Genomic DNA, 56531 nt, shown 5'->3' with positions numbered 1-56531 from the left:
CTACGTGCTTTGTGCGCTGCGCACCTCCCGCGTCGATGAGGCAAGCACGGCCTTGGACCAACTCGACCGCAAGTTCAGCAGGCAGCGCCGTGACATTCGGACCGGCCTCAGGGCCCGGTTGAGCATTGCCGAGCAGGACTACCAGACCGCGTACGCATACACGGAGCAGTTCGTCAGCTCCGAGCGTCCCGTCCACCTCCTGATCCGACGGGACGCCCTACGAGGAATTCTCGACCGGACCGCGCTCGCCCCGCAGCGGCGTGCCGATCTCAAGGCGGAGCTGAAGCGCTGCGAGGACCGGCTCGCCGGCCGCGAGGAGGACTTCGACCTAGACGCGCTGGGCGGCCTGGGCTGACGGGTTCACAGACTCCGTTCCAGGGCCAGCATCATGACCATGACCGCGCTGGCCGCACACCGCAGGCGCCCATCCTTTACTGCGGAAACCGCCTCGTCCAGGGGAACGCGACGAACCAACAAGTCCGCCTCAGCGGGTTCTGGTGCGGCACAGAACGGCGTGGGGTCGATCGTGCTCCACAGGTGGACGCGGGCGGGCGTGACTCCGGGCAGGGCGTGGAGCGAGCCCCTGTCGCGCCACCGTCCGTCGCGGTAGCCGGTCTCCTCGGCCAGTTCCCGCTGGGCCGCTGTGTGACTGCCGCGGTCCGCCGGATCCACGGACCCGCCCGGCAGCTGCCACATCGGTCCGGCTAGGTAGTGGTACTGCTCGACGACGAGAAGCGCCCCGTCGACCAACGCGGCCACCCGCACCTGGTCTGGCACCTGCACCCAGTCATAGGTGCCCCGCTCTCCATGCGGAAGCGTGACCTCGTCCCGGTAGGCAGTGAGGCGTGGTGTCGCGCACAACGGCACCCGGCCGTGGCGGATCCATGGTCCTCGTCGTTTGGTCATGAGGGAAGTCCTACCGGAGATGCACCAGTTCGGCTTCAGCGTGCAGCGATGGTACGTGCCGCGGCGCCCAGGCGGGTTCCCCGACACCGTAGACGGCCCCGCAACAAAGCGACGCAATGTGACGCGCCGCGCACAAGTAACTGTAGTGCCCACGGAGCGGAGCGCGGGGGCCAGACGGGATCTTCGGGTACGTTCCCTGATCAGATGCAGTAATGGCTCAGGCCCCCAGACAAAGCCGGGGGCCTGAGCCTAACGCCGCACATGATCACTCATACTCGCGCAACAGCTCTTCGATCTTGCGGTTGGCGATCTCCTGCCGCCCGTCAATGCACTTGGCGTAGCGGCTCAGCAGAACCTCGACACTGTTTCCCGCTCGCTCAGCGACCTCGGTCGGGTCCACCCCGGAGTTGAGCCAGGTCGACAGGGCCGAGTGTCGGAGGTCGTACGGACGCGCAGCGAGCGGGGAGGCAACTGCGGCTGGCGGGAGCGCCAGCGCCCGAGCGTCCTGCCAGACGCGGTAGTACGTCGAGGAGCCGACCACTCCCCCGCGTTCGTTCGTGAACAAGCGCCCGTCCTCGGCAGTGCCGAACGTCTCAAGGTGCTGCCGGAGGATGGTGACGAGCTGAGGCGGGATCGGTACGAGCCGGACCTCTTCGGTCGGTCGGTTCTTCAGACCCCGGTCGTCGTGGGTCTCGCCGGAGTCGGTCCACTGCTTGCCGACACTGGGACGCGTCCGGTTCAACAGTGCCGTCCCCCAACCGACCTCGGGCAGCTTCAGGTCCGCACTGGTGAGGCCGACGGCCTCAGCCGGACGCAGGGCGCCGTAGTACATGCAGGCGAACAGGCCGACGAGTCGACGGCCACGCGCGCGGCCGTACCCGCCGACATACGAGACCGCGGCCAGCAGGGAACGAGCCTGCTCGGGATTGGCGACCACCCGGGGATCGACCTCCCCGGCGACCTTCGGCCTCTTCCAGCGGATGCCCGTCACCGGGTTTTCCTTGAACTCACCAAGGTCCACCGCGTAGTGCATCGCGTTGACTAGTGTCCGGCGCTTGCGCTGGACGGTCTCCGCGGCTGCCGCCGTCCCGTCGAGCTTCAGCTTGAGCGAGTCCAGGACGGCCCGGCCGATCGCGGCATCACCGAGGTCCGAGAGGGGACGCGATGCCTTCGCCACCCAATGCAAAGCGTTCGCGATCTCGCTCGGCAATTCACGCTCGTTCGGACCAGGAAGGACAAAGGCCCAGTTGCGAAGCGCCTTCCGGATCAATTCCTCGGACGGCTGCCCCGGACGCTCATCGAGAAGGGCCATCGTCAGGGCGGTCAGCGCCTCATTGATCCCGTTGCGCGTGTTCGGCGCCGCATGCGGCCACTTCATGGACAGGTACTTCAGAGCGAACGCGTACCAGGTCATTGAGGCCGCCTTCTCGACCATCGAGTCGGGTAGCCCCGTCGCCGTGTCGAACTCTTCGCCGGCATGACTGGCACGGAGCAACTTGGAACGGTAATGGTCCGCGAGCGCTTTGGTACGGAACTGTTCGGAGAACACGTTCCCGGCGACAGTCCATCGGACGTCATAGGACGACTTCTTGGTGTTCCTCTTCCGGACGCCCCACACCTTTACGTCGAGAGACTTCACGCCGCCGCCTCCAACTGCCGCAGCCAAGCGGTGAAGTCGCTCCGCCAGACTCGCAGCTCACCGTTGGGCAGCTTGAAAGCCGCTGGCCCAAGACCCAACTCACGCCAGCGGTAAAAGGTCCGCCGGGAAACACCGCCCAACTCGTCGAGGACTTGGTTCACGGTCATCAGTTCGTCGCGTCGGCGGTCCACGTCGGTTCTCCTTCCGTTCCGGGGGCGGGTTCGAGGGACGCGGCGAGCCAGGCTTCGGCGCGGGACAGGCCGGTACCGGCGAAGACCCAGTGCGCGAGGACGAGCGTGGTTTCGCCGTCCTGCGGGACGGGTGGAGCCACTTGTGCCCGGCGCCAGTCGGCGCGAGCGTCGCGCAGGGCGCCGAGGGTGGTGGAGTAACGGCGGGACTTGGTGGAGAAGTGGCCGCGGAAGCCGAGCATGTGGGCCCAGGCCCGCAGGCGGAGCTCTGCCAGTTCGAGGCGGGCGCCCAGGACCCAGGCGGTGCGGATCATGCGCCGGGCGTGTTCGGTGATCCGTGCTTGGGCCAACTCAGCGAGGAACTTGATCGGCCGGTCCAGGGTGCCGGTCGCGGCCTCGGCACCCTTGGTGGCGTACTTGGCGATGTACGCCGCTACGGCCCGCTCGGTCAGCTCTTGGCCGCCGTCGAAGTCGGCCGAGCGGATCGTGCGGACGTCGAGCTGTCGGCCAAAGACGAAGGTGTGAGCCCGTTCGTCGATCACCGGCCCGTCGACTCGCGCGGTGGCGGCAGCGGCCCGGATGGCATCGGTCAGCACCTCGGCCGTGGCCCAGACGGGAGGCGGACAGTCGCCGCCCTCCGGGCCGTCCAGGCGGATCACGGCGTGGAAGTGGACGGCACCCCGCTTCTGGTACTCGGCCACCTTCGCGAAGGAGATCCGGGCGTGGTCGCGGAAGTCCCGTTGGGTGAGGCCGGCTCGCTTGGCGACTTCCCGACGGAGGTAGATCGAGAAGCGCCGCCACAAGGCTCCGGCGTGCGCGTTCCACAGGACGGCTGCTTCGTAGTCGTAGGTCTCCGGGTCGAGGGGCGTCCCGAGGGCGGCGTCGCGTTCCTCGTGCCGGATGCCGCAGCGGCAGGCGCGCCCGCTGGTGAGGCGGTTGTGGACCGGGCCGAAGCCGGGGGCGGTGAAGGTGGCGAAGACGCGCGGGTGTGTGGCCACCTGGTCGGGTGTGCCCTTGCCGCCGCGGAGTCCGGCGGTGATCAGGTGGTAGGTGTCGCGGCGGTAGGTCTCGGCGCAGGCCGCACACCGGGTGGCGCGGCGGTTGTTGCAGCGAACGAGGAGCTGGCCAGCGGGGAGGGCCGAGGAGTCCAGGTGGTGCAGGACGCGGCCGATCTCGCCGGTCGTCTGGTCCACCGCGTGTTCGGTGCGGTGGCCGTCGAGCCGTACGGGGCGGGTGCAGCCGCCCAGGCCGGACAGTTGGCGGGCCAGCTCGGGCATGGTGCCGAGGGAGGCCAGCATGGAGAGTTCCGCCAGCGGGGGCGGGGTCTGCCGGGTGATGATGGGAGTTCCTTTCGGCCGTTTCGGCGGTTGGGAGGGACAGCCCCGGGGCGGCGGGATGCTTGGCGGCGTGTTGCCGCCCCGGTGGCCGGTCAGCGCTTGTGCGCGCTGCTGAGGAGGGAGCGCAGGACCACGGCGGCGATGGCCACGGACACGGCCGAGACGGCGACCGCCGCCAGAAGCGCGGTGAGCACGATTCCGACGACGACCACGGCGGCGACCGCGCCGACACCGACGCCCACGTACGGGGCGACCGGGCGGCCGGCCGAGGAGGCCGGAGCCTGCGTCTGCTGAGGCGCGACGCTTGTCGTCGGCAGAGTCGGGATGTCGGGCAGCTTGGGGCGGAGCACGGCGGACCTCCTTGTCACTCTTGGGTGCCGTTGACGACGCCGACCCCGGAACGGGTGCCGGACTCGATGGCGGGGGCAAGAAAGGTGTGCGAGAGCCAGAAGCCGAACAGCGCGATCACGACAGCGACCCAGAGACGGACGCCGAGGAACTTGATCGCGGCCCAGGTGATGGCGCCCAGGACGAAGACGAGCGGCAGCGAGACGGTCACGGGAGTTCCTCAGCGGACGGCGCAGCGGTGGGTACGGGCGGCCAGCTCGGCGGCAGCGCGGCTGTCGTAGTCCGTGGCGAAGCCGCAGCGCGGAGCCGTGCAGGCGGCGGTGTGCTTCTCGCGGCCCCGGCCGTCGTAGTAGGTGGCGACCTGGACGGGGCCGATGCGGGCGACGTTGCGGAAGCGGCGGTTGGTGGTCATCAGCGGGTCTCCTTCGGGGTTTCGCCGGTGAAGTCGGTGACGTGGTCGGCCAGCCAGCGCAAGATCTCGTCGCCCTCGTAGCTGTCGGCGGCGAGGATCACGGGTTCGGCGATGAGCACGGCTTCGGTGAGGCGGTTCTGTCGGGTCAGCTCGGCGGCGCGTTTCAGCGCGCGGAGCGTGGACGGGCGCACGGTGGAAGGTCCTCCGGGTCAGGCGAGTTGGGCGGCGATGGCTTCGGCCAGCGGCAGCGGGACGCCGAGCCGGGCGCGAAGGGTCAAGGTGTCGATGGGCGTTCCGGTCCGGGCGCGGTGTTCGTCGGCGACCTTGCGCGCGAGCGCGACGAGCGCCGGCGGAACCGGGGTCGTGGAGAGCGGAGCTGCTTCGGGCTCCGCAGCGGGCAACTCGGGTGCAGAGGCGGGCGCTTCGGGCGCCGTGGGTTCCGGGGCCGACTCATGCTCCGCCGGTGGGGCATCCGCGGTGGCTCCGTGGGCGAGCAGCGTCCCGCCCAGGAAGGCGACCGCGGGCCATCCGGCGACGAGGATGCGCAGCCAGGCCGGTACGGCGCCCAGGTCGAGGAGCCCGGCCGTGGCGACGTTGGCGCCGAGCGAGGCGGTCAGGGCGACGAGGAACCAGCACCACCCGGCCGCTTTCGCCCCGCCGGAGCGGAGCCGCCGCCAGGCCGCCACCAGCAGCAGGTCGACGGAGACCGGGTAGGCCCATGCCTTCCATCCGTGCTGTCCGGCAGCCGAGGCCAGGTCGTGCAGGTGGGCGAAGGACAGCGCGGCGGCGATCAGCGCTTGGACGAGTACGGCGTCGAGGCGGACGGGCAGGGTACGCACGGCGCGACTCCTTCCGGTTCCAGGCATGGAGGGGGTAGGGACGTGGCACGGGACGGCCGTGGCCGTGGGAGCGGGTGCCCTTACTCGGTGACCGGGCGGGCCGTGGCCACGGGTCCGGTCGCCTCCACCGGCATCGGCGGGACGTACGGCCGGAAGGGATCGAGCGCCGGTACGTCGGGGGCGAGGTGAGCCCTCGTACGGCAGGTGGCCGCAGCGTCGGCGAGGGAGAGGTAGGGGGTACGGATGCGGGACCAGCCGCCGGAGGTGTCGCCGACGACGGCCAGGCCGGGCAGCTCGGGGGCGATGGCGCAGGCCGCGAGGACGGCCTCAGGGGCGATGTCGCCGAGCGCCATCTTCGCCGAGGCTTCGTCGTTCACGCGGTGGCAGACACGGCCGGTGAGCTGAGCGCGGAGCATGGTCGCGCCCTTGCCCAGCTCGGCGCCGAAGCGCTGCCCGCAGACCTCGAGGTAGATCCCGGCAGCGCGGCCGAGTTGGGCGAGCCGGATGAGTTGGGTGACCATCTCGTCCCGTCGTTCCTCCTCCTTCCGCGTGGCGACGAGGAAGAGTTCGGCCACCTCGTCGATGAAGAGCACGATCGGAGCGGGACGTTCGTCTTCGGGAAGTCCCCAGATGTCCGAGGTGATCAGTTCTTCCGGGGTGCCGGGCGCGATGCCTTGCCGGGCCTTGATCAGGTCGTATCGGTCCTCCATTTCCTTCACAAGCGCGGGAAGCAGCTCGGCCGCCTGGTCCGGGTCGGTGGCCAGGGCGGAGAGCCGGGGCGTGAAGGGCGCCAGTTCGACCCCGCGCTTGCAGTCGATGCCGACCAGGACCACCGGCTGAGCAGCCAGCCCGGTCAGCAGGTTCCGCAGGTACATGGACTTGCCCGAGAGCGTGGCGCCGAGCACCAGCTCATGCGGAACGGTCCGGTAGTTCCGTACGAAGGCGGTTGCGTCCTCCCGTAACGCCACCGGGACCTGAAGCGGGCCGCTGTCGAGGCGCCGGGGCATCCGCACCTTGCGCAGCACGTCGAAGCCGACGAGCCGCAGTTCGACGACGCCGGGCTTGATGTCCCGCACGTGGACGGCGTGGACACCCCAGGCGTGCCGGAGGCGTTCGGCCGAGGCCGCCACGTCCGCTGGCTCCTGGCCCGGAGCCAGCCGCAGCCGCATGCGCAAGCCGGTCGTGGTGGGTCGGATGATGCCCCGCCGAGGAGGCACCGGCCGGACCTCACGGCGGGTGGTCGCCCGGACGGCCAGCGCCCGCCACCGGGACGGCGCGACGGTCAGGCCGCAGGCGTCCATGGTCGAGGAGTACGAGGCCAGCAGCCGGGCCACCGAGAGCGGCAGTCCGACCGTGGACCAGTACGCCGCCGGGTAGGCGTGCCGGGCGTAGGCGGCGCCGCCTATCGCAGCGAGCGAACCACCCAGCTCGGCCAACGTCACCAGGTCCGTCACGGCGATCAGCCCGCCTGAGCCATCGGGAAGGCACCCGGGGCAACGGCGGTCGCCCGGTAGGCAATGCCGTGCCGCTCCTTGCCGTTGAACACGCTCTCCCAGGGCCGTGCCACCAGACCCGGAAGCGAGACTGGAGCACCGACCGTAAGGCCCTCGGTCACTCCGCTTTCCGGAACGGTGACCTGAATCAGCGACGACTCGCCCTCGTCGATGTAGACGACGCCGACGGTCATCAGTGCCTCACCGGTCACCGCATCCTTGGCGATCTCGCCGGTCTGCCGGTCGCGCACCTTCGGCGCCGGAGCCTCGGTGAGCAGGATTGTGGCGGTTGAGGCGTCAACGTGGATCACACGCACAGGGATTGCTCCTTCTGAGAGTCGATCAACCTGTCGACCTGACAAGTTGACTTAGCAAGTTCGAACCTAGGGATGCCGGGTTGACTTGTCAAGTGACTACCGGGGGAGTCTCGCCCGAAGGGCGGCGTCAGCTCAGACGGTAGGTGTCTTCGAGTTCCTGCCGGTCAGCCGGAAGGAGCACGTCAGAGACCTGCAAGGATCGGCCGGAGGCGTCGCAGGCGACGACCAGGACGCTCAGCACAGGAACGCCGTCCGGCAGATCCAGCAGCTCGGCCTCACGCGCCTCGGGCAACCGAGCGGAGACCCGCTCAGTCACGTGGTCGAAGCGGACTTTCTTCCGCGCTTCGAGGTGTTCGCGGGCACTCCCACTCAGAGGTTCATCGGTCCCCAGCTGAGTACCCTCGACCAGGCCGGCGGGGAAGTACGACGAGACCAACTCGACAGCTTCGCCGTCCTCCTCGACCAGGATGCGGCGCATGAGGACTTCGGCCCTTTTCGGCAGGCCAAGCGCCGAGGCGATCCGAGCCGGGACAGGCACGTGCCTGACTTCGATCAGGCGGCCCGTGCCCTGCGACTCGTCGCGCTCCAGCGCCTCACGCCCCCGCCGGTCCTTCTGTTCGATGACTTCCGGGCGGCCTCGGACGATCGTGCCGTACCCCTGCCGGGACTCAAGCCAACCGTCCCGTTTCAGCAGCTCCAGGGCTCGTACGACGGTCGGGCGGGACATCCCGAAGGCCTGCACCAGCTGGTTCTCACTCGGTACGCGGGTGCCGGGCGCATACGTGCCGTCCTCGATGCGACGCTGAAGCGTCTGCGCGAGGCGCACGTACTTCGGTGGCTCCACTTCATACGCCATGAACGCCGCCTGTCGAGATTGGCCAAGTCAACTGGTCAACCAGACTAGCGGCAGTTTTAGCGTGGCAGTAGAAGAGGTGGGCTATCCCATCACGCCGGCCAGGCATCAGCGACCACGAAGGAGACGACCGTTCCGCCGACGTGGCTGGGCCCGGAGTGCCAGGAGTCGGCGATGGAGTCGACCAGGAGCAGCCCCCGCCCGTGAGCGTCGTTCGCTTCCGGGTGCCGCAGCCGTACATTCGCCGGGAAGCCCGGGTTGTGCACCTCGACGCGGAGCGAGGTTCCCTCGCGGAACCACTCGACCCGCACCAGCCAGGGGTCGTCCGACCTCCCGTAGCGGATGGCGTTGGTCACCAGCTCCGAGATCATCAGAGTGCAGTCATCGACCGAGCAGGCCGGGCTGTACGGAGCGATGAACTTCCGGAACCAGCGCCGAGCCCGGGGCACGGACTCAGGCTCCGGATGCAAGATCATCGCTCCGAGCCGCGGTGAGTCCTGGCAGGGGTAACGGTCGATCGTGTAGGCCATGCGTGCTCACTCCTTGCCGCTGCCGTCACAGTCGAGGCAGCGCCGCTTCGACGTGGCACGGCTGCGGTCATTGGCCGTGGAGAGCGCCAGCGCCGTTCGAGAGGCGACGCACTTCCACCCACGCCCCCTACACCCCCGGCAAGCTAACCGCGCACCCTGCTCCGGCCGCCGACTCGTCACGTCGTGCCCCCTTCTCATCCAAGTGGCCTTAGCCACTTTGTGGATAGTGGCATTGGCCACTTCGGGAGCGCAAGCGGTTCGCCGCAACTGGCGAGTCGTCAGGTGAGTGGGTAGCCCTGCTCGAACGCCCAGCGGTGCGGCGGGTAGGTGGCTTCGGCGAACTCCAGCGGCCGGTCCTGGAGGTCGAAGACGACGTGATGGACGATGAGGACCGCGGATCCCGGCTCCAACCGCAGGTCGACCGTCTCCTCGTCCGTGGCGGCCCGGGCGCACATGCGGTCTTCCGCGTAGCTGCCTTGACGCCCTGTCATCCTCTCGACGTACATGAGCGTCCCTTCCTGGATCCGCTCGGGATCCGTGAGCTTGGGCGCACGCTGGCCGACGTCCGGAGCGAACCACGAGGTGGACAGCGTGATCGGACCGTCCTGGTTGTTCGTCACGCGCCGGCGGTGCACGGCTCGACGATCCTTCACCAGACCCAGGGCCTCAGCGACGTAGTCCGGTGCCTCCAGCCAACCGGCCGAAGTGATCACCGCGTACTCGCCGGACGTATAGATCTTCCCGGTCTGCCGGGCACGCCCGTACAACTCCCGTGCACGCCGGTTCACTTCGAGACTGCGCACGTACGTTCCCGAGCCCTGGCGCTTCTCGACCAGGCCCTGATGGCTCAGCGCTTCCAGTGACCTTGCGGCCGTGGGCCGGGACACCTTCCAGTCTGTGGCGAGCTGCCGTTCCGAGGGAACTTCGTCCCCCGGCCGCAGGTCACCCCGAAGAATCTGATCACGGATGTAGTGGGCGATCTGGAGATACTTCGGCTGAGCCTCTTCGATCTGAGGCATCTCCCCTCCTTGTTCAACTGGCTATGGCCTTTGGCCACTATAGGGTGAGTGGCCAACCTGTGAACCCGTAGTCTGATCGCATGACGAGGTTGATCGTCGCAGCAGGAGGAGGGGGCGACGCAGTCGCCGCCGCAATGCTTCACGCCGCCCTCTACGGCGACGAGGACCAGGCGGTGATCCTCACGTACGCATGGGACCGCCTCCTGATCGACCCGCTACCGGGCCCGCGACGACCCACCGACTTCACCGGCCTGCAGCGTCTCACCCCGGCCGTGTGGGCAGTGCCGGCACAGACACGCCCGATCGCACCCGCAGGCTCCACACTCCCCCGACTCGCAGCAGAGCTCCCGCACACCTTCGCCCTGCTCGACCCCTACCAGGGAGCAGAAGGCCTCACCCACCAACTCGAAGACCTAGTGAGCCACTTGGCGCCCGAGTCCATCGACCTGCTGGACGTGGGCGGGGACGTCCTCGCGCGGGGCGGCGAGCCGACACTGAAGAGTCCACTCGCCGACGCCCTCACGCTGGCAGCGTGCTGCCAGGTGAACGCACCTGTGCGACTCCTCGTTGCGGGGCCGGGCCTGGACGGCGAGCTTCTGCCAGAAGATTTGGCCACCGCGCTGGGCCCCGTCGTCCACACCTTCACCGCGAGCGACGCGGATGTGATCAGCCCAGTTCTGGAGTGGCACCCATCCGAAGCAACCGCGCTCCTCGTGGCCACGGCCCGAGGCGTGCGAGGCACGTGCGAGATCCGAGACGCAGGACTCCCCGTGTCGCTCACGGACGAGAGCCCGACGGTGCGCGAGGTCGACCTGGACGACGCCATCAGCCACAACCAACTGGCCCGAGCCATCATGGCGACCGCGCACCTGGACGAGGCCGAGGCCTACAGCCGCGAGATCTGCGGCTACTCGGAGATCGACTACGAGCGCAACAAGGCTCTGTGGCTCAAGGAGCAGCAGCCCACCAAGCTGGACCCGGCTGCAGTCTGGGCCCAGCTCGATCAGTTCGAGAGTGAAGCCCGCGCCCGCGGGGTCACCCACACGACGTTTCGCCGCATCACCGAGGCCTTGAACTTCAGCGGCTTGCAGCGCGGCGACTTGCGGCAGCTCCTCATCAACAGCCGGCCGGAGCAGTACGACGTACCCCTATGGCGCATCCCAGATGCAACCTGAGTAACAACTTTCTTCACGGGTTCAAGGCGGCTCGCTCCGCTCGCCGCGCGCGGCCCGGCCCCCGGCCGGGCCTGCGCTCCTGTCTCCGCCCCGCTCCAGCCCGGCCGGCGCCCGTGCCGCGCTCTTGGCGATCAGCCGCCTGATGCTAGAGAAGGGGTGAGTCGTGGCTGGGGCGGTCGGCTCCGCGGCTTTACGGAGCCACTTTGGCGCGAGCCTCGAAGATCATGGCCCCAACGTCGTGCTTTACCGGGCAGGTCCACAGACTGCCCGACGCGCCGGAAGCTTACGGGGCCATGGTCACTCGCGCCAAAGCAGCGCCGCCCCAAAGCCGCTCCGCCAACCTTGATTTCCCCGATCAGTCCGGCAATCGGCTGGACGTCACGCTTCTGGTCCGGCCGGATCGTCACGGTGATCGGGGACCCCCCTCTCTCTCATCACTCGATGCTCTCCCCAGATCCAACGTCAATCCACCGGCAGCGGTTCGGGTCGGGCGCTGGCGCGTGGCAATGCGATGGTGGCGGGACCAGGTCAGGCCAGCTGGAACTGTAGTGCCGAAGACCGGCGCAGAAGACCGGCCGCCAGTTAGGCTCAACGAGCGATCACGCTGCACAAAGCATCGGCGACCTTTGCACTCCCGGAGAGGCGGTACCACCCCATGAGCAGCGCAGGCGGGGCGCCCCAGACACCAGACCCCCGACTCGTACGCCTGGCCGGGCAGTCCCGCAACTTCGGCTTCCTGCTGCCGCACCTTCCGCTGCTCGTCGCATACGGAACCGCCGCCGAGAGTCATGTCTTCAGCGACCCGAACACGTCCCTGATCAAATCCCGCCAGTTCGCGGAGGCCATGGCGGCCGACCTGGTGAGCCGGGCCCGGGTCCGCGTGGAGGGCAGCACGCAGTTCGATCGCCTGCGAGCCCTGGACCGGGAGGGCTACCTCCACGGCGACGTGGGCACCGCCTTCCACGAGGTGCGCACCCTCGGCAACGAGGCGAGCCATGCGGGACTCGACAACGCCGACGACGCCTTCCGGGCCCTGCGCACCTGCTTCCGTCTCGGGGTCTGGTACCACCGGCTGCTCACCGGCTCGCGCGAGCAGCTGCCGTTCGTGCCGCCCAGCCCCGACCGAACCCCGGCCGCCGAGAACGAGCGCCTGCTTCAGGACGTCGCCCAGGCCCGCAAGGAACTCGAAGACGCCCGCCTCAGCTACCACGACCAGGCATCCCAGGGCCAGGCCGAACAGGCCGCCCGGAGCGCCGTCGAGCGCGAGCTGGCTCAGGCGCAGGCCGAGCGTGAGGAGCTGGCCCGCGCCGTCGCGGCCATGCAGGACCAACTCAAGGAGTTCCAGGCCGCCGCCGAGGCCACGCGGATCGGCCGCAGCCGCGCCGACCGCACCGACCGGGCCGCCGCGTCGGCCGCCGTCGCCGAACGCGCCCGTCTCCTCGACAACGCGGAGCAGGCCTCCCTCGAACCCCTCACCGAGGTGCAGGTCCGCGAGCGGCTCGACGCGATGCTCAGGGCGGCCGGATGGGACGTCCAGAACGGCGGCGCGAACCTCAACCTCCACGTCCAGGGCGACCGGCGGGGCAACGGCGTCGCCGTTCGCGAGGTCACCACTGCCAAGGGCCGCGCCGACTACGCCCTCTACGTCGACCGCAAACTCGTCGGCGTCATCGAGGCCAAGCGCGAGGGCGCCGACCTGTCCGCCGCTGAGACACAGGCCGACCGTTACGCCGACCATCTCACCGACGCCCAGCAGCGCCTCAACGCCTGGCGCACCCCGCTTCCGTTCCGGTACGTGAGCGACGGCGGTGAGACCCGCTTCCGGTCCATCCTCGACCCGGACTCCCGTACCCGCCGCATCTTCTCCTTCCACCAGCCGCGCACCCTCGCCCGCTGGGTCCGCCAGGCCGAGGAGGACGAGCAGGCCCCCAGCTATCGGGCCCGGCTGCGCTGGCGCATGCCCGACCTCGACGAACGCCCGCTGCGCCCGGCGCAGATCAAGGCGGTGCGCGGCGTGGAGGACTCGGTGGCGCTCGGCAAGGGCCAGCACGGGATGGGGCAGTCCCGTTCCCTCGTCCAGATGGCCACCGGCGCCGGCAAGACGTTCACGGCCGTGACGTTCTCGTACCGGATGCTCAAGTACGCGCGCGCCGAGCGCGTCCTGTTCCTCGTCGACCGCAACAACCTAGGTGTGCAGGCCTTCGCCGAGTTCGAAAACTTCAAGACTCCCGACACTGACCGCAAGTTCGCCGACCTCTACAATGTCCAGCGCCTCGGCGCGGAGGGCATGTTCGCCTCCTCCAAGGTCGTCATCTCCACCGTCCAGCGCCTCTACATGGAGCTGACCGGCGCGAGCCTGCCGGGCAGCGACCGCGGCGACGGCGAGATCGACTACGACGTCGACGTGCCGGGCGGCATCCGGGTCGGCTACAACACCGACATCCCTCCGGAAGCTTTCGACCTGATCGTCGTCGACGAGTGCCACCGCTCCATCTACGGCAAGTGGCGCTCCGTCCTCGAATACTTCGACGCCCCCATCGTCGGCCTCACCGCCACCCCCGTCGCCCAGACCTTCGGCTACTTCAACGGCAACCTGGTCAGCGAGTACTCCTACCAGGAGGCGGTGGCCGACCGCGTCAACGTCGACTTCTCCGTCTACGAGATCGAGACGCGGATAACGGCCGAGGGCGGTGTCATCGCACACGGCACCATCCCGGTCCGCGACCGCCGCACCCGCCGCCAGCGCTATGAGGACATCGACGAGGACATCGAGTACGGCGCCAACCAGGTCGGTGTCGGAGTCATCAGCAAGGATCAGCTGCGTACGGTCGTCCAGACCTTCCACGACCGGCTGTTCACGGAGATCTTCCCCGAGCGGGCCAAACACGACCCGGCCACCGGCGCGCTGCGGTGCGACGAGATGTACGTGCCCAAGACGCTGGTCTTCGCCAAGAACGACAACCACGCGGAGGAGATCGTCGAGGTCGTCCGCGATGTCTTCGGCAAGGGCAACGACTTCTGCGCGAAGATCACCAGCGCGGCCCGCAACGCCTCCGAGCGCCTCGCGGCCTTCCGTAACCTTCCTGAACTGCGCATCGCGGTCACCGTCGACATGATCGCCACGGGCACGGACGTCAAGCCGCTGGAATGCCTGTTGTTCCTCAGGGACGTCAAGAGCTGGGCTTACTTCGAGCAGATGAAGGGCCGCGGCGCCCGGACCCTGTCCCTGACCGACTTCGAGAAGGTCACCCCCGGCGTCGGCCCCAAGACCCGCTTCGTGATCGTCGACGCGGTCGGCGTGACGAAGAAGCCGAAGGTCGACGCGGCACCACTGGAACGCCACACCGAGAAGCAGATCAGCCTGGAGAAGCTGCTCCGCAAGACCGCAGCGAACACCATCGAGGAGGAAGAGGTCTCCACCCTCGCGGCCCGCCTCGCCAAGCTCGACATCCAGATGACGGACGAGGAGCGCGCCGAGATCCAGCGGCTGAGCGGCGGACTGGAACTGAAGAAGATCGTTCACGGGATGGTCGAAGCCGTCTCGGCGGACCGGCAGATGGAAGTCCGTGAGGCCGCCGAGCGCGCGGGCCGCGACCCCGAGCGCGCGGTACGCGACCTCATCGAGCAGTCCGTCCGCCCCCTCGCCGCGACACCGCCGCTGCGCGCCCGCCTGCTGGAGATGCGGCGCGCGAAGGACATCCTCTACGACGAGAACGGCACCGACGAGCTGCTTCGCGCGGGAGCCGTCGCCGACGACGAAGACGCGGCGACGGAGACGGTCCGCGACTGGCGCCGCTACATCGCGGAGAACCGTGACGAGATCGCGGCGCTGTCCGTCGCGTTCAGCGCCGGCTCCGACGTGCCGCCTGGCGTCGCCATGGACCGGCTCAAGGACGTGGTCCGCAGCATCGCCCGCCCGCCGCGTGCATGGACTCCGGACAGACTGTGGAAGGCGTACGAGAAGGTCGGCGAGGCGGTGACCGACGGAGCCCAGCGCAAGCACACGGTCTCCGATCTGCTCGCCCTGCTCCGCTACGAACTCGCGGGCGGAGCCGCACAAGGCGCCCCGGCACCCCGCCCGCACGAGGAGCTCGTGCGCGAGCGCTATCAAGCCTGGATCGCCCGCCAAGAACAGGCGGGCGCGCGTTTCACCGAACGACAGCGCTGGTGGCTCGACCGCATCGCCGCGGCGACGGCTGAGCGTGTACGCTTCGACACCGCTGACCTCGATTACGCCCCTTTCACCTCGCACAACGGCACGGACGGATTCATCGCCGAATTCGGGGGGACGCGGGCGGAACACATCATCAATGAGCTGGACAGGGAGCTGAGCGCGTGACGACCGACTCAGGTGTGGGGCCGGGGTGTTCGGACTCCGAGGGGGATGTCGCGAGCGAGCTGCCTCCGGGGTGGGTTCGCACAACACTCGGAGAGATCATCTCCCCGATTTCGGATAGGTATAAACCGACCGCGGGAGACGACCTTCCGTATCTGGGGATGGATAACGTCGAGTCGCATACGGGGCGGGTGATGAACTTCGGCTCGGCTGCTTCGATCAAAAGTTCATCGCCCATCGTAAGGCCAGGATATCTCCTGTATGGGCGGTTGCGTCCTTATCTGAACAAGGTGGTCCTTGCCGACTTTGATGGAATTTGCTCGGGGGAATTTATTGTTTTCCCTCCGAGTGAAGCCATCGATCCCCGCTTCTTGCTGCATCGACTTTTGAGTTCTGATTTCGTCCGCTATGTCATGCAGAAGAACCCGAAGGGTGACCGCCCCCGGGCTTACTGGGAGCAATTCTCGAATTTCCCCGCCTTGCTTCCGCCTTTGAGTGAACAGCACCGCATCGTCGCCAAGCTGGACGATCAGCTGGCGTACATCGAGGCGGGCGAGGCGGCTCTCGATGCTGCGGACGCAAAAGGGAAGAACTTTCTTCAGGCCGTCCTTCATGATGCCTTGCGCGGAAAACTCGTTCCCGAAGACCTTTCTGAGGGGGATGCGCAGGTTCTCGTCCGGGACTCCGTTGCCTTGGATGAGGGGCCTTGGGATGTCCCCAACGGGTGGCGATGGGCAACTATAGGAAAGCTTTTCAAAGTTGCTGTTGGGTCAACTCCCTCACGCGGCAATCCAGCTTACTGGGGTGGTGATGTCCCCTGGGTGAGCAGTGGAGAGGTGTCCTTCGGCCACATTTCATCTACGAGAGAGTCAATCACGGTTGATTCGATCACAAATCCTGAGGCCCGGATTCACCCGCCCGGAACGGTGATGATTGCGATGATCGGCGAAGGGCGAACGCGCGGGCAGGCGGCAATCCTTGATATTCCTGCGGCACATAACCAGAACTGTGCATCAATCCGAGTCTCAGAAACTGCCATTCTGCCCGAGTTTGTGTACTACTTCCTCATGGCTCGCTATGAAGAAACGCGCAGGGAGGCTTCAGGGGGGAATCAACCGGCGCTTAACAAGGGGAAGATCCAGAACCTCGAAATTCCGATTCCCCCTCTTGGTACGCAGCGGAACATAGTTGCTCGTGTTCAGGAATTGGAAGAGGACCTGCGGGGACTGCGAGAAGCGGTAACTGACGGCTGGGCGAGGGCTTTGAGGCTCCGTAATGCCCTCCTCCACGCAGCTTTCACCGGAGCTCTGGTGCCCCAAGATCCCGATGACGAGCCCGCCTCCGTCCTCCTCGACCGGATTCGCGCTGAGCGGACTGCCGTTGTCAAGCAGTCCAGGCGTAAGCGCGTATCCCGTACGACCTCCCCGGCTGCCCCCCAGACCTCCGGCCGCCCGGTTCCCTCCGGCAGCCAAGAAGCACTTCCCCTGTGAGCACCGTCATGAGCAGCAGTACTGACACGCCGACCCCCGAGGATCCCGCCGAGGCGGTTTCTCCAGCATCCAGCACGACGCCTGCCCCTCGCGCGGCGGAAGCGAGGGCCAAGGCAACCCCTGCCCCAGCCTCCACCTCCACCCTGGTCAACCGCCTCTGGTCGTACTGCGAACTGCTGCGCCACTCCGGCGTCTCCACCCTCGACTACGTCGAGCAGCTCACCTACCTCCTCTTCCTGAAGATGGCCGACGAGCGCGCCAACCGCCCGGCGGCCTTCCGGCGCAACGTCCCCGAGAAGCCTCTCGTCCCCGAAGGCCGGGACTGGAAGAGCCTGACGACCCGGTCCGCCGAAGCGCTGCTCGACCACTACGAGTTCATCCTCAAGGACCTCGGCCAGCGCGGCGGCACCATGCTCGGCGAGGTCTTCACCAAGGCGCAGAACAAGATCCATGAGCCGGCTGTCCTCGACCGCCTGATCAAGGACCTGATCGACCCCTACACCTGGACCACCGAGAACCAGGACCTCAAGGGCGACGCCTACGAAGGCCTTCTCCAGCGCGGTGCCGAGGACCGCAAGACCGGAGCCGGCCAGTACTTCACGCCCCGCCCGCTCATCGACGCCATGGTCGACTGCGTCCAGCCGAAGCCCGGTGAGACCATCACCGACCCGGCCTGCGGCACCGGCGGCTTCCTCATCGCGGCGCACGCCCACCTCGTCCAGAACTACGAGGACGAGCTGTACGGCGACAAGGGCCGCGCCCTCCAGAGCGGCGCGATCACCGGTTACGAACTCGTCCGCGAGACCGGCCGCCTCGCCCTGATGAACATGCTGCTGCACGGCATCGGAAGCTCCGAGGCCAAGCCGCTCATCACCATCCAGGACTCCCTGGCCCGCCCGCCGAAGCGGCACTACGACATCGTGCTCGCCAACCCGCCCTTCGGCGTCGGCTCGGTGACCGGTGAGTCGTACACCTCCCGCACCGACTTCTGGGCGCCGACGACGAACAAGCAGCTCAACTTCGTCCAGCACATCTACAACCTGCTGAAGACCAACGGCCGAGCCGCCCTCGTCCTCCCCGACAACGTCCTCTTCGAAAGCGGCGCCGGCGAGACCATCCGCCGGAACCTCCTCAACCTCTGCGACGTCCACACCCTGCTGCGTCTGCCCACCGGCATCTTCTACGCCAACGGCGTCAAGGCCAACGTCCTGTTCTTCGACAAGACCGGCCAGCGCACCGGAGGCCGCCCCGGCACACGCCAGCTCTGGGTCTACGACTTCCGTACGGACCAGCGATTCACGCTCAAGCAGCGACAGCTGGGCCGCCAGCACCTCGATGACTTCGTCGCCGCGTACCACTCCGGCGGCACGGACTTCAGCAAGCGCACCCCGAGCGACCGTTTCCGCGCGTACGACTACGACGAGCTGATCGCCCGGGACAAGGTCAATCTTGACCTCACGGTAATCAAGTCCGACGCCGCCGGGACCACGGAGTACGCGTCACCGGACGTGATCGCCCAGGAGATCGTCGACGAACTCGAAGTGGCACTGGCCCAGTTCACGGCCGTGGCCCGCGCACTGAAGAAGGACGTGCCGCCGTCGGCCGACGAGGACTAGAGCCAGCGGACGGGCCGGTGGTTCACCAGAACCACCGGCCCGTCCGCTGTTCGCCTCTCTTCGTGCTCAGAGCTCGCCCGCGATCACACCCGCCCGGAACGCGGCCATCGTTCCGCTCGTCGCCGAGGTGGGGGTCACGTCGTCGGGGTGCGGTGAGGACGCGGGGCGGGGAGTCCGGGTCAGGCTGCACGACCCGTACCGTCGGATGCTGCCCGTGCGGGGAGCCGTACGGCTCGACGATCCCGAGGCGGAGTCGGGGCGTGGACTGCCGTTGGTCGATCTGCTCGCACCAGGGTGGCGGGTCACGGGGACGCCGGCCGGTAAGCAGGTGCGCTGCTGGATTCCGGCTCAAAAGGGGGGACAGGGTCTGACAGGCCGAAAAAAGTACTGCTCGGAGCCCCGGGCGCCTGCCTTGCGCCTACCCTGGAAGGGAGTTGATCGTCTGCGGCCCGATCGGCCGGTTCCGATGTGTTCTCGGAGCGCTTCGTCACCGGATCCGGCACTGCCGGAACAGGGGAGTGGCCCGTCGGCGTATCCACTCGGACAGGGACGTTCGAGAACGGGTGGGGCATGGCGACGGAGCGCGAGAACATCGGGGCGAGAGGGCCGGAGGGCCACTGGACGGCAGACGGTATCTTCCGACGCTGGCAGCGGTTCTTCGAACAGAAGCCGAGCCTCAAAGGGCTGACCCGGCTGGAGTTCACCGAGCACATCGCGTATCTGCTCTTCCTCAAGCTCGACCATGAGCGTGCCCAGCGGACGGGGATGTTCGCGAGCCCGCCGATCGCGCCGGCGGGCAGCTGGCCGAGCCTCGTACTCGCCGGCGGTGAGGATCTGCACCGTGCCCTGACCGGGTTGATGGCCGAACTCGGCAAGCCGAACCCGCAGGATCCCCGCCGGGCCATCGCGAGTGTCCTCTTCCACGACTCCCGCCCCTGGCCGGCCGACAAGATGGCGGATCTCGGACGGCTGATCGTCGAGGAGTTCGACCCGTACCGCTGGTCGGATGTGCGCCGGGACGAGCTCGGTTCCGCCTTCTCGCTGTTGATAGCCGACTGCCGGGGCGACATCCGGGCCAAGCGGGAGACGGGCCAGTTCCTCACCCCGCCCCACCTGCTCACCGTGATAGCCAAGGCTCTCGCGCTCACCCCACGGGACCGGGTCGTCGACGCGGCCGTCGGGGTTGGCACCAGCCTCATCGCCGCCCACCGTGAGATGGCCGCGCACGGGGACCGTGTGGACGCCGCCGCTATCGCGGGCGCCGACATCGACGTACAGATGTGCCGCCTGGCGACGATGAACGTCCTCCTCAACACCGGGCGTCAGTTCCACGACGTACCGCCGATACTGCGCGCGGACTCGCTCGATACGAAGGAACGCCTGGTGTACCGGCACGAGCAGGGCGTGGCCGCCACCGTCGCCATCTGCAACCCGCCGTTCAAGAGCAACGTCGAGGCGAACACCGAGCGGCGCGACGACTTCTGGGCGCAGAACGCCACGCTCCCCGCCAACTTCCTCCAGCATCTGGCCATCACTTTGCCGCAGGGGGCCAGAGCAGCCGTCTTCGTCCCCGACGGTGTGCTGTTCCATGGCGGAGCGGCGGCCACCATCCGCAAGGCACTCCTGAGGAACTGCGACGTGCACACCCTGCTGCGGCTGCCGACCGGCATGTTCCACGACACCGGCTCCAAGTCGAACGTGCTGTTCTTTACCAAGTCCGTCCTGCGCCCGAACGGCGATCCGGCCACCGATGAGTTGTGGGTGTACGACGCCCGCGACCTGCACCACACCGACACCGAGAATCCGCTCACGGAGGAGGACTTCGCGGAGTTCCTGGAGGCGTACCGGCCCGGAGAGGAGGGGCGCGCGGGCCGCGACGAATCGTCGCGCTTCAAGCGGTACGACCGTGACGCCGTGCGCAAGATACTGAACAGCCGCGATGCCAGCCTCCTCCTGAACGCGGATCCCACCGACGCGCCTGACGACTTCGGCGACCCGCGCGAGATTGCGCAGTTGATCGTGGACCACCTTGGCGAGGCACAGAGGAGCTTCCAGGTCGTGCTCGACTCGCTCAGCTGACGTTCGATCCCCGTGCCGCCGTCTTTCGCCGCTCCCGCCCCCCGTCAGCCGTACAGGAAAACCATGAACGCGACTCCCCAGCAGCCCACCGTCCCCACCCCGGTCCGCCAGACCGCGCGTGCCTTCGACATGACGTACCCCGGCCTCATCGACGTGAGCGACTTCGGCAACCGGCCGCCGGACAAGATCCAGCCCGCGTTCCGCTCTCGCGCCCTGGCCGCGCACGCCGTGCGCATCATGACCGGCTGGACCCCCGAGCAGGCGGCCGACTGCGTCATCGACGGCGGCCAGGACCAGGGGATCGACGCCATCGCCATCGACGAGGCGAACGCGCACATCTACCTCGTGCAGGCCAAGTGGAGCCCCGAAGGGACGGCCAAGGCGGACGAGACCGCGGTGCACAAGCTCTTCGCCGGGCTCACTCTCATCGACTCCGGGGAAGCCGCCCAGTTCAACCCCCGCGGTCAGATACTCGCCAAACGGGCACACGACCTGATCGGCGAGAAGAGCACCCAAATCACCCAGGTGATCGCCCTCATGGGTACCAAGCTGCCTTCGCCGGGTGTGCTGCAGGTCATCAAGAACGGCGAGAATGAGTTCAACTCCCACGGTGAGTACGTCGACCACCGCTTCCTGCATGCCCCTGACATCCACGCCCTGGTGCTGAAGGACCATCAGAGCGAGCCCATCACGCTGACGGCGACGCTCCACCCCTGGTTCAGCGTGCCCTCGCCCTACCTCTCCTACGAGGGCGTCATACAGGCCGAAGAGGTCGCGACCTGGGCCGAGCACGGCAACGAGCTGTTCGTCCGCAACATCCGCGACCCGCTGGGGCTCACCCCCATCAACAAGGAACTGCTGGACACGCTCACCGGCGAGCCGTCCCACTTCTGGTACTTCAACAACGGCGTCACCGTCCTGTGCGACTCCCTGGAAGCGGTGCCTGGATCGCAGAAGTTCCCCGAGCGCCATCCCGTCCGCATCACCGCCAAGGGCGCCAGTGTCGTGAACGGCGCACAGACGGTGCGTTCCGTCATCGACGCAGCCGAGCAGTCCGATGAAGCCGGACTCGCCCAGGTCACCATCCGGTTCATCGTCACCGGTGGCGACACCCAGTTCGCCAACCGCACCACTCAGGCCACCAACCGGCAGAACCACATCACCGAGCGTGACCGGATCGCCCTCGAACCCGTCCAGGCGGTGCTCATCAAGGAGTTCCGTGCCGAACTGGGGCTCGTATACAGCGTGCGCCGCAGCGAACTCGAACCCCAGGACGACGAGGGCTGCTCCGTGGTGGAAGCCGCGTGCGCGCTCGCCTGCGCCCACAGCGGCAGCCGGTTCGCGGCCCGGCTCGTCGCGTCCGGCACCACCGACGTGCTGTGGGAACGGGGCGGCAGCGGTATCTACGACCCTCTCTTCCGGTCCGTGCCCAGCGTGTACGAGACCTGGAACGCCGTGAACGTCCTGCGGGCGGTGCGTACGGCTCTGCGTGCGGAACGCGAACAGTACGCCGGGCGCGCGGCCGCCGTCATCGACGACGGCACGTTCCTCATCACCCACCTGGTGTTCCAGCAACTCCTCGCCCAGGACGCCGGCATGGGCGAGCCGGACCAGTCGCTCACCTGGGCCGCCGAAGCCAAGGAGCAGGTGCCCGACCTGGTCAAGCGTGTCGTCCCGGCGCTCGTACAGGCTCTGGACGGAGTGGGAACCCGGTCGAGCCTGCAACGCGTGTGCGCCGATCCGGGGCAGGCCGCCGACCTCGTAACCGCGGCCCTGGCAGCGCTCGAAGGAGGCGGGACCGAGGACGCCGCCGCGCAGTACCGGCGCGAGGAGAGCAAGCCCCGCAAACGCCGCAGGCCCAACGCGGTGCATGTCATCGTCGACAAGGGCGCCCTGGAGGAAGGGGCACCGCTGCACCTGGCCCTGTACCTGCAGCCAGAGAAGGACGCGCTCGCCGCATGGCTCAACGCGAACCCGCGCCGGGCACTCGCGAAGTGGACCAACACCAACCGGGCACGCCCGATCGTCTGGGCTGCCGACGGCAACGCGTATTCGCCCAGTGGGCTCATCGCACGGATGTGGGAGCTGGCCGAATGGGAAGGACGGCCCGTCTCGAACCAGGGCACCGCCCGCTGGGCTACCCAGGACGGAGAAACGCTCGCCATCCTCGCCCGGAGACTCCTTAACGGTATGGAGGAAGAAAAGGACGCCGAGTAGCTGCCGAGCAGGTCGGGGATTCTCCGGCCGTAAGGCGGACTCCTCGTTTATGGTTACGGCGAGCGCTATCTAGGCACAATCGAGGGGCGGCCATGAGCGTCATTTACGTCCGAAAGTTATTGCACAACCCCAGCGCCGTCTTCACCCGAGTCTAAACGGTCGAGGTCAGGGGGAGGATGTTGACTACGGCCATGAAGGTGCTGATACGGGAACGCAGCTGTAGTCGCGCCCCAACCCTCGGGCACCGCTGACAGGCAGGCCGTCGAGTCGTACCGTATGCTCCTCCGACAGCACTGTGTGGCTGACGCCGACGCTGTGGAACCGTGGACCACCCGTGGACAGATCACGTCCTCCCGATCCCGAACGTGCCTCGGACCTGCTGCATTGTCTGAGAGTGAAGGGGCCTCCGGAGCCGTGTGCGCAGGTTCGAATCCTGCCGGGGGCACCCTTCATGAGGTGCCCAAAGACCCCGTCAGCAGCGGAAACGCTGAGGCCGGGGTCTTCGCGTTTGTGCAGGCGTATGCGGCCCGAAGCGGGCGTATGTCGGGGCCTGTGGATGAGGCGTGGGCGGGATCTTGAAGCGTCGCCGCAGGTGAGCCACGCTCTCCACGGTTCTCGTCTTTGACGAGACAACCACCCGACAGGCAGGCCCGACGTGTCAGAGGTGTGCGCTTGGATGAGCGGGTGACCGTTCATGATGTTGCTCGGCAACTGCCCGAGATAGCCGTCCTCCGTGAGCACTGCCGTTCCCTGGCCATCCTGGAGGCAGTCCTGAGCCCTGAGTGGTCGGGCCGTGATCACTCCTTCAACGACCGCTGGTCCGAGAAGGAGTCGATGGCCTCGATGCGGAGTGGATCGGGCGACGACTACTCGATCGTTTTCTCAGCCGCCGGCGCCTGCGTCCGTGGATTCGATCACGAATCACCCATGAGCCCCTACGCAGAGGACAGGCTGTGGCCCGGAGTACTCGACGAGGTTCCTGACGTCTTCCGACCGTGCGTTGAGGACCCCGCGTTCTCGTATGACGGATTGCCTCGCGTCACTGCGTGCATATGGCGAGAGACGGGAGACGGCAGCTGGAGAACAGGGACGATCGACTTCCCCGGGGAAGCAACGGAAGACCCGGACGGATCCGGGTACCTCTTCCAACTGCTGGTGGAACGCTCGCCGGAAGCGTTTCAGCGGTGGGCCGAAGACAACTACGAGGTCCCGGTCGACCTGGAGGCCGTTCGCCACGTCTTTTCTCGCCGTCCTCTGACCGAAGAAGTGGTCAGCGCACTGAACTCGGAGATCACTCTGGCCGAACTCGCGGAGGACATCGCGGAGATCGGCTGTCCGATGAGCTGAAACATGCAGCACCGACATGCCCCTGGACACGGCGTCGGGGGCCTCAGACACGGTCAGGTGCCGTCCCTCATATGCACGGAGCAGGTCCTCGATGCGGCGGTTGGCGACGTTCTGCCGTCCGTCGAGGAACTTCGTGTATCGGGGCAAGAGCGCTTGACCTCAAGTTGAGTTCAGCTTCTACCTTCGTGGTCACTGGTAGCCGTCAGCCAACCGAGGAGGCAGTTTCCATGGCCACGACCGCCGTTCCCGAGCACTACCGCAACGCCGTGATCGCGCACGTGATGGTCGACGGTGCCGCCCATGGGATCGACTTCTACACCAAGGCGTTCGGAGCCGAGGAACTGTTCCGTCTCGGTGGCCCGGGCGAGCGCATCCTGCACGCAGAGATCAGCATTCACGGGTCCACCATCATGCTGGGCGATGCCGAAGGCCCTACCTTCGCCGCACCAACCACCATTGGCGGTACGACCGTGGGGCTACACGTCTTCGTTGATGACGTCGACGTACTTGCCGAGCAGGCCAGCGCGGCCGGCGCGGAACTTCTGCAGCCACCGACCGACCAGTTTCACGGCGACCGCACAGCTATCCTGCGGGATCCCTACGGACACGTCTGGGTCTTCCTCACGCACGTTGAGGACGTGACCCCGGACGAAATCGCTCGTCGGGCCCAGGCGCTCATTCGCTGAACGTTGAGCCATCGGACAGAATCTGGGCGTCCGACACCACGCCACCGCAGGTCAACCTGACAACGACGTCCAGAACGACGTCCAGAAGGTGCCGCCCGAAGCGGCCGTATGCCGGGGGCTGTGGAGGCAGCGTGGACGGGGTCTTGGGGCATTCCCAAAGGTGACACCCCGACACCCCACGAGTGCGGCGACCTTGAACCCCGATCCCTTGCGGGCCAAGCCTGATCGCCATGGCCGCAGCTGGCGCGCCGTCTTCTGCCCCGCCCCACGCTGATACCGGGACGGGGCGGCCGTGGGTCCCGACACACCGCGCGGGCGGGCCCAGAGGCTCCGGAGACGCGGGACCGGCCTCCCCAAATCAGCGGGGCAGGCGGTCCCATACTCACGCCACCAGTTGGAGCACCGACCTGAGACGTTGACTACCGGTAGAAGACGGCCACGCCACCGTGATGCGAGCAGGCCCCCTGATGGTGAGCGGCGTACGAGTACGTACCGTCATTGCACAGAGCCGTCGCACCGCCGCCCGCGGAGCTGGAGCCACCCGACGAGCTGGACCCGCCGCTGGACGACGATCCGCCAGACGTCGAACTGCCGCCCGTTCCCGACCCCGCGGCAGCGGCGTGGGCGGTGACAGTCACCTTCACCTTGACCGTCTTCGTCACCGTCGGCGCGGGCTCCGGCTTCGCGGTCTCCGTCGCCGTGGCTGTCGCGGTGACCGTGGCCGTGGCCGTCGGCTGCACCTTGTCGTTGGCCACCGACTTCGTCGCGTCCGGGTTCTGGCCGTCGCCGCCGCTACCCACGCCGAGAATGAACGCGAGGCCCAGGGCGGGCAGTACGAATCGCTTGCGGGCCCACTTGGGTGCGGGACGGAAGGCCGGCGGTCTGGGCGGAGGCTGGAACGGCGGCTGGGGCTGGTAATAGCTCATGGGATCCCCCCGTTTGAGTACGTAAGGGGTGAAGCTATCTACGCGGACACGTTAGATGTGAGGGATCAGTAAAGAAGGTGGCAGAGTTGTGACATTGCAACTCTCAACTACCCCCGCAGACCACCACCCCCGCACGCCCGAGCCGCCGCCCCGCCACTCGATCAACTCCGGCCGGCAGCAACCGGGGAAGTGGCCAGGAGAGGTGACGCACGCAAGACGAGCGTTCATCCACCGTGGGATCTGGCCTACGGGAGGCCTAGCACCACACGCGGCGCGCGAGGAGCCTGACCGGCAATCAACGAGGCCCCGCCGTGATCCGGCTCGTCGGCGTGGTCCTGGCCGCGCAGACGGCGAGTGGACTGAGGCCCGCCGCTACATGGGCCGTGAACTCCTCGCCAAGGCCCGCCCCCACCCGATCGAGTCAGAAACCGACGAGACCGACCTGCTCACCGGACTCACCGCATAGCCGCAGGGACGAGATCACCGAGTGGCCATCGATACACCACTCCAGCGGACGTGACCCGGCCCGCTCGCTCACCCTCTCCGGACGCCGCGGCGTCATGTCACACCCTGCTGCTTGGATCATCGGCATGACGGACTGGTCCCGGCTCCACCACGCCTACGGCACGGCAGAAGACATTCCGAGCCTGCTCCACAGAGCCGGCTCGAGCCCGCAGGACTCCAGCTGGGATGAACTCTGGTCCCGGTTGTGCCACCAGGGCACTGTCTACTCGGCAAGCTACGCGGTCTTGCCCGCTCTGACCGAGATGGCGCGTCGGTGGGCACCGCCGGACCGGCAGGCGCCGCTCTGCCTGGCCGGCTCCATCACGGCGAGCACGGATCAGCCATACGGCGATGAAGATCCCCAAGTCACCTACGCCTCGGAGGTATCCGAGCTGGCGCAACTGACCGAGGAAGCCCTCCGGCACCCCGGACTCGCCGACGACCCCACGAGTTACGTCTACTTGCTGTCCACGCTTCTCAGCTTCCAAGGCGTCGAAGTCTGGAGCGAACAGCTCGACGGGCTGAACGACGAGGAATATGAAGTGCCCTGCCCCGCGTGCGGTTCGGAGAACTTCGTCGCCTTCGGAGAGCACGGCTTCTTTTCGACCACAAACAGCATGTACATGAGATCCAGTGAGGCGAGGAAGGTACCGCTGCAGCCTCAGGCGCCCTCATCGTTGGAGGGACTGGCCCAAAGACTCCACGCCCGTGCACTCGCAGACGGCCATCCCGGCATCGCGCACAAGCTGACCTACGTCTTCGGCACAGCGCAGTGTGCCGATTGCGACGAGGTCTTCAGCGTCGAGGAAGCCATCGTCACCCGATGGGGGTCGTGAGACCGCGCATCCCAGTCGTGCCTGTGAACCGGACGTCCGGGTCGGCCCGGAGAAGCAGCGAGGCCCGGGGCAGGGCGCCAGCTCGGGTCGACCCCGGAGTTGAGCCAGGTCGACAGCGCCGAGTGCCGGAGATCGTACGGACGGGCGGTGGGCGGCGAGGCAACCGCGGTCGGCGGGAGCGCCGGCGCCCGGGCCTCCAGCCAGACGTGGGCGATCGACGCCGAGCTGCGGCGGAGCCCGTCCACGGCCGGCAGGGCGATACACCGCAGCCGGCATTCGGAAGCCGCAAGTGCCGCCGTCCCCGCCGCCCCCGCCGTCCCGGCGCGGGGTCCGGCGGTCTGCGGCAGGCGCCCGCCCCTCGGGGAGGGGAGCTTTCAGCCCTCCTTGGCGAGGGCCGGGACGAAGCGGGCCGCGTCGATCGTGCCGACGCCGGTCGCCATGTCGTAGCCCTTCACCGCGGTGTGGCCGGTGACTCCCGCGTAGCTGTTGTTCGTGCCGTCCTTCACATCCACGATCCCGGTGGACGGGTTCCGCGAGGACCGCGCGAACAGCGAGTACAGCGCCTGGTGGATGTCACCCAGCCGGTGCCCGGCGACCTGGTCGGCCAGGGCCACGATGCCCGCAAAGAGCGGGCTGGCCTCGCTGGTGCCGACGTAGACATCCCAGCCGACCCGCTTCGGGTCGTAGCTGGAGTACACCCATGCGCCGCCGTTCAGCGCGGCGGACATCGACACGTCGGGGGTGCCGCGGCGGTCGCCGACCACCTGCTCGACCCCGTTCTGGTACGAGGGACGGGCGAAGACATGGGACAGGCCGCCGCCGCTCGCGCCGTCGTCGTTGTAGACGCTGTCCGGCGCGATGCGGTCGCCCTTGGCGTCCAAGTGCAACTGGGTGCCGCCGACCGAGACGGCCAGTGGGTCCGAGGACGGCCAGGCGTTGACCCTGTACGGGTAGTTGGCCTTGCCGCTCGCGGTGGTGTTGGTGGCTCCGCCGTCGCCGGAGGCGGCGAGGACGGTCACACCGTGCTTGGCCGCGTCCTTGAAGGCATACCGCAGGTTCTGAATGCTGGAGAAGTCACCGCTGCGGAAGCCGGGGAAGGTGTTCTCCGTCGCGCCGAAACTCTGGCTGATCACATCGCCCACGCCGCGGTCGACGAGCCACTTCTCGGCGTCCATCATCTCTCGCAGGCCGGTGGTGCCGTCCCCGTTCTGGTTGGCCCCGGACTCCACCAGGACGATGTGCGCGTCCGGGGCGACGGCATGCGCCATCTCCACGTCGAGGGTGGTCTCCCCGGCCCAGTCGATGTGGGCGGGGTCGGCGGGGTCGAAGGGCGGGACGGAACCCCACTTGACCACGTCGACGTGGGTGCTCTTCATACCGAACCGGGCACTGTAGACGTCCAGGTCATGCTGGATGGTCGGCGAGCCGAATGCGTCCACGATCACGATCGTGCGGCCCTTGCCGGTGACTCCCGCCCGGTACAGCGGGTTCAGGTTGTACGCCTGCCGGTACTGGGTCGGGGTGTAACAGGAGATCCGCCACTTCGCCTGGCACTGCTCGGTGGTCAGCAGGCTGCGGGCGGTGTTCTCCGATTGCTGCCCGGCTGCTGCCGGCACGGCTTTGACTCCTTGCACCGAATGCACGGGTGCGGCGACCGAAGAACCCGACAAAACGGGTGACATTAGTGCGATATTGGCGAGGGCGGTGACCCCGGCCGCCGCGACCACAACGCGGCGCCGCGCACGAACTCTGCGCATGATCCCCTTACACGGTGAGGCCCCCACTCGACAGTTGCCACAATCCCACCCCGAGGCCATTCGCAGAGCAAGCACTTACCCCTGTGCGACTTCTCACTGATGTGCTACTTGTCACTGTTGTCCGATTCAGGAACGTGCGGCCCTATCGAGCGCGCAAAGTACGACCCGGGTGGCGGCAGTGTGATCGACGCCATCGCTTCGGAGCCGTGTGCGCAGGTCCGGATCCCGTCGAGGGCACCTCGAAGGAGGTGCCGAAAGACCCCGTGATCAGCGGAGACGCTGAGTGCGGGGCCTTCGTGCATGTGTGGACGTATGCCGTTCGAAGCCGCCGCGCGTCGGGGCTGTGGGCGGATCTTGGAGTGTCGCCGCAGGTGAGGTCCAGGGCGTGGCCAAGGTCCGTGCCGGTGCCGGGTGGCGCCGTTGGGTCGGTCGGCACGTCATGGGGCGGACGTCTCAGCCTTGGGACATTGTGATGCGCCCTGGGTGGGCTGTACGTTCCCCGCATGATCAGAATTGCAGTGATCGCATTCATTGGAGCTCTCGCCATTTCCTTCGGCGTCACGGCCTTGACCGTGTCGCCTTGGTGGTGGCTGGTCGCCGTGTTGTGTGCGGGGATAGCCGGGGTCGGTTCTTATGATTTGCTCCAAAAGCGCCATTCTGTCTTGCGCAACTACCCGGTGCTGGGGCACATCCGCTTCATGCTGGAATCGATCCGGCCGGAGTTGCAGCAGTATTTCATTGAGCGCAATTTCGATGGCCGTCCCTACGACAGGGATGTGCGCAGCCTTGTCTACCAGCGCGCCAAGGGGACCGAAGCGGAGATCGCTTTCGGCACCGAGCGGAATGTCTACGCCGAAGGCTACGAATACTTCGAATCTTCGATGAGGCCGCGCCCGGTGCCGGCGGAGCAGCCCCGGGTCCGCATCGGCGGTCCGGACTGCACCAAGCCCTACGACATGGCGTTGCTCAACGTCTCCGCCATGAGCTTCGGTTCGCTGTCCGCCAACGCCGTCCTCGCCCTGAACCGGGGGGCCGCCCTCGGAGGCTTCGCTCACGACACCGGCGAGGGCGGCATGTCGGAGTACCATCAGCGCCACGGTGGTGACCTGGTGTGGGAAATCGGCACCGGATACTTCGGTTGCCGCACCGCTGACGGCGGTTTCGATCGCGCGCGGTTCGCCGAGAAGGCCGCTCACGACAACGTGAAATGCGTGTCACTGAAGCTGTCGCAGGGAGCCAAGCCCGGTATCGGAGGGGTGCTGCCCGGAGAGAAGGTCACCGCCGAGATAGCCCGGGTACGCGAGGTTCCCGAGGGAAAGACCGTCATCTCGCCCCCTTACCACCAGGTCTTCGACACGCCCCGGGAACTGATCCGGTTCATCGCCGAAATGCGCGAGCTGTCCGGTGGAAAGCCGGTCGGCTTCAAGCTGTGTGTGGGCTCCCGGCGGGAGTTCCTGGCGGTGTGCAAGGCCATGCTCGAAGAGGGCACCGCGCCGGACTTCATCATCGTCGACGGAGCGGAGGGCGGCACCGGAGCCGCGCCGCTGGAGTTCGCCGACCACCTGGGCAGTCCGCTCACCGAGGGCCTGATCACCGTCCACAACGCCCTGGTCGGCGCCGGTCTGCGGGACCGGATCAAGATCGGCGCGAGCGGCAAGGTGGCCACCGGAGCCGACATCGTCAAGCGCATGCTGCAAGGCGCCGACTTCACCAACGCGGCACGCGCCATGATGTTCGCGATCGGATGCATCCAGGCGCAGAGCTGCCACACCAACACCTGCCCCGCCGGTGTCGCCACACAGGACCCGCGCCGCGCACGCGCGTTGGATGTCGACGACAAGTCGGCCCGGGTCCACCGCTTCCAGTCCGCCACGGTGAACAGCGCACTGCAGATCATCGCCTCGCTGGGCGTGAGTGAACCCGCCGAACTGCGCCCGAACATGCTGCGTCGGCGCGTGGACCCGGTCACCGTCCGCTCCTACGCGGAGCTCTACGACTGGCTGACCCCTGGCCAGTTGCTGATCGAGCCGCCCGAGTCCTGGGCAGCTGACTGGAAGGCCGCTGATCCCGACCGTTTCGCTGTCTGACGGGCCTGTAAGCGGATTGGGGGCTGTGTCGGGCTGAGCGGGTCGGGGCCGTCCCGTTGCTCCGCGGGACCTGTCCGAGCGGAGCCCTGTCGCCCAGAGGTTGTGTCCACAGAAGTGGGTGAGGGCCTTCTGGCCCGGTGTGGATTGCCACGTCCGCATCGGCGACCAGAAAGGCCCTCATGCCGCACCCCTGCCCGGGATCCGGGGGCGCCTTCCCCTGTGAGGCGCCCCCGGCCGGGTGGCGCTACGGCAGCCGCTTCTCGTGGTACTTGTCCTTGTCGGAGTCGTAGACCAGCTTGTCGTCGGCGTCATAACCCTTGATGCGCGGGGCCATGGTGACCTGCTGGTTCAGGACGCCGGAGGCGACGAACCAGCCGTGGTCCAGGACGGCCTGGCTGGTGGCGCCGCCGTAGGAGACGGTCACCCGGGCCACCGACGGCTTGACGGTGCCGATGACACCCCATTGGAACGGCAGCTTCCAGTTGCCACGGTCAAGGAACGACTGCTGGTAGAGCTTGCCTCCGTTGATGTCGGCCATCACGGGACCGGCGCCCGGGACGTCGTCGGAGCCTACGCTGGCGTTGATGCCGCTTGCCTGGCCGTCCTTCACGTTGCAGATCAGCCGGGCCTGCTTCGGTTGCTCCTTCACCGCGACGACATACGTGCCGTCGCCCGGCGCGTTGGAGTCGCCGGTGCTGTTCATCGCCAGGATGATCCGGTAGTCCTCGGCCGCGCCCAGGTCCATGCGGGAGCCGGACGGGCCGGCTGTGCGCGACCGGTCGTCCGCGAGGCACTTCTTCAGCCCGTCGGCGGCCTGCTCGAAGGTGATCCCGTTGAGGAGCTGCCCCTCCGTGGCCGGACGCGCGGGCCCCGCCGGCGACGCGGACGGCGTCGGTTTCGCCGGCGTCCGCGGTGTGGTGCTGACCGGCGGGGTCGATGCCACCGTTTTCCCGCCCGCAGTCCCGTCGGTCAGCGCGTACGCGCCCACGGGCATCGCCGCCAGCGTCACCAGGGCCGCCCCGGCCGCCGCCACCCGGCGTCGCCGCTCCACCGTGCCCCGGCGGCGGATCGCCGGATACGGCACCGGAGCGGGCCGGATGGTGTTCGCGTCCTCGGCGAGCAGCTCGCGCAGTTGCTCCTCGAAGTCCCCGTCTGTTCCCATTCCCTGCCGCTTCTTCTCCTCGTTCACTTGCCGGCTCCCTGTCCGGACGACACTCGGCTGCGGACAGGTTCGTCCACGACCTGAGCGAGCCCCGGATGCGTACGCAATTTCGCCAGCGCCTTGGACGCCTGGCTCTTGACCGTGCCGGGCGAGCAGCCGAGGATCTCGGCGACCTCGGCCTCGGGCAGGTCCTCCCAGTAGCGCATGACGATCACCGCCCGCTGCTTCGGCGGCAGTCCGGCCAGCGCCGCGAGCAGGGCGCTGCGCTCATCGGCCCACGAGACGGCGTCGTCCCGGCCGGCCGCCTCCGGCGGCGCCGCGGTGAGGGCCTCCTTGACCCGCCGCTTGCGGAAGCGGTCGCTGTTGCAGCTGACCAGTATCCGCCGGACGTACGCCTCCGGACGGTCGCTGCGCGAAACGCGCCGCCATGAGCGGTACGCCTTGGCCAGCGCCGTCTGCGTCAGGTCTTCGGCGTGGTGCACGTCGCCCGTGAGCAGATAGGCGGTCCGTACGAGATGGGACCACCGCGCTCTCACGAATTCTTGGAACTCGGCCTCTTGTTTGGCCTGCATCAAGCACCCTCCCTCGCCCTCCAGACCACAGTTTCGGCGGATTCGGTTGCCCGGGATCCGATGCCTTCTGGGTCGGGTGGGCGGGGCCACTGACGAGCAGCGGCCAGGACCGAACTGTCAAGTGGTGGAGCCGTGTGATGATGCGCGAAGGGTGACCCGTCCTGGGTGGGGCCGGGTGCGTGAGAGGAAGCGGGGGCCCATCGTGGGCAAGGGTGGGGAGTCCATACCGGACGAAGAGTGGGAGCGCTTCCTTCGTGAAGCCGAGTCCGGGACCAAGGGTGCGCCCGAGGAACCGTCGGCGCGGGCCCGGATGGTGACGCGGCGGCTGCGGGCGGACACCGGCCGACCGGAGCCGTGGCGGAGTCACCGACCGGCCCGGCGGCAGGGAAGCAAGGTCTGGTACGCGGTCGGTCTGCTGGTTGCGGCCGCCTTGGTGGTCGTGGCGCTGGATCCAGGGCGAGTGGCTGGATGGTTCGGCGGCGGAGACGGAGGCGGCGAGAGTGCGCCGCTCGCGGCGGAGTCGCAACGTCCGGATCAACCGCCGCCAACCGAGGCGGCAGCCCAACTACCGACCATGGAGCAGCCGTTCAGGGGATCCCCCGCGGCGCGGTGGGGCGACGGTACGGCTGGGATCGGCATGCCTGAGGCTCGGGCGACCGGCTGGATGAGCAAGGGCCAGGTCGCGCGGGCGCTCGAGAGGACCCGGGGCTTCCTCGCCGCGTCCAGTCTGGATCCTGGAGTGCTGCGCGGGGAGCGGCCGAGGAAGGCGATCGCGGTGATCAATCCTCATCAGCGGGACATCCAGGACTTCCTGGCGACCGCGTTCCGCGCGCCCAGCCGGGAGAACGATCCTCTGCTGCTGTTCAGCCGGTTCGACAGGACGGAGGTCCGGCTTGTCGGGGACGTGGTCAAGACACGAGGACGGATCACGTACCGGGAAGGTGAGCGCGGTGTGGTCGAGGTGACCACCGATGTCACGTACGTGTACCCGGTCGCACCCGCCGGAGCGGGAATCAATGAAGTCGCGCGCACCATCGTGCGCCGTGAGGTCGTGATGAGCTGGGACGACCCGGCCAAGGTCGTCGTCGAGCCGGGTACGTTCTCCCTCGTCTCCTACACGATGGACACCACCAACGGCGGCTGCGACACCTTCACCGGCTACCTGACCCCCACGTTCGGCGCGGAGCGTGCGGCCACGCGCCCGGGAGACGGCCCCGAGGTCGACCCGTACGACCGGAGCACCTCGATGGAGACGCGTATGCGGGAGGCCGGCGATGCGGGGTGCGGGACCGCCACACGGTCGTGAGTGGCGGTCGGAGGGAGATCGGGGCCACCAAGAGGTCGCGCGGACAGGTGCAGTTGGGGATACCGGCAACAGAACGGGCACAGGTCTCAGTGATCACGGAGTTGCGACGCTCTGTGATCACTGGGGAGACCTGTGCCCGCGCTTCCGTCATGGCTGACCGAACCGCTCTGGAACCCCTTCGTGGTCCTGCTCCCCGAGCGGCCGGAGCACCACCCGGACCCTCCACTCCGCAAACAGGGCCTGAGACGCTCGGGCATGACGGACGGATACGGCATTCCCCCAGGTCTCGTCCTGGCCGGCGCCAACCGCCACGACTCCCCACTGCTCGCCCCGGCCCTGGACCGCCTGAACGACCTGGGTCCGCTGCCCGACGACATCACCGTCCACCCGGACGCCGGCTACGACTCCGACAAGACCCGAACCCTGCTCAACGAACGCGGTCTCCACGGCCGCGTCGCACAAGGGGGAGCTCCACTGGAGCCGCGCAGCCACCGTTCAGCGTGAGAAGGGGTATGCGACCACCACCACAGAATGTGCCGGGGCGCGGTGTGGACGAGCGTGATTTTGATGCCTTCTACACCGCGAGCGTCGGCCGGCTCGTCGGCCAGTTGTACGCGATGACAGGTGACCTGGCTGAGTCTCAGGACGTGGTGCAGGAGGCCTTCGCCCGGGCCTGGGAACGCTGGGCCGAGTTGGACCTGAACGGTGCCCCCGAAGCGTGGGTGCGCACGGTGGCCTGGCGGCTGGCGGTCAGTCGGTGGCGGCGGGCGCGCACCGCGCTGGCCTTCGCCAGGCGGCAGGGTCTGCCCGCCGCCGTACCGCCGCCGGAACCGCACCACGTGCTGCTGGTCCAGGCACTGCGGCGGATCCCCGACGCGCAGCGGCGGGCCGTGGTGCTGCATCATCTGTGTGACCTGACGGTGGAGCAGGTGGCTGCCGAGACCGGTTGCCCCGTCGGCACGGTCAAGGCGCACCTGAGCCGCGGACGGGCGGCGCTGGCACGCCTGCTGGCCGATACGGAGCTCGATGTGCGGACGACCCGGCTGCCGGAGGTGAGGCATGGCTGACAGGACAGAACGGGAGCGGTGTCTGGAGCGGAACCTGGCCGGGCTCGCCGAGTCGGGCCGGCAGCAGGTGATGCCGCTTGCCGCGCACCGAGTGCGGGCCCGTGGTGAGCAGCGCATGCGCCGCCGACGGGCGGCCGTGGCGTTCGGCGGCGCGCTGCTGGCCGCCGCTGTGGTGGTGGGCGGTCTGTCGCTGGTCCGAGCCGCCCGGGTGCCGGAGCCGGCCGCGAGCGCGCCGGCGCCGACCGTTTCGGGCTTCGTGCCGCCGTCGCCCGCACAGGGCGAGGAGTACGCCAGTGAACTGGGCTACGTGTACGGCGCGGTGGCGCAGGGCGACATGGTGCGGGTCACCGTCGAGCAGCTCCGTACCGTCCGGGGGACCGCGGTGCCCACGGGTGTGGTGCACACGCTGACCCTGCCGCGGTGGACGCTGGTGGAGGCACGGCGGCTCTCCGGCGGGTCCCCCGCGGATATGCAGCTGGACCAGTTGGTGAGCCGGCTGGCTGCCGGGCCGCGGTGGATGTTCGCGATCGACTACGACAGCGAGGGCCGGGTGCAGTCCTTGCGGGAGACCGACTGAGGCCGCCGCCGCATTCACGGCATCGAAGTGCAACCCGGAGGCGGGCCAGGGCGTAGAGCTCATGTATCCCGACTGCATCTGATCCGATGGGACCTTGCCGTGCTCACTTCTCGCCGCCGAACCGGCGCCCTTTCCCTGACCGCTCTCGTCTTGACCGCTCTTGCCCTGACCGCATGCACCGGCAAGGGAGGCGAAGGGCAGGCGGACGCCCCTGCCCCGGCAACACCGGTGACGGCTTCAGCGCCGGCGTCCGGACAGGCCACCGCGACGACCCCGCCCACCGCGACGGTCCCGGCTACTGCGACGACCCCGCCCACCGCGACGACCGCGCCCGCCGCGCCCGGCGACGGCACCGCCCCGGCCGGCACCACGCGCTGGGCCGGTACCAAGCAGTTCATGCAGATACGCGAGGGCTGGATCAGCGGCGGACGGACCTATCTGTCCGTGCGGACGGCCCGGAAGGTGGCCGTCACGGGCCCGCACGAGGCGTGGCTGATCATCCCCGGTGAAGGGCCCTACACCACGGTGCTCATGGCCACAGACGCCCGGGTACTGCTCTCGGTCCCGCTGGGCGACAACTCCCTCGCCCACCCCTACTCCCAGGCCGAGTTCGTCAACCGGCTGATGGCCGAGCCGAGCTCCTCCCGCTCGAGGCTGGGGTACGACCTCAGCTTCGACGGGAAGGGCCGGGTGACCAGGTTGCAGTCGCTGTACACCTCCTAGGAAGAGGGACATCAGGAACCACAGGGTCCACGGCAGTTGGACGACGTACACGACGCACCCGTTGCCCGGCCAGTGCTCGCGCCATGATGCTGCCGACGGTGTGCAGAATCACGATCAACGTGGCGGAGAGGAACCGGGTGTTGTCCCACCACGGAGTCCTGGCCCGGTCCGTCCCGCCAGGGCGGTCGGTGGAGACGGCGGTGGCAGGTCTCGGGAGTGGTTCGTCCCTCGCGACGGTGGGCTCATGGCAGCGGCTCGGCAGGGGAACGGGCCGCCGTACCGGTGCTCGACTTGACGGGGCGGGGCACACCGTGACGATCTCCGAGAAGGGCTTCGTTGCCGGTTCTGGTTCATACGGCGAACTTCACATGTACGTCGGGAGCCCCGACGAACCTCCCGGCGGCGTCCCTGCCGCACTGCCGTCCCGCTCGTAGAGCTCCGGGGAGTGCGGCAGCCCGAAGTGGGCGTCGAGCGCGTCGCCTTCCTCGGAGATGTCCACCCCGGCGGTCGCGCTCAGTCGCCGCTGCCGTACGGGCGGGTGAGGATCTCCATCGCGTGGCCCACCGGGTCCTGGAAGTACAGGCCGCGGCCGCCGTCGCGGTGGTTGATCTCGCCGGGGTGTTCCAGGTGCGGGTCGGCGTAGTACGTCACGTGGGCCTGCAGGATTCGGTCGAACGCCGCGTCGAAGTCCTCGTCGGAGACGAGGAAGGCGTAGTGCTGGGAGGCGATCGGTCCCTCCGGGTCGGCCATGTAGTCGAGGGTGACGCCGTTGCCGGTGGCGACGGGAACGAACGGGCCCCAGGGCGCGCCGACCTCCAGGCCCAGGATGCCCGCGAGGAACTCGGCGGACTCCTGCTTGTTCCGGGCGTGGACGATGGTGTGGTTCAGCTCCACGTTCATGGTGTGCCTCCCTGCGGCACCTCTCGCCGGCGCCTCCGTGCCCCACCAAACCGATGTCCGGCACGCGGTGCCGTAATTCCGACCCTAGCCGGGGCGGTCCGCGGACGGTAGCCGGATCCGTGTCACCCGAGTCGTCACCCGATCCGTCACCCGATCCGTGGGCGGACGGGAACACGACGCGACCAGTCGTAACCCCCGCGCTTCCACAGGGTCACTGGTCCCAGAGTCGCCGCAATCCGTTCTCCAGCAGCGCGAACGCCTGTTCCGCGTCCGCCATCGCGCCCGCGTGGCGCGCGTCGGCCGGTTCTCCGTGGGCCAGGCGGGAGGCATTGTCCTGAGCCAGCAGGCCCTGGACCGCGACGATCTGGGTGGCGGCCAACCTCGCCGAGAGTTCGGGGGTGTCCGCCGTTTCCTCCAGCGCCCGGGCCAGTGCGCGTTCGGCGCCGGTGTGGAACTGATCCATCCGGGCCACCAGTGAGGGCGCGTCCAGGATCATGCGGGTGACGCGCAGGACCTGGGGATGGTCGTTGAGTCCGGTGATCGGGTCCCGGTCGTGCAGCCCCTTGAGGAAGTGCTCGCGCAGTGCGGTCAGCGGGGCGGTGCGGGGTGGGCGGGCCCGTACGACGCGTGCGGCCTCGGTCTCGTGGTCGGCGAGGCGGTGCACCACGAGGTCTTCCTTGGTGGGGAAGTAGGCGAAGAGCGTGCGTTTGGAGACCTCGGCCGCCTCGGCCACCTGAGCCACCGAGACCTGGTTGAAGCCGTGTTCGAGGAACAGCGCGATCGCCGCGTCGGAGATCGCCGCGCGGGTCCGTTGCTTCTTCCGTTCGCGTAGTCCTGGCTTGCCGTCCACGGCGCCCATCCTAGCCGCTCACTCCCCCGAGGATATTTCTGCACCTGGTATACATTTACTCCGAGGGAAGGAATGGGAGGAACAAGAGTGTTGGACGAGATCGAGACCGAGATCGAGACCGAGACCGAGGTCGTCGTCGTGGGCGCCGGTCCGACCGGGCTGACGCTGGCGTGCGAACTGACGCTGGCGGGGGTCGAGACCCTGGTCCTGGAGAAGCTGCTCCGGCGTGGCGAGCACATCAAGGGCGGCGGGATCCAGCCCCGTACCGCCGAGTTGCTGGAGTCGCGCGGGCTGCTGGAACCGTTGCTGCACAGGGCCGCGTCCCGTGAGCCGGTCGGCGGGCACTTCGCCGCCCTGCCCGTGCCCCTGGACTGCACCCCCTGGCAGACCAGGCACCCTTTTCCGCTCGCGGTTCCCCAGTGGGAGGTCGAGGAGGTCCTCGAAGAGCGGGCGCTCGCTGCCGGTGCGCGGGTTCTGCGCGGCACCGCCGTCTCAGGGGTCGAGCCGGGCGACGACGGGGTGGTGGTGACGGCGGACGGTCTGCGGGTGCGGGCACGCTACCTGGCGGCGTGCGACGGCGGGCACAGTACGGTGCGAAAACTGCTGGGACTGCCGTTTCCCGGTAGGCCCGGGACCCACCAGGCGGTGCTGGCCGACATCCGTCTGTCCGCCGTGTCGTCGCTGGTGCCGCGGCAGATCGGGCATATCAGCACCATGACCCGAAGCGCGGGGGGTTACTGGGCCATGCTGGTCCCTCTCGGCGGCGACCGGTACGGGTTGACCTTCGGGCGCACGAACCAGTCGAGCGCCGACGCGGACGTCGACGGCGACACCCCCGTCACCCACGAGGCGATCGCCACCGCGCTCCAGGCCGTGTACGGGCAGGAGACCGTCCTCGGCGCCGTGGACAACTCCTCGCGGTTCAGCGACGCCACCCGGCAACTGGAGCAGTACCGGTCGGGGCGCGTCCTGTTCGCGGGCGACGCGGCGCACATCCACCCGCCGCTCGGCGGTCAGGGTCTCAACCTCGGTGTCCAGGACGCGTTCAACCTCGGCTGGAAACTGGCCGCGACCGTCCAGGGCCGGGCACCGAGCGGCCTCCTGGACAGCTACCACACCGAACGGCACCCCGTCGGAGCCCAGGTCCTGCACCACACGTCGGCGCAGCGCGTCCTGGCGGATCCGAAGCCGAGCGAGGACGTGGCCGCCCTGCGCGACATCTTCGTCGACCTGCTGCGCCTGCCCGACACCAACCGTCACCTCGCGGGGCTGATGTCCGGCCTCTCGCTGCGCTACCCGCTGTCCGGCGATCATCCGCTCACCGGACAGCGTGTGCCGGATGCCGACCTGGTCACCGAAGCGGGCCCCACCCGGCTGTCGGCGCTGTGCGCGTCGGGGCACGCCGTCCTGCTCGACCTGGCCGGAGCCGTCCCTGCAGGCCTCCGGCTCCCGCCACGAGTCGACCTCGTCCGCGCCTCATGCGCCGACGATCTGGGCGCCGCCGCCCTGCTCATCCGTCCCGACGGCTACGTCTGCTGGGCCACGGACAGCTCCGCAGACCACGGCGACGCACTGCTCGCAGCCATCGCCGGCGGCCTGGCGAAGAGCTAGTGCGGTGACCGGAAAGGTTCACCGGCTCGCGACGCCCGGCACGGCACTCCCCCAGCCTTCGGCCGGGGGTACCCCCACGCCGCGTTGTCGCATCACCCGAGTACATCCAGTACGCGGGCAATGCTCCGCCTCGCGAGGCTCCCCCACCGCCTGAAGGGCGTGGGAGGTGCCCCCAGCACCGGACGCCGCGGGCTTCCCGGCACACCTTTCCGACCACAGCGCTAGAGGAGCCCCAGGTCGCCCAGTTCCTTGTGCAGGTCGGCTCGCGGGTTGTCGGCTCGCACCGGGAGGTCGCCGCGGGTGGTTGGTGTCCCGGTGCCGCCGTCGGGGCGGCCGGCTCCGGTGGGCCGTGCGCGCCGGTCCCGGAAGAGCCAGGCCCCGGCCAGGCCACCGATCAGGCCTCCGAGGTGTCCGAGCCAACTCACCCCCGGTGTCCCGGGAACGGCGACGGTGAGCATGTAGGCGAAGGAGGCCGCCATGACGATGCCGATCAGCGTGTCGATCAGGTGCCGGTCGAAGAGGCCGCGGACCACGACGTAGCCGAAGTAGCCGAAGATCAGGCCGCTGGCGCCCACGGTCTCCACGCCGCCCCGTTCGAAGAACCAGACGGTGAGTCCGCTCGTCACCGCGACGAGCAGGCTCAGTCCCAGGAAGCGGGCCACGCCCCGGTAGGCGGCGAGGAAGCCGAAGATGAACAGCGGGCCGGAGTTGCTTTCGATGTGCTCCCAACTCCAGTGCAGGAAAGGCGCGGTGAGGATGTCGGGCAGCGTGCCGAGGTCGCCGGACGCCACCCCGAACTGCCGTGAGAGGGCGTAACCGTCGGTGTAGTTGGCCAGTTGCACCAGCCAGACCACCGCGAGGAACCCGAACATCGTGAAGAACGCCTTCCGCGCCTCCGCGATCATCTGCTCCGCACCCATCGGCCCGGGCCGCGCCCCTGCCCGTTCCTGATTCGCCCTGCCCATGGCACGCTCCCCTCCCCCTGCGGATCCGTGTCCGCGTCACCAGGGACTTCCAGTATTCCCGGCGGCGGGGGTGCGCGGGGAGGGGGAGAACATGTGCGCGGGAAGCGGCACGGGGTCGTCCGCCGAGGGCTACTCCGCCCCGGAGGGGACGACCGTCCTCGGGTGCTCGGCGGCCGGGACACCGCCGGATGTTCCCTCCTCGCTCAGGCCGATCCGTGCGTGCAGCCTGCGCAGCGGCCCGGGCACCCACCAGACGGCCCGGCCGGTCAGCCGCGTCACCGCGGGAACGAGCAGGCTGCGGACCACCATCGCGTCCATGATGTGCTGCTGGACGGTACGGGACTCGGCGCTCGCGGGCAGCTGCCGGTCATCGGCGTTGCCGAACTTCACGCTCAGGAACGGCAGACCGAGGAGGACCAGCCCGGCGGTCGCGGCGATCGCGAAGACCGGGGCCCGCCGCATCACCAGCCGTGCGGCCCTGGCCCACCCGTCCTTCGTGCCGCCGCTCCCCGGGCGGTGGCGTCGCAGGGCGCGTCGGAGGTCCCAGGCGTTGATCCGCTCCCCGAGCAGCACCAGCGCGGTGCTGGAGGCACACGGCCAGGTCTTCACCGACGCCAACGTGTCCCTGCCGCTGGACGGGATGCTGGACGCGATCCTCGATCCGCTCATCGAGTTCAACCTCAGGAATCCGGCGTTCCTCGCCCTGATCCACGGCCCCGACGCGCCGGGAGAGATCGCGTCGGACAAGGAGGTCCTCCACGCGATCCTGCAACGGCAGGTCGAGGAGACCGTCGCGCTCCGCGCCCCCGGCCTGCCCCACGACGCATGTGTGCGCGTCGCGACCACGGCCTTCGCCGTCTTCCGGGCGGGGCTCTGCCTGGCGACGCAGCCCCAGGAGCCCGAAAGGGCCGCCTACACGGTCGAGGTGAAGGCGGCCCTGGCCCGGTACCTGGCCCCGGTGATCGGCACGGAGGCCCGCGCGGTACGTCGCTGAGACAGCGGCGCGGGCGCTGAAACACCGGCGCGGGCGCTGAAACACCGGCGCGGGCGCTGAAACAGCGGCGCGGGCGCTGAAACAGCGGCGCGGGCGTCAGCGCAGCGGGTCGAACGGGGCCAGGTGCGCGGGGCGTTCGCCGGTGACGATCGCCTCGGCGAGGAGCCGTCCGGTGGCCGGGCCGAGGGTGATGCCCCACATCCCGTGGCCGCCCGCGGCGAAGACCCGGGGGGAGCGAGTGGCACCGATCAGGGGCAGGCCGTCGGTGGTGCACGGGCGGGAGCCGACCCACTCGTCCCGGCGGGCGTCCAGGTCGGCGCCGCGCAGCAGCGGGCGTGCGGCCTCGGCGATGGCGTGGACGCGGCGGGTGTCCAGGGGCGCCTCCGGCTTGCGGAACTCCATCATTCCGGCGACCCGCAGACGGTCGCCGAGGGGCGTGCAGGCGACGCGCTGGGCGGGGAAGTAGACGGGACCGGACGGCACGTGCTCGACCGGGACGCTGAAGCTGTAGCCGCGGCCGGCCTGCACGAGGGAGCGCACGCCGAACTTCCGGGCGAGGCGGCCGAGCCAGGCGCCCGTGGCCAGGACCACCGCGTCGAAGCGCTCGCCGTCTCCGCCGCCGCCGACGACCGTGACACCGGCCGTCTCGTCCCGCACCTCGGTCACCTCCGTGCCCTCGTGGATCACCCCGCCCCGGGCACGGACCGCGTCGGCCAAGGCGTGCACGTAGTGTCCCGGGTCGATGTAGCGCTGACCGTGCAGCCGGATCGCCGCGCCGATCTCGTCCGACAGGGACGGCTCGACCCCCCGGGCCTCGTTCCCGTCGAGGACGTCGAACTCCATGGTCTGGCCCGCGGAGTGGATCTGCTCCAGCTCCTCCAGCAGGACCTTGCGCTCCGCGGCCGTGCGGTAGGCGGCGATGAAGGACTTGGCCTCCGGCGTCCGCGCCTCGACACCGCCCTCGGCCAGCGTGTCGAAGCTCGGCAGCGCCAGGCTGTTGATGGGTACGAGGGCACGCATCGACCGCAGCCACTGGGACGCGGTGCTGTTGCGGGCGAACCCCGTCAGGAACCTGAGCAGCTTCGGGTCGGCGCTCGGCGGGACGTAGACCGGGGAGGACGGGCTGAGTACCGCGCGCACCCCGTAGGTGAGGACCGCCGGCTCGGGCAGCGGCGTCGCCAGGCCGGGGGTGAGCCATCCGGCGTTGCCCCAGGACGATCCGGCGGCGACCCCCTCGCGGTCGTACACGGTGACGTCGACGCCCCGCTCCTGGAGGAACCAGGCGGTGGACAGTCCGACCATGCCCGCGCCGACGACGGCGACACGGCTGGGGGCGGAGGGCGCGGGCGAGGGAGGGCGGGCGGCCATGCGGAACCTCTTCATCCGGAGCGGTGTCCGGGGTGGTGGCGCCTCCGGACGCCTCCGATGGTGATGCCGGTGGGCTCCGTTGTCTTTGTGGCCGGCGGACAATGAGGGTGGTGCCGATGATGCGGTGAGCACTATCCGCGTGGGACACAATGGGGCTCATGAGCAGTCCCCGATGCCGCGCTGCGGGGTGCCGGCCGTGATCACCGTGTCCGACCTCGTGGATTCCCTGGGGGCCGGGCTTCTGCGTACGGTCGTCCCGGCCGGGAACGCCGAGGTGCACGACGTCGCCCTGGCCGAGCCCGGTGACACCGCGGGCCAGCCGGGCGAACTCGTCCTGGGGGTGGGGGTGACCGACCGGTCCGGAGCCCTCGCCCTGCTGGAACGGACCGCCGCGGCAGGAGCCGCGGGCCTCGTGCTCAAGCGCCCCGCCGCGCGCGACCAGCAGGTGGCCCGCGCGGCCCGGAGACTGGCGGGCCCCGCACTGGTGGAACTGCGACCGCACACCTCGTGGGCACACGTCGTCTGGCTGCTGCGCGGTGTCATCGACCGGGCCTCCGCGCCCGCCACCGGCGCGCTCGGCACGCCCGGTCCGCACAGCGACCTGTTCGCCCTGGCCGACGCGGCGGCCGAGATCATCGACGCACCCGTGACGGTGGAGGACGCGCAGTCCCGCGTCCTCGCCTACTCCTCGCGGCAGGACAGCACCGACCCGGCACGGGTCTCCACCATCGTGGGGCGGCGCGTCCCCGCGGAAACCCTGACGCACTTCCGGGCGAGCGGCGTCTTCCGCCGGCTGGCACGCTCCAGCGACCCGATCTGGACCCCCGCCGGTCCCGACGGCATCCTGCCCCGGCTGATCATCCCCGTGCGGGCCGGCGGCGAGTGGCTCGGCTCGATCTGGGCCGTGGTCAAGTCGCCGGTTCCCCCGGAACGCATCCGCGAGCTCGGCGACGTGGCCTCCGTCCTGGCCCTGCATCTGCTGCGGCTGCGCGCCGAGGCCGGCATCGCACGGCGGGTGTCGGCCGGGCAGCTGCGGGCCGCCCTGCGCGAAGGCGCCGTCCCGGACCAAGGACCGGGAGCGCCCGCCGCGCTGCCGGCCGGCCCCTGGCGGGTGGTGGCCTTCGGGTCGTCGCCCGGCGGGACGGAGGACGTCCGCAGGCAGCTGGACCTGTGGGAGTCGGTCGCGCACCGGTTCGGCTGGCACCAGCCGCTGCTCGCCGACCTCGACGGGCTGCTGTTCGGCGTGGTCACCGACCGGGGGCGGGGCGGGCGGCGGGGCGCGCCCGGTGCTCGGGCCGACGCCGGCACCGTCGACTGGCTCCGTCACGTGCTCACCGAAACACGCGCGCACGACCCCGGCCTGTACGCCGTGGCGGGCTGCCCCGCCCGCTCCCCCGACGAGCTGCCGCGCTCCACGGCCGAAGCCGTGGAACTCCACCGGCTGTTCGGCGCCGGACGGCTCCCCCTCGCCCCTCTCGCCCGAGGGAGGGGGATCGTGCTGATGGAGGACGCCTGGGACGCCGTCGTCGTGGAGCGCGCCAGGGCCGCCGTCGGGACCGACACGTGGCGGCTCGGCGGGCCGCTCGCCGCGCTGCGCGCACACGACGAGGAGCACGGCACTCCGTACCTCACCACCCTCGCGGCCTGGCTCGACCACTTCGGCGACCCGCAGAGCGCCGCACGGCACCTGCGGGTCCATCCCAATACGTTGCGCTACCGGCTGCGCAAGCTCGAAGAGGCGGTCCCGCTCGACCTCTCCTCACCCCGCCTGCGGCTGGCTCTGCGGCTCCAGCTCATGGCGATGGGCGAGAACCCCGCGCACGGCGAGCAGCCAGGGCCGAACGATCCGCCACCGAGGTGACCTCCGGCTCTCAGCCTCTCGCCGCTCCCTCCCCGGACGCTGCCCGGCGGGGTGCCGGGCTGTCCAGATGGACCACCACGGTCCGGTGGAAGCGGTGCACGGCGTCGTCGACGCTGCGGATGAAGCCGGACGGGGCGTTGGCCGGACGACCCGGTTCACGGCCTGGCGGCGGGGAACACGGAGAAGGTTTCGGCCGGAGCGGCCGCCGGTCACCAGTCACCGGTCACCGGTCTCGGACCTTTACCGGCCTGGGCCGTCCGACAATCCGCGGAGGAACCCGATGTGCCGTCTGTTCGGACTCAGCAGCGCGCCGCGACGCACCCACGCCACCTTCTGGCTCCTGGAGGCCCCTGACAGTCTCAGCCGGCAGAGTCACCGCGATCCGGACGGCACCGGGCTGGGGTACTTCGACGCGGACGGCACCCCGCGGGTCGACAAGGCGCCGATCGCCGCCTACCGGGACCGCGCGTTCGCCGAGGACGCCCGGCAGGTGGAGTCCACCACCTTCCTCGCCCATGTGCGGTTCGCCTCGACCGGCAGCCTGGACGCCCGCAACACGCACCCCTTCGAACAGGAAGGTCGGCTGTTCGCGCACAACGGTGTCGTCGAGGGCCTCGACGCGCTCGACGACCACCTGGGCGAGGACCGGTCACTGGTCAGGGGCGACACCGACTCGGAGCGGTTCTTCGCTCTCGTCACCCGGGAGACCCGCGCGCACGGCGACGACGTCACCACCGGCATCGCGCGGGCCGCGCGCTGGATCGCCGAGCACCTGCCCCTCTACGCCCTCAACCTGGTCCTCGTCACCCCCGACCAGCTGTGGGCGCTGCGTTACCCCGGCACCCACGAGTTGTACGTCCTCGAACGCGCGGCGGGCGGTCAGTACGGCACCCGGCACCTCGACCACAGCGGCAGTCACGGGCGGATGCGCGTCCACTCCGAGGCCCTGGCCGGGCATCCGGCCGTCGTCGTCGCCAGCGAGCGCATGGACGACCACCCCGGCTGGCGCCTGCTGGAAGCGGGCGAGCTGCTCCACGTCGGCGCCGACCTGCGCACCGCCCGCCACCTCGTCCTGACCGAGCCGCCGGCACACCCGCTCACCCTCGACGACCTGCGCCCCGACGCCGCCGCCTCGCAGAAGGCCGCCTAGGCCCCTCTCCTGAGCGCGTTCCTACGACGTGCTCCGGGCCTCCACGAACCGGCGCTGCACGTCCAGCACCAGGCTCCGGAGGCGTCCGGGTCGCACACCCTCGTAGTCCATCCACGCATCGAGGCGGGGGCGCAAATACCACACCATGAACAGTCCGTGGCGGCGCAGCGCCGAGCGATTGATCGAGATCTCCGCCTGCACCTCTCGCCGGAGATCGTCGGTCCAGCCCTGCGCGCGGTCCGACTCCTCCAGAGGAGCCCTGAGAGCGGCGACCGCCTCGTCGAGGGCCACGAGCAAGGTGGCGTCGGGATCCGCCATCGTCACGTCAACTCCCTTTGGCGAGGGCGTGATTGCCCCAACTGATCCATCTCACAGGCCGGTTGACGCCCTGCTGTGACACTGCTGTGACGGGCGGAGTGGCCCGCCTCACAGCCGGAGTGATCCAGGGCCTGGTGGGGTGGTCGGAACACGTCGTCGGGTACGTGTCGCGCGTCGTCGGACAGGTGCGGCGCCCCTCGTGCAAGGAGGTGCAGGGCATGCTGCTCGTGGGTATCGCCGTCTTCCTCATCTGTGCCGTCGGTGCGCTGATCGCGCTGGCCGGGACGCTCGTGGTGGCGCTGCCGGGGCGGCCCCTGCCGTGGCCGGTGCACCTGATGCGCCGCGCCGCGCTGGCGGCCGGCCTCGCGGCCGCGGCCGTCTATTCACTGGGGTTCTTCGCCGTCGCGGTGTCCGAGCACGAGTTCGGCGACGGCGCGGACTCGATACCGGCTCCGGCCTGTCGCGACGGTTTCGGCAGCGAGGTCCGCCGGCACCTCACCCACCATCAGTCCTCCTATCTGCCGCTGCGTTTCGACTGCTTCCTCGACGACGGCACCTTCTATCCGAGCAACCCCGACTACGGCTGGATGAACTGGGCGAGCCTGTCCCTCGCGCTGTCCGGTGTGCTGCTCGCCGTCGGCGCGCGCTGTGCGGCCGATTTCCGGCGGGCCGCGGCATGACGCTGCTCGTGGTCTTCGTGGTGCTTGTGACAGGTCCGGCGATGGTTCCGGGCGCGAGCGTGGCGGGGCCCGGGAGTCGTATCCAGCTCCCGGGCCCCTGGGGATGCCACCCAGTTCGCACGCCGGTGGTGCTCAAGAGTGCGGATCAGTCGTCAGGCCGTCGTGTTCTTCCTTTGAACTACCGCACCGTGTGAGAGGTGCAGGCGAGAGTCGAACTCGCATCCGGCGGCGGTCGTCCGTACTCGGTCGTCCGGCGATCGGTGGCGAATGCTGAAGCTGGAGCGAGAGTCTGAGATTGATCGCGGCTTCCCGGAGGAAACCGGCTGATTCAGGCTGAGCCTCAGTTTCAGCTTGCGCCCAGGGCGCGAACCGGTCCTCAATCCGGCCCGCGCCGCTCGCGCACCCCCGCGCTCGCACGCGGGGGCGATCAGGGGGCTGCCCTGGTCCGGCCTCAGCCGAACAGGTAGCCGAACACCGCGTCGCCGACCCGCCGGTCGGCGACCTCGGCGCCATTGGCCTCCTCGCGGGCGAACTTCACCGCCTGCTGGAGCTTCTCCACCCGCTCCAGCAGTTCGTTCACCCGCCGCGCGGGGAAGGCTCCGGAGAACTTCACCGTGGTCCAGTAACCGATCGGCACGTCCTCGTAGTACACCTCGACCTGGGCCGGGTGCTTTTCGGTCGCCTCCGCCTTGACGTGGTTGCGCGGGACCTTCTTCGTGCGGATCGTGCGCACCGGGTCCGTCTTCCACCAGTCCGTCGACGGGTCCAGCGACCACGACTCGGCCGCGTCCAGGACGGGGAGCTTCTTGACGAAGGAGTGCAGGTCCGTGAGCTGCTTCTCCAGGAACAGCAGGTAGGAGACGGGGACTTCGGCGAGGATCGTCCGGCCGTCGACCGTGACGTCCGCGCAAGCCGTGCGGTTGGCCCAGTCCTTCGTCGCGGTCACGTCGAACAGGCGCGTCAGCGACCCCGACATCTCGCGCAGGATCTCCTCGGCCTTGACCTGCACCCGCGTCGACTCGGGCGGCAGCTGCTCGCCCTCCTCGTCCTTCGGCTGGTACGTGCGCGAGATTCCGGCGAGCAGAGCGGGCTTCTGCACCTTGTGGTGAGCCGCGTTGACGTCCTGGAGCGACTTGCTCTTGACGCCCTTCTCCACGGCGATGATCTGGTTGAGCTTCGTCACATCTCCCCCTTCGAGCAGCAGCAACATAACCCGGCGGGGGTTCGGGGTTCGCGCGCTTTTTCGCCCGCCGCGCGGGCCGGGCACCGCCGGTCGACGTGCCGCGCGTCACACACCGTCATCCTGGCGGCGGGCGTGACCTGCCGCACACCACCACCGGACACTCCGCCCAACTCACGGTGACGGGACGGGCCTCGTGCGGCGGGAGCCGGGCAAGGCCCGTCCTCACGCGGTGCGCTTGCGGGAGGCCGTCTTCTTCGCCGGGGTCTTCTTCGCCGTGCTCTTGGCGGTCGACGCGGTCTTCTTCGCGGACCGCGACGACTGCGCCGCCTTGGACGTGGACTTCTTCGCGGCGGCCGTCGTCTTCTTCGCCGCGGTCTTCTTCGCCGCGGGAGCCGGCTTCCCGGCGGTGGTCCTCTTGGCCGCGGCGCCGGCCCGCTTGCCACGCGGGAGATGCCTGACCTCGGCCTCCTCGGCCTCCTCCGCCGGCTCCCCGGCCGCCTCCTCCTCCACTTCCTCGCCCCTGGACCGCTTGGCCGCACGCACGCTCTTCTCCAGGGCGGCCATCAGGTCGAGGACCTTCCCGCCGGGGGCGGGCTCGGGGGCCTCGGGGGGCGCCTCGCCCGCGGCCTTGGCGGCGATGACCTCCTCCAGCGCCTCGCGGTACTCGTCGTGGAGGTCCTGGATGTCGACCTCGCCCAGGGTGTCCATGAGGGCGTCGGCGAGGTCCAGTTCCTTGTCGCGGACGGTGACGTCGACGTCCGGGGCCACGCCCTGGGGGGCGCGGATCTCGTCGGGCCAGAGCAGGCCGTGCATGGCGATGACGTCGTCGACCACGCGGAGCATGCCCAGGCGCTCGCGGCCGCGCAGGGCGAACTTCGCGATCGCCACCTTCTGGCTGCGCTTGAGGGCCTCGCGCAGCAGGGTGTACGGCTTGGCGGCGGGGGCGCCGCTCGCGGCCAGGTAGTACGCGTTCTCCATCTGGAGGGGGTCGATCCGTTCGGCCGGGACGAAGGCCACGATGTCGATCGTCTTCGCGGTGGGCAGCGGCAGGTGGGCCAGGTCCTCGTCGGTGATCGGGATGATGCTGCCGTCCGCGTCCTCGTAGGCCTTGCCGATCTCCGCCTGGGTGACCTCGCGATCCTCCAGTTCGCACACCTTGCGGTAGCGGATGCGGCCGCCGTCCTCGGTGTGGATCTGACGGAAGGAGATGGTGTGGCTCTCGGTCGCGTTCACGAGCTTGATCGGGATGCTGACCAGGCCGAACGAGATGGCGCCGTTCCAAATGGATCGCACGTGCAGAACCTTCCGGATGGATCAGTACGAACTGCGTGACCTGTCTGAGCTGCCTGTTCCGCCTGGTCTGTTTCTCATGATTCAAGCAGTTTCCATGGTTTTCTTATCGTATGGCGCCGATCACGGAGGTGGAGGGGCGACGGCTCGCGCTCAGCAACCTGGACAAGGTGCTGTATCCCGCGAGCGGGTTCACCAAGGGGGAGGTGCTGCACTACTACGCGACGGTCGCCGACGCGCTGCTGCCCCATCTGCGGGACCGGCCGGTGTCCTTCCTGCGGTACCCGGACGGGCCGGACGGGCAGGTGTTCTTCGCCAAGAACGTGCCGCCGGGTACGCCCGAGTGGGTGACGACGGCCGAGGTGCCGAGATCGGCGGGGGCGGCCCGGATGGTCCTCGTGCAGGATCTGCCGAGTCTGATGTGGGCGGCCAACCTGGTGACCGAGTTCCACACCCCGCAGTGGCTGGCCGAGGCACCCGAGGAGGCCGACCGGCTGGTGTTCGACCTGGACCCCGGGGCGCCGGCGAGTGTCGTGGACTGCTGCCGGGTGGCGTTGTGGCTGCGGGAGCGGCTGGCCGAGGACGGGATCGAGGCGCACGCGAAGACGTCCGGATCGAAGGGGCTGCATCTGCTGGCCGCGGTACGGGGGGCTTCGAGCGCGCGGACGTCCGAGTACGCGAAGGGGCTCGCCGTGGAGGCGGAGCGTGCCATGCCCGATCTGGTGCTGCACCGGATGACGCGGAGTCTGCGCCCGGGGAAGGTGTTCGTCGACTGGAGTCAGAACGCGGCGCGGAAGACCACGGCGGCGCCCTACACGCTGCGGGCCCGCCGGGAGCCGGCGGTCTCGGCGCCGGTCACGTGGGAGGAGGTGGCGGAGTGCCGGGCGCCGGGGCGGCTGGAGTTCCGGGCGCGCGACATCGTGCCCCGTCTGCGGGACCACGGTGACCTGCTGGCCCCCCTGCTGGACCCTGGGCGCGCGGCCGCGCTGCCGTGAGACGAAACCGCCGTCCGGTCACACCACTCGGGCGGCACCCGGCCGTCTGGTCACACCCGCTGGGGCGGCACCCGGCCGTCCGGTCACAACACTCGGGCGGCACCCGGCCCTCCGGCCACACCACTCGGGCGGCACCCGGCCGTCCGGTCACACCACTCGGGCGGCACCCGGCCGTCCGGTCACACCGCTCGGGGGAACCAGGTCATCCGGTCACACCCGCTCGGCCCGGCCGCCGGGTCACACCCGCTCGGCCCGGCCGCCGGGTCACACCCGCTCCCACGTCCTGCGGTCCCTCGCCATCGCGTGGAGTGCTTCCACGTCCGCCGGTTTCAGCAGGGCGCCCAGGCGGGTCAGGTTCCCCAGGTCGGCGGGTTCCAGGACGCGTACGCCCCTGGGCCGGGCGGTGACGCGGAGGGCGGCCGGGTCCGTCAGGACCAGGAGGGGGCGCACCTCGGCCGTCAGGGCGTAGGAGGCCCGGTCGGCCCGGCCGCGGAGGTCGCGCAGGAGGGGGGCGGGGTCGTGCCGGCCGAGGGCGACCATCGGGTCGTCGATGCGGACGCGCTGCTTGCGGGCGTACAGGGCGTGGACGGCGAAGAGGCCGCCGGGGCCGATGACCAGGTGGTGGATGCGGTCGCCGCCGGGCAGCGGGACGGAGTGGAGGGCGTGCCAGCCGGCGCCGTCGAGGTGGTCCAGGGCCTCGCCCACCGTCTGCTCGGCGGTCAGGGCGCGGCGGCGCGGGTCCGGGCGGATGCGGTGAGCGGGGGCGGGCTCGCGGTCCAGCGCGATCAGCAGCGCCTCGCCGGGGCGGTTGGGGGCCAGGTCGTCGTCCGGGTGCAGACTCAGACGGGCGAGTTCGGCGGGGGTGGGCACAGGGGGCGGGCCCACCGCCACCGGGCCGGTGAGGAAGGGGCCCAGGGCCTGGAGCACGTCCTCCTGCTCACCCTCGCTGAGGAGGTTGACCCGGGCGGCCTCACGGTCGTACCAGGCGATGTTCCTGCCGTCGGGCCGGCAGACGTACAGCCGTTCCTGTCCGTGGCGCCAGGTCGGTATGACGCGCAGTCCGCGGTGTCCGCTCATGCACCATCACCCCCACGACCATGGGAACAGGCGGGGTGCTCCCGGGGCAAGAACTTGGCTACCTTGAGAGAGCCTGCCGTCGGACGCCCGACGCCGCCAGGCGGGCGGGAGCCCGAGGACGGGCTCCGATGGGGAGGGGGAGTTGGGGAGGCGCCGTTGCGAACCCGCAGGAAGCAGCCCGACGTACCGGCTCCGGACAGCCCGTGGAGCGAGATCGTGCCCGGCCTGTGGATGGGCGGGCACGAGTTCAGGACGCACTCCGGGCAACTGGAACTCGCCGTCGTGCGCGATGAGTTCGATCTTGTGCAGACCCTGCTCAGGCTGCCGGGACACGGGCCCGACCCGGGTGTCGAGCACCATGTGTGGCCGATACCCGACGGGCCGCTGGACGGGACGCAGCTCACCGGGGTGATGCGGCTGGCCCGGGCCGCCTGTGACGCGGTGGACCAGGACCGCCGGGTCCTCGTGCGCTGCTACTCCGGTTACAACCGCTCGGGGCTGGTGATCGCGCACGCGCTGGTCCGCCAGGGACGCTCCGCCGAGGAGGCGATCCGGCTGATCCGTGCCCGCCGCTCCCCCTGGGCGCTGCACAACGATCTGTTCGTCGACTATCTGCGGACGGGCCTGTCGACGGCACGACTGCTGGAGGAACTGGCCGAGTAACCGTTTCACCGAAGATGCGCTCCGACCGGCGGCCGCCCGCGGCCCCCCAGGGGAAACGAAAGCCCGTGAGCAAAAGGGACTTCCATACGAAACGAATAGGGTGTACGAGGCTGTTACCCGCGCCGTTCCCTCTCCCCAGCTCTCCTCCAGCCACCGGAGAAACGTGTACCGCAGACGCTCCGCCCTGGTCGCCGCCCTCGCCACCCTGCTGACGGCGACGACGGCTGCCTGCGGCGACGCGGGCGGGCTGCGCGGCGCGGGACCCACGCCGACCGCGGTCAGCCCGGCCCGGCTGTGGCCCTCGCTGCGCCCGGCGGCCAGCCCCGCCTGGCCCTACGACGAGATACAGATCGAGACGGTCAAGGGCGTCACCGCTCCCGGCGACGACATCCACGCGGTCGACCCGGTGGCCGTCGTACGGGCCGAGGTGGCCGCGCATCCGGACGCCTACACGAACGCCAGGGCTCCGTACCAGGACACGGCCGACCGGCTCGCCAAGTGCGGCCGGGGGGAGGACCCGTCGCGGTGTCCCGTCATGCGGGCGTACTACCGGGACCTCACCGGTGACGGGCACGACGACATGGCACTGGGCTTCCGGCTGTACCCGACCAACCAGACCGCGGTGCGCGTCTACACCTTCGAGGGGCACCGGCTGCAGCAGGTGTTCGCCAACGACGACGCGGTGATCGGCGTGGAACTGGCCGGACGGGCCGTGATCATCCGCTCGCCGGCCGGGATCGCCGGGTACGAGTACCGCACCACGTGGTCCTGGGACCCGGAGCAGCGGGCGATGGTGTTCTCGCGCGACGAGTTCCTGCGCACCGGCCGGCACCGGCCCACGCACGCGCGTACCCACTCGCCCCTCGCCGCCTCCCCGCTCCCGTCCACCCGCGCGCCCTCCCCCGCTCCCTCACCCGTCCCCTCCTCCCCCGCCCCCTCCTCCTCCGCGGGCGTGCGATGAGGGTCGCGCTGCCCCGGTGGGCCGGGACGCTCGCGGTGAAGTCCGCGGCCTTCATCACGGTGATGTGCTGCGCGCTCGCCGCGCTGCTCGGCGTTCTCGTGCACGTCTCGGTGACCGACCAGACCGTGGGACAGGCACGCACTCTCGCCCTGTCCCGGCTGAAGGACGCCACGACCGCGTACGAGTCGGGCGACACGCTGCTGCCGGGCGCCGGCGTCGACCCCGAGGGACTGCCGGAGCGACTGCGGCGGCTGGCGGCGAGCGGACAGCGCGGCACGATGGTCGACATGCACCACGGGCGCCCCACGATGTGGGCGGCCGGGCCCGCCGACCGGGGGCGGACGCTGGCCGTGGCGGTCGACTACTCGCAGCAGGCCCGCACCATCGACGCGCTGGACCAGTCCATCCTGTGGTCGTCGTTGCTGGCGATCGGGGCGACCCTGCTGGTCGGCGCGTTCGCGGTGACCCGGGTGACCCGGCGGCTGCACGCCACCGCGCGCGTGGCCCGGCGGATCAGCGCGGGCGACCTGGACGCGCGCGTGCACGACCCTCTGACGCGGGACGCGTCCCGCCCGCACGACGAGGTGGCCGCGGTCGCCGCGGCGCTGGACTCCATGGCGTCGTCGCTCCAGGGCAAACTGCTGGCCGAGCAGCGGTTCACCGCGGACGTGGCGCACGAGCTGCGCACCCCGCTGACCGGGCTGCACGCGGCGGCCGAACTGCTGCCGCCGGGCCGCCCCACCGAACTGGTCCGCGACCGGGTGGCCGCACTGCGCACGCTCACCGAGGACCTGCTGGAGATCTCCCGGCTGGACACCGGGCGGGAGCTGCCGGTCCTGGACACCGGGTACCTCGGCTCGGTGGCCGAGCGAGCGGTGCGGGCGGCGAGCGCGGCGGGGGCCGCCGCCGGGACGGACACGCGAGTCAGGGTCGTACGGGACGTGTACGTGGAGACCGACCGGCGGCGGCTGGAGCGGGTGCTGGGCAACCTCGTGGCCAACGCGCACAGCCACGGCCGGCCGCCGGTGGTGCTGACCGTGGACGGGCCGGTGGTCACCGTGCGGGACCACGGCGACGGCTACCCGGAGTACCTCGTGGCGCACGGCCCCCAGCGCTTCCGTACGGAGGGCGGCGCGACCGGGCACGGGCTCGGGCTGACCATCGCCCTGGGCCAGGCGGAGGTGCTGGGCGCCCGGCTGGAGTTCGCCAACACGCCGGAGGGCGGGGCGGTGGCGACATTGACGCTTCCTCAGGAGCCGCCCGCGCCTTCGGGGCCGGACGCGGCCGGCGGCACCGTCCGGGATGACGCGGGACCGGCTGACACCGCGTCCAGGTGACCCGTCCCAGGACGAGCCCGGCCCAGCACCGGGTGACGCCTTCTCAGTCGGCTGCGCCCTGATGGCTCAGTGTGACGGGCCTCCGGGAGGCGGCACTCCTAATGTGGCGGTTAGTCAGATTCGCCCGTCCTCGAAGGGCTTCGCCGCCTCAGGTGGAGGTACTGCATGTCCCCGCTCTCCCCCCTCACCCGACTGGCCGTGGCGGCCGCCACCGGCGCCCTCCTCTCCACGGTCGCCGTGGCACCCGCCGCCGCCGACGACGGCGGCCGGAGCGGTCACCGGACGGCGGCCGCCCAGCACAGCACGCCGCCCCGGCCGAGCACGGCCGGACAGGACAGCGGCACCCCCGGCCACCGCCACCCGCGCTCCTACCGGGGCGTCGTCACGGCCCGCGGCGGGCTCGTCCTGCGCACCCACCCCGACCGCGACAGCCGGGTGCTCCAGGTGGCCCGGCCGGGCCGGCTCGTGTGGATCCACTGCAAGACGCTGGGCCCGCGGGTGAACGGCAACCGCGTGTGGTACCTGCTCTCGGACGGCATCTGGGCGTGGGGCTCGGCGCGCCACATCGCCAACGTCGGGCCCTCGCCGCGCTGGTGCTGACACCCAGGGCGGACAAACCGCTCCTTTTGGGTAGGTTCCGGACATGACTCAGGCCGGAACCACCGTGGCAGCGGCTGCCCCGTCCGCGCCCGCCGACCGCCTCCCCCGGCGCCGCGGCGTCGAACTCTTCCTCATCGTCCTCGCCGTCCTGCTGCCGGTGTGCGGCTACTGCGCCGTCGGCCTGGCGAGGAACGGCGCCGTCCCGCCCGGCGCCGCAGGATACGGCGCCGGGCTCGGCGTACTCGCGCTGGTCGCGCACATCGCGGTGCGCCTGCGCGCGCCGTACGCCGACCCGCTGCTGCTGCCCATCGCCGTACTGCTCAACGGGCTGGGCCTGGTGCTGATCTACCGGCTCGACCTGGAGACACCGGGCGACGAGGCCGCGCCCGCCCAACTGGTGTGGTCCACGCTGGGCGTGGGGCTGTTCATCCTGGTGGTGCTGGTGCTGCGCGACCACCGGTGGCTCCAGCGCTACGCCTACCTCGGTGTCGCCAGCGCGCTCGCCCTGCTCACGATGCCGATCCTCTTCCCCGCCGTCAACGGCGCCCGCATCTGGATCCGGGTGGGCGAGCTCTCCATCCAGCCGGGCGAGTTCGCGAAGGTGCTGCTCGCGGTGTTCTTCGCCGCGTACCTGGCCGCCAACCGCGGCGCGCTGGCGTACAGCGGCCGCCGGGTGTGGCGGCTGCAACTGCCCACCGGCCGGGTGCTGGGGCCGGTGGTCACGGTCTGGCTGCTGAGCGTCTGCGTGCTGGTTCTGGAACGCGACCTCGGCACCTCGCTGCTGTTCTTCGGGTTGTTCGTCGTCATGCTGTACGTGGCCACCGGCCGCATCGGCTGGATCGCGGTCGGGGTGCTCCTCGCGACGGCCGGCGCGGTCGCCGTCGGCTCGCTGGAGCCGCACGTGCACAGCCGGTTCGGGGAGTGGCTGCACCCGTTCGCGTCCATCGAGGCCGGTCAGGGGCCCGGCCAGGTGGCCCAGTCGCTGTTCTCCTTCGCGGCGGGCGGGGTGACCGGCACCGGGCTGGGCCTCGGTCACTCGATCCTCGTCGGCTTCGCCGTCAAGTCGGACTTCATCCTGGCCACCGCCGGGGAGGAACTGGGTCTGGCCGGGCTGTCCGCGGTCTTCCTGCTGTACGCGCTGTTCGTCGAGCGCGGCTACCGGGCCGGCCTCGCCGTGCGCGACCCCTTCGGCCGGCTGCTCGCGGCCGGGCTCGCCTCGCTCATGGCGCTCCAGGTGTTCGTGATCGCGGGCGGGGTGACCGGCCTGATCCCGCTGACCGGACTGGCGATGCCGTTCCTGGCGCAGGGCGGCTCGTCGGTCGTGACCAACTGGACGATCGTCGCGCTGCTGATCCGGGTGAGCCATGTGGCGCGCCGGGACTAC

General features: G+C 69.7%; 53 protein-coding genes and 2 pseudogenes (2 of these 55 cut by a window edge). 27 read left to right on the top strand and 28 right to left on the bottom strand.

Annotation, left to right across the window (positions count from 1 at the left end; translation table 11 throughout):
- Positions 1 to 355, top strand: the 3' end of a protein-coding gene (locus tag ACIQMV_RS06745) for a tetratricopeptide repeat protein (protein ID WP_402591661.1). It extends 2180 nt beyond the left edge of the window; 355 of the gene's 2535 nt are visible here — the last part of the coding sequence; the start codon falls outside the window, past its left edge; its stop codon occupies positions 353 to 355.
- 5 nt (positions 356 to 360) lie between these two features.
- Here the strand turns inward: ACIQMV_RS06745 and ACIQMV_RS06740 are convergent, their stop codons facing one another.
- From ACIQMV_RS06740 to ACIQMV_RS06675, 14 genes are all read right to left on the bottom strand, one after another.
- Positions 361 to 906 carry an NUDIX domain-containing protein gene (locus tag ACIQMV_RS06740; RefSeq protein WP_402591659.1) on the bottom strand — a complete coding sequence of 182 codons (546 nt, stop codon included), beginning with the start codon at positions 904 to 906 and terminating at the stop codon, positions 361 to 363.
- Positions 907 to 1171: 265 nt separating this feature from the next.
- Positions 1172 to 2545, bottom strand: a complete 1374-nt coding sequence (locus ACIQMV_RS06735; protein ID WP_402591657.1) for a tyrosine-type recombinase/integrase — start codon at positions 2543 to 2545, stop codon at positions 1172 to 1174.
- On the bottom strand, positions 2542 to 2712 hold the full coding sequence (locus ACIQMV_RS06730; protein ID WP_402591929.1) for a helix-turn-helix transcriptional regulator: 171 nt from the start codon (positions 2710 to 2712) through the stop codon (positions 2542 to 2544). The genes ACIQMV_RS06735 and ACIQMV_RS06730 overlap by 4 nt, the downstream gene beginning before the upstream one ends.
- The gene (locus ACIQMV_RS06725) at positions 2712 to 4031 is read right to left on the bottom strand and encodes a replication initiator (RefSeq protein WP_402591655.1); all 1320 of its coding nucleotides are present in this window, start codon (positions 4029 to 4031) and stop codon (positions 2712 to 2714) included. The genes ACIQMV_RS06730 and ACIQMV_RS06725 overlap by 1 nt, the downstream gene beginning before the upstream one ends.
- Before the next feature lie 131 nt (positions 4032 to 4162).
- On the bottom strand, positions 4163 to 4420 hold the full coding sequence (locus ACIQMV_RS06720) for a SpdD protein (RefSeq protein WP_402591653.1): 258 nt from the start codon (positions 4418 to 4420) through the stop codon (positions 4163 to 4165).
- 14 nt (positions 4421 to 4434) lie between these two features.
- Positions 4435 to 4629, bottom strand: a complete 195-nt coding sequence (locus tag ACIQMV_RS06715; RefSeq protein ID WP_402591651.1) for a hypothetical protein — start codon at positions 4627 to 4629, stop codon at positions 4435 to 4437.
- Between the two features lie 9 nt (positions 4630 to 4638).
- On the bottom strand, positions 4639 to 4830 hold the full coding sequence (locus tag ACIQMV_RS06710; RefSeq protein ID WP_402591649.1) for a mobile element transfer protein: 192 nt from the start codon (positions 4828 to 4830) through the stop codon (positions 4639 to 4641).
- A complete protein-coding gene (locus tag ACIQMV_RS06705) occupies positions 4830 to 5021 on the bottom strand; it encodes a hypothetical protein (protein ID WP_402591647.1) in 192 nt (63 codons plus the stop codon). The genes ACIQMV_RS06710 and ACIQMV_RS06705 overlap by 1 nt, the downstream gene beginning before the upstream one ends.
- An 18-nt stretch (positions 5022 to 5039) precedes the next feature.
- Positions 5040 to 5669 carry a DUF2637 domain-containing protein gene (locus ACIQMV_RS06700; RefSeq protein ID WP_402591645.1) on the bottom strand — a complete coding sequence of 210 codons (630 nt, stop codon included), beginning with the start codon at positions 5667 to 5669 and terminating at the stop codon, positions 5040 to 5042.
- An 80-nt stretch (positions 5670 to 5749) separates the two neighbouring features.
- Positions 5750 to 7123, bottom strand: a complete 1374-nt coding sequence (locus ACIQMV_RS06695) for an FtsK/SpoIIIE domain-containing protein (RefSeq protein WP_402591643.1) — start codon at positions 7121 to 7123, stop codon at positions 5750 to 5752.
- A gap of 5 nt (positions 7124 to 7128) precedes the next feature.
- Positions 7129 to 7479: a hypothetical protein gene (locus tag ACIQMV_RS06690; RefSeq protein WP_402591641.1), complete on the bottom strand. Its 351-nt coding sequence runs from the start codon at positions 7477 to 7479 to the stop codon at positions 7129 to 7131.
- Between the two features lie 127 nt (positions 7480 to 7606).
- Positions 7607 to 8335: a GntR family transcriptional regulator gene (locus ACIQMV_RS06685; RefSeq protein WP_402591639.1), complete on the bottom strand. Its 729-nt coding sequence runs from the start codon at positions 8333 to 8335 to the stop codon at positions 7607 to 7609.
- An 89-nt stretch (positions 8336 to 8424) separates the two neighbouring features.
- On the bottom strand, positions 8425 to 8862 hold the full coding sequence (locus ACIQMV_RS06680; protein ID WP_402591637.1) for an ATP-binding protein: 438 nt from the start codon (positions 8860 to 8862) through the stop codon (positions 8425 to 8427).
- Between the two features lie 278 nt (positions 8863 to 9140).
- Positions 9141 to 9881 carry a GntR family transcriptional regulator gene (locus tag ACIQMV_RS06675; protein ID WP_402591635.1) on the bottom strand — a complete coding sequence of 247 codons (741 nt, stop codon included), beginning with the start codon at positions 9879 to 9881 and terminating at the stop codon, positions 9141 to 9143.
- 80 nt (positions 9882 to 9961) lie between these two features.
- Here ACIQMV_RS06675 and ACIQMV_RS06670 point away from each other — a divergent pair, with 80 nt between their 5' ends.
- The 8 genes from ACIQMV_RS06670 to ACIQMV_RS06635 all read left to right on the top strand — a co-directional run bounded on the left by ACIQMV_RS06670 (position 9962) and on the right by ACIQMV_RS06635 (position 24827).
- Positions 9962 to 11056 carry a DUF1152 domain-containing protein gene (locus ACIQMV_RS06670; RefSeq protein ID WP_402591633.1) on the top strand — a complete coding sequence of 365 codons (1095 nt, stop codon included), beginning with the start codon at positions 9962 to 9964 and terminating at the stop codon, positions 11054 to 11056.
- 655 nt (positions 11057 to 11711) lie between these two features.
- Positions 11712 to 15395 (top strand): DEAD/DEAH box helicase family protein, encoded by a 3684-nt coding sequence (locus tag ACIQMV_RS06665; RefSeq protein WP_402591631.1) that lies wholly within the window; start codon positions 11712 to 11714, stop codon positions 15393 to 15395.
- Positions 15392 to 16882 carry a restriction endonuclease subunit S gene (locus ACIQMV_RS06660; RefSeq protein WP_402591629.1) on the top strand — a complete coding sequence of 497 codons (1491 nt, stop codon included), beginning with the start codon at positions 15392 to 15394 and terminating at the stop codon, positions 16880 to 16882. The genes ACIQMV_RS06665 and ACIQMV_RS06660 overlap by 4 nt, the downstream gene beginning before the upstream one ends.
- 8 nt (positions 16883 to 16890) lie before the next feature.
- A complete protein-coding gene (locus ACIQMV_RS06655; RefSeq protein ID WP_402591627.1) occupies positions 16891 to 18498 on the top strand; it encodes an N-6 DNA methylase in 1608 nt (535 codons plus the stop codon).
- A 570-nt stretch (positions 18499 to 19068) separates the two neighbouring features.
- Positions 19069 to 20577, top strand: a complete 1509-nt coding sequence (locus ACIQMV_RS06650) for an N-6 DNA methylase (RefSeq protein WP_402591625.1) — start codon at positions 19069 to 19071, stop codon at positions 20575 to 20577.
- A gap of 63 nt (positions 20578 to 20640) precedes the next feature.
- Positions 20641 to 22794, top strand: a complete 2154-nt coding sequence (locus ACIQMV_RS06645; protein WP_402591623.1) for an AIPR family protein — start codon at positions 20641 to 20643, stop codon at positions 22792 to 22794.
- A 666-nt stretch (positions 22795 to 23460) separates the two neighbouring features.
- Positions 23461 to 24141, top strand: a complete 681-nt coding sequence (locus ACIQMV_RS06640; protein ID WP_402591621.1) for a hypothetical protein — start codon at positions 23461 to 23463, stop codon at positions 24139 to 24141.
- Positions 24142 to 24368: 227 nt separating this feature from the next.
- Entirely contained in the window at positions 24369 to 24827 is a 459-nt protein-coding gene (locus tag ACIQMV_RS06635; protein ID WP_402591619.1) for a VOC family protein, read from the top strand.
- A 419-nt stretch (positions 24828 to 25246) separates the two neighbouring features.
- Here ACIQMV_RS06635 and ACIQMV_RS06630 read toward each other — a convergent pair whose 3' ends face one another.
- The gene (locus ACIQMV_RS06630) at positions 25247 to 25753 is read right to left on the bottom strand and encodes a DUF3761 domain-containing protein (RefSeq protein ID WP_402591617.1); all 507 of its coding nucleotides are present in this window, start codon (positions 25751 to 25753) and stop codon (positions 25247 to 25249) included.
- Positions 25754 to 26343: 590 nt separating this feature from the next.
- Here ACIQMV_RS06630 and ACIQMV_RS06625 point away from each other — a divergent pair.
- Positions 26344 to 27093 (top strand): hypothetical protein, encoded by a 750-nt coding sequence (locus ACIQMV_RS06625; protein ID WP_402591615.1) that lies wholly within the window; start codon positions 26344 to 26346, stop codon positions 27091 to 27093.
- Positions 27094 to 27467: 374 nt separating this feature from the next.
- Here the strand turns inward: ACIQMV_RS06625 and ACIQMV_RS06620 are convergent, their stop codons facing one another.
- Positions 27468 to 28709 carry a S8 family serine peptidase gene (locus ACIQMV_RS06620; RefSeq protein ID WP_402591613.1) on the bottom strand — a complete coding sequence of 414 codons (1242 nt, stop codon included), beginning with the start codon at positions 28707 to 28709 and terminating at the stop codon, positions 27468 to 27470.
- Positions 28710 to 29353: 644 nt separating this feature from the next.
- Here ACIQMV_RS06620 and ACIQMV_RS06615 point away from each other — a divergent pair.
- Complete coding sequence (locus ACIQMV_RS06615; RefSeq protein WP_402591611.1) at positions 29354 to 30937, top strand: FMN-binding glutamate synthase family protein; 1584 nt, start codon at positions 29354 to 29356, stop codon at positions 30935 to 30937.
- A gap of 244 nt (positions 30938 to 31181) precedes the next feature.
- Here ACIQMV_RS06615 and ACIQMV_RS06610 read toward each other — a convergent pair whose 3' ends face one another.
- Both ACIQMV_RS06610 and ACIQMV_RS06605 read right to left on the bottom strand, forming a co-directional pair.
- Positions 31182 to 32126: a hypothetical protein gene (locus tag ACIQMV_RS06610; RefSeq protein WP_402591609.1), complete on the bottom strand. Its 945-nt coding sequence runs from the start codon at positions 32124 to 32126 to the stop codon at positions 31182 to 31184.
- Positions 32123 to 32671, bottom strand: a complete 549-nt coding sequence (locus ACIQMV_RS06605) for a SigE family RNA polymerase sigma factor (RefSeq protein ID WP_141358380.1) — start codon at positions 32669 to 32671, stop codon at positions 32123 to 32125. Before ACIQMV_RS06605 ends, ACIQMV_RS06610 begins: the two co-directional genes overlap by 4 nt.
- Before the next feature lie 202 nt (positions 32672 to 32873).
- On the opposite strand from ACIQMV_RS06605, the gene ACIQMV_RS06600 reads away from it, so the two are divergent.
- From ACIQMV_RS06600 to ACIQMV_RS06580, 5 genes and pseudogenes are all read left to right on the top strand, one after another.
- Positions 32874 to 33977 carry a hypothetical protein gene (locus ACIQMV_RS06600; RefSeq protein ID WP_402591607.1) on the top strand — a complete coding sequence of 368 codons (1104 nt, stop codon included), beginning with the start codon at positions 32874 to 32876 and terminating at the stop codon, positions 33975 to 33977.
- 231 nt (positions 33978 to 34208) lie between these two features.
- Positions 34209 to 34457 (top strand): annotated as a pseudogene (locus ACIQMV_RS06595) (IS5/IS1182 family transposase); the annotation flags it as partial.
- A 32-nt stretch (positions 34458 to 34489) separates the two neighbouring features.
- The gene (locus ACIQMV_RS06590) at positions 34490 to 35044 is read left to right on the top strand and encodes a SigE family RNA polymerase sigma factor (RefSeq protein WP_402591605.1); all 555 of its coding nucleotides are present in this window, start codon (positions 34490 to 34492) and stop codon (positions 35042 to 35044) included.
- Positions 35037 to 35621: a hypothetical protein gene (locus tag ACIQMV_RS06585; protein ID WP_402591603.1), complete on the top strand. Its 585-nt coding sequence runs from the start codon at positions 35037 to 35039 to the stop codon at positions 35619 to 35621. The genes ACIQMV_RS06590 and ACIQMV_RS06585 overlap by 8 nt, the downstream gene beginning before the upstream one ends.
- A gap of 228 nt (positions 35622 to 35849) precedes the next feature.
- On the top strand, positions 35850 to 36344 hold the full coding sequence (locus ACIQMV_RS06580) for a hypothetical protein (RefSeq protein ID WP_402591601.1): 495 nt from the start codon (positions 35850 to 35852) through the stop codon (positions 36342 to 36344).
- Positions 36345 to 36708: 364 nt separating this feature from the next.
- Here the strand turns inward: ACIQMV_RS06580 and ACIQMV_RS06575 are convergent, their stop codons facing one another.
- The 3 genes from ACIQMV_RS06575 to ACIQMV_RS06565 form a co-directional block, all read right to left on the bottom strand.
- Positions 36709 to 36843 (bottom strand): hypothetical protein, encoded by a 135-nt coding sequence (locus tag ACIQMV_RS06575; protein ID WP_402591599.1) that lies wholly within the window; start codon positions 36841 to 36843, stop codon positions 36709 to 36711.
- Positions 36844 to 36857: 14 nt separating this feature from the next.
- Positions 36858 to 37244 (bottom strand): VOC family protein, encoded by a 387-nt coding sequence (locus ACIQMV_RS06570; protein ID WP_141358388.1) that lies wholly within the window; start codon positions 37242 to 37244, stop codon positions 36858 to 36860.
- A 211-nt stretch (positions 37245 to 37455) separates the two neighbouring features.
- On the bottom strand, positions 37456 to 38103 hold the full coding sequence (locus ACIQMV_RS06565; protein WP_402591597.1) for a TetR/AcrR family transcriptional regulator: 648 nt from the start codon (positions 38101 to 38103) through the stop codon (positions 37456 to 37458).
- Between the two features lie 81 nt (positions 38104 to 38184).
- On the opposite strand from ACIQMV_RS06565, the gene ACIQMV_RS06560 reads away from it, so the two are divergent.
- The gene (locus ACIQMV_RS06560; RefSeq protein WP_402591595.1) at positions 38185 to 39705 is read left to right on the top strand and encodes an FAD-dependent monooxygenase; all 1521 of its coding nucleotides are present in this window, start codon (positions 38185 to 38187) and stop codon (positions 39703 to 39705) included.
- 221 nt (positions 39706 to 39926) lie between these two features.
- Here the strand turns inward: ACIQMV_RS06560 and ACIQMV_RS06555 are convergent, their stop codons facing one another.
- Positions 39927 to 40670, bottom strand: a complete 744-nt coding sequence (locus ACIQMV_RS06555; RefSeq protein WP_402591593.1) for a rhomboid family intramembrane serine protease — start codon at positions 40668 to 40670, stop codon at positions 39927 to 39929.
- A 129-nt stretch (positions 40671 to 40799) separates the two neighbouring features.
- A pseudogene (locus ACIQMV_RS06550) lies at positions 40800 to 41249 on the bottom strand (hypothetical protein); the annotation flags it as partial.
- A gap of 1 nt (position 41250) precedes the next feature.
- On the opposite strand from ACIQMV_RS06550, the gene ACIQMV_RS06545 reads away from it, so the two are divergent.
- Complete coding sequence (locus tag ACIQMV_RS06545) at positions 41251 to 41664, top strand: hypothetical protein (protein WP_402591591.1); 414 nt, start codon at positions 41251 to 41253, stop codon at positions 41662 to 41664.
- A 96-nt stretch (positions 41665 to 41760) separates the two neighbouring features.
- On the opposite strand, the gene ACIQMV_RS06540 is transcribed toward ACIQMV_RS06545, so the two are convergent.
- Positions 41761 to 43032 (bottom strand): NAD(P)/FAD-dependent oxidoreductase, encoded by a 1272-nt coding sequence (locus tag ACIQMV_RS06540; RefSeq protein ID WP_402591589.1) that lies wholly within the window; start codon positions 43030 to 43032, stop codon positions 41761 to 41763.
- A gap of 196 nt (positions 43033 to 43228) precedes the next feature.
- Here ACIQMV_RS06540 and ACIQMV_RS06535 point away from each other — a divergent pair, with 196 nt between their 5' ends.
- The gene (locus ACIQMV_RS06535; protein ID WP_402591587.1) at positions 43229 to 44893 is read left to right on the top strand and encodes a PucR family transcriptional regulator; all 1665 of its coding nucleotides are present in this window, start codon (positions 43229 to 43231) and stop codon (positions 44891 to 44893) included.
- A 280-nt stretch (positions 44894 to 45173) separates the two neighbouring features.
- The gene (locus tag ACIQMV_RS06530) at positions 45174 to 46043 is read left to right on the top strand and encodes a class II glutamine amidotransferase (RefSeq protein ID WP_402591586.1); all 870 of its coding nucleotides are present in this window, start codon (positions 45174 to 45176) and stop codon (positions 46041 to 46043) included.
- A gap of 21 nt (positions 46044 to 46064) precedes the next feature.
- Here the strand turns inward: ACIQMV_RS06530 and ACIQMV_RS06525 are convergent, their stop codons facing one another.
- Positions 46065 to 46361, bottom strand: a complete 297-nt coding sequence (locus ACIQMV_RS06525; protein WP_402591585.1) for a hypothetical protein — start codon at positions 46359 to 46361, stop codon at positions 46065 to 46067.
- 218 nt (positions 46362 to 46579) lie between these two features.
- Here ACIQMV_RS06525 and ACIQMV_RS06520 point away from each other — a divergent pair, with 218 nt between their 5' ends.
- Entirely contained in the window at positions 46580 to 47041 is a 462-nt protein-coding gene (locus ACIQMV_RS06520) for a hypothetical protein (protein WP_402591584.1), read from the top strand.
- Between the two features lie 451 nt (positions 47042 to 47492).
- Here ACIQMV_RS06520 and ACIQMV_RS06515 read toward each other — a convergent pair whose 3' ends face one another.
- Both ACIQMV_RS06515 and ACIQMV_RS06510 read right to left on the bottom strand, forming a co-directional pair.
- Positions 47493 to 48224: a hypothetical protein gene (locus ACIQMV_RS06515; protein ID WP_141358406.1), complete on the bottom strand. Its 732-nt coding sequence runs from the start codon at positions 48222 to 48224 to the stop codon at positions 47493 to 47495.
- A 222-nt stretch (positions 48225 to 48446) separates the two neighbouring features.
- Positions 48447 to 49517, bottom strand: a complete 1071-nt coding sequence (locus tag ACIQMV_RS06510) for a Ku protein (protein ID WP_402591582.1) — start codon at positions 49515 to 49517, stop codon at positions 48447 to 48449.
- Between the two features lie 110 nt (positions 49518 to 49627).
- Here ACIQMV_RS06510 and ligD point away from each other — a divergent pair, with 110 nt between their 5' ends.
- On the top strand, positions 49628 to 50509 hold the full coding sequence (gene ligD, locus ACIQMV_RS06505) for a non-homologous end-joining DNA ligase (protein ID WP_402591580.1): 882 nt from the start codon (positions 49628 to 49630) through the stop codon (positions 50507 to 50509).
- A 264-nt stretch (positions 50510 to 50773) separates the two neighbouring features.
- Here the strand turns inward: ligD and ACIQMV_RS06500 are convergent, their stop codons facing one another.
- Positions 50774 to 51586 (bottom strand): nuclease-related domain-containing protein, encoded by an 813-nt coding sequence (locus ACIQMV_RS06500; RefSeq protein WP_141358412.1) that lies wholly within the window; start codon positions 51584 to 51586, stop codon positions 50774 to 50776.
- A gap of 156 nt (positions 51587 to 51742) precedes the next feature.
- Between ACIQMV_RS06500 and ACIQMV_RS06495 the strand changes: the two genes are divergently transcribed.
- From ACIQMV_RS06495 to ACIQMV_RS06475, 5 genes are all read left to right on the top strand, one after another.
- Positions 51743 to 52249 (top strand): dual specificity protein phosphatase family protein, encoded by a 507-nt coding sequence (locus ACIQMV_RS06495; RefSeq protein ID WP_402591577.1) that lies wholly within the window; start codon positions 51743 to 51745, stop codon positions 52247 to 52249.
- A 163-nt stretch (positions 52250 to 52412) separates the two neighbouring features.
- Complete coding sequence (locus ACIQMV_RS06490; protein WP_402591575.1) at positions 52413 to 53210, top strand: hypothetical protein; 798 nt, start codon at positions 52413 to 52415, stop codon at positions 53208 to 53210.
- Complete coding sequence (locus ACIQMV_RS06485) at positions 53207 to 54547, top strand: ATP-binding protein (RefSeq protein WP_402591573.1); 1341 nt, start codon at positions 53207 to 53209, stop codon at positions 54545 to 54547. Before ACIQMV_RS06490 ends, ACIQMV_RS06485 begins: the two co-directional genes overlap by 4 nt.
- Positions 54548 to 54712: 165 nt before the next feature.
- Entirely contained in the window at positions 54713 to 55147 is a 435-nt protein-coding gene (locus tag ACIQMV_RS06480; protein WP_402591571.1) for an SH3 domain-containing protein, read from the top strand.
- Between the two features lie 43 nt (positions 55148 to 55190).
- Positions 55191 to 56531, top strand: partial view of an FtsW/RodA/SpoVE family cell cycle protein gene (locus tag ACIQMV_RS06475; protein WP_402591569.1) — the 5' portion only. It continues 21 nt past the right edge of the window; only the first 1341 of its 1362 coding nucleotides appear in the window; it begins with the start codon at positions 55191 to 55193; the stop codon falls past the right edge of the window.

Origin of the sequence: Streptomyces sp. NPDC091412, assembly GCF_044756885.1 — a bacterium.
In the GTDB taxonomy this organism is placed as follows: Bacteria; Actinomycetota; Actinomycetes; order Streptomycetales; family Streptomycetaceae; genus Streptomyces.
The sequence above is the reverse complement of the archived record's forward strand: the minus strand, read 5'-3'. Positions and strand labels throughout refer to the sequence as shown.

Bases quoted from the DNA above. Each gene is read 5' to 3' on its own strand.
- ACIQMV_RS06740 (WP_402591659.1), bottom strand. From the start codon at position 906: ATGACCAAACGACGAGGACCATGGATCCGCCACGGCCGGGTGCCGTTG.
- ACIQMV_RS06730 (WP_402591929.1), bottom strand. From the start codon at position 2,712: ATGACCGTGAACCAAGTCCTCGACGAGTTGGGCGGTGTTTCCCGGCGG.
- ACIQMV_RS06725 (WP_402591655.1), bottom strand. From the start codon at position 4,031: ATGCTGGCCTCCCTCGGCACCATGCCCGAGCTGGCCCGCCAACTGTCC.
- ACIQMV_RS06710 (WP_402591649.1), bottom strand. From the start codon at position 4,830: ATGACCACCAACCGCCGCTTCCGCAACGTCGCCCGCATCGGCCCCGTC.
- ACIQMV_RS06685 (WP_402591639.1), bottom strand. From the start codon at position 8,335: ATGGCGTATGAAGTGGAGCCACCGAAGTACGTGCGCCTCGCGCAGACG.
- ACIQMV_RS06680 (WP_402591637.1), bottom strand. From the start codon at position 8,862: ATGGCCTACACGATCGACCGTTACCCCTGCCAGGACTCACCGCGGCTC.
- ACIQMV_RS06675 (WP_402591635.1), bottom strand. From the start codon at position 9,881: ATGCCTCAGATCGAAGAGGCTCAGCCGAAGTATCTCCAGATCGCCCAC.
- ACIQMV_RS06670 (WP_402591633.1), top strand. From the start codon at position 9,962: ATGACGAGGTTGATCGTCGCAGCAGGAGGAGGGGGCGACGCAGTCGCC.
- ACIQMV_RS06665 (WP_402591631.1), top strand. From the start codon at position 11,712: ATGAGCAGCGCAGGCGGGGCGCCCCAGACACCAGACCCCCGACTCGTA.
- ACIQMV_RS06655 (WP_402591627.1), top strand. From the start codon at position 16,891: ATGAGCAGCAGTACTGACACGCCGACCCCCGAGGATCCCGCCGAGGCG.
- ACIQMV_RS06650 (WP_402591625.1), top strand. From the start codon at position 19,069: ATGGCGACGGAGCGCGAGAACATCGGGGCGAGAGGGCCGGAGGGCCAC.
- ACIQMV_RS06645 (WP_402591623.1), top strand. From the start codon at position 20,641: ATGAACGCGACTCCCCAGCAGCCCACCGTCCCCACCCCGGTCCGCCAG.
- ACIQMV_RS06635 (WP_402591619.1), top strand. From the start codon at position 24,369: ATGGCCACGACCGCCGTTCCCGAGCACTACCGCAACGCCGTGATCGCG.
- ACIQMV_RS06630 (WP_402591617.1), bottom strand. From the start codon at position 25,753: ATGAGCTATTACCAGCCCCAGCCGCCGTTCCAGCCTCCGCCCAGACCG.
- ACIQMV_RS06625 (WP_402591615.1), top strand. From the start codon at position 26,344: ATGACGGACTGGTCCCGGCTCCACCACGCCTACGGCACGGCAGAAGAC.
- ACIQMV_RS06615 (WP_402591611.1), top strand. From the start codon at position 29,354: ATGATCAGAATTGCAGTGATCGCATTCATTGGAGCTCTCGCCATTTCC.
- ACIQMV_RS06605 (WP_141358380.1), bottom strand. From the start codon at position 32,671: ATGCAGGCCAAACAAGAGGCCGAGTTCCAAGAATTCGTGAGAGCGCGG.
- ACIQMV_RS06590 (WP_402591605.1), top strand. From the start codon at position 34,490: ATGCGACCACCACCACAGAATGTGCCGGGGCGCGGTGTGGACGAGCGT.
- ACIQMV_RS06585 (WP_402591603.1), top strand. From the start codon at position 35,037: ATGGCTGACAGGACAGAACGGGAGCGGTGTCTGGAGCGGAACCTGGCC.
- ACIQMV_RS06570 (WP_141358388.1), bottom strand. From the start codon at position 37,244: ATGAACGTGGAGCTGAACCACACCATCGTCCACGCCCGGAACAAGCAG.
- ACIQMV_RS06565 (WP_402591597.1), bottom strand. From the start codon at position 38,103: ATGGGCGCCGTGGACGGCAAGCCAGGACTACGCGAACGGAAGAAGCAA.
- ACIQMV_RS06555 (WP_402591593.1), bottom strand. From the start codon at position 40,670: ATGGGCAGGGCGAATCAGGAACGGGCAGGGGCGCGGCCCGGGCCGATG.
- ACIQMV_RS06540 (WP_402591589.1), bottom strand. From the start codon at position 43,032: ATGGCCGCCCGCCCTCCCTCGCCCGCGCCCTCCGCCCCCAGCCGTGTC.
- ACIQMV_RS06530 (WP_402591586.1), top strand. From the start codon at position 45,174: ATGTGCCGTCTGTTCGGACTCAGCAGCGCGCCGCGACGCACCCACGCC.
- ACIQMV_RS06525 (WP_402591585.1), bottom strand. From the start codon at position 46,361: ATGGCGGATCCCGACGCCACCTTGCTCGTGGCCCTCGACGAGGCGGTC.
- ACIQMV_RS06520 (WP_402591584.1), top strand. From the start codon at position 46,580: ATGCTGCTCGTGGGTATCGCCGTCTTCCTCATCTGTGCCGTCGGTGCG.
- ligD (WP_402591580.1), top strand. From the start codon at position 49,628: ATGGCGCCGATCACGGAGGTGGAGGGGCGACGGCTCGCGCTCAGCAAC.
- ACIQMV_RS06500 (WP_141358412.1), bottom strand. From the start codon at position 51,586: ATGAGCGGACACCGCGGACTGCGCGTCATACCGACCTGGCGCCACGGA.
- ACIQMV_RS06485 (WP_402591573.1), top strand. From the start codon at position 53,207: ATGAGGGTCGCGCTGCCCCGGTGGGCCGGGACGCTCGCGGTGAAGTCC.
- ACIQMV_RS06480 (WP_402591571.1), top strand. From the start codon at position 54,713: ATGTCCCCGCTCTCCCCCCTCACCCGACTGGCCGTGGCGGCCGCCACC.